Here is a 56130-nt window from a genome sequence, read left to right as displayed (position 1 = left end):
TGGTCCGCACCGCGGTGAAAGCGGCGAAGGACGCCGGGGCCAAGTCGATCACCTATGTCGGCCAGGACTACGCCTACGGCCAGACCGCGGCCGCCGAACTCACCGCCGCCGCCCGGGACCTCGGCATGACCGGCGGGCAGCTCCTTCTCCCGACCGGAACCCAGGACTTCACCGCCGGTGTCGCGCGGCTCATGTCCGAGCGGCCGGGCGCCGTTTTCGTGGGATGGGCCGGAAAAGGCCTCAACCAGCTCCTCGGCGCACTGCACGCACAGGGCGCGCTCGACCCCGGTTCCGGGATGAAGGTGATGTCCGGCGCGCCGGACCGCCCCACGTACGAGCAGTTCGCGGCGGCGGTCGGACCGGAGGCGCTGCCCAATATGGTCCTGATCAGCCACTACGCCGAGGGCACGGCGGGCACCGACGCGGAACGGCAGATGCTGCAGCAGATCGCCGGGCGGCGTCCGCCGATCGACTACCAACAGGCCGACGGGTACCTCGCCGCGCAGATGACCGTGGCCGCGATCAAGGCCGCGGGCGCCGGGCTCGACGTCGCGACCGTGAACCGCGCGTTGTCCGGGACGACCTTCCAGAGCGTCGAGGGCGACATCACCATCCGCCCCGAGGACCATCTCGTGCTCAGCCCCAACATCGAAACCCGCCTCGTCCGGCAGGACGGTCAGTGGCGCCAGCGGCTGGTCCGCACCTTCGATGCCGAAGACATCGCCACCCCGGTCGGGAGGAAAATCCAGTGACCACCACGAACTCGGCCCCACGGATCGCCTGCGCCGGTCTTGACCTGGTCATCGCCGGGAACCGGATCCTCTCCGGGGTCTCCCTCGCCGCCGCCCCCGGCGAATTCCTCGGCGTGATCGGTTCGAACGGCGCCGGGAAGACGTGTCTCATCAATGTCCTCAGTGGAGCGATGACACCCACGGCGGGCTCGGTTCGCTTCGACGGCAACGAAATCCGCAAGTGGCCACCGCATCGACGGGCCCGGGCCGGTCTCGGCCGCACCTTCCAGACGTCCACGCTCTTCCTCGGCCGCACGGTGCTCGAGAACGTCCGGCTCGCCGGAAGCAGCCGCACGACCGGATTCCTCGCCGCCCTGCCGCCGGTCCGCCGCAGTGACCCCGGGATCGGCGACGCGCGGGAAGCCCTCGGTGCCGTCGGCCTTTCCGATCGCGCGGAGGAGAAGGCCGACGCACTTTCCCACGGGGAGCGCCGAAAGCTGGAACTGGCGATGGTGATCGCCCAGGGCGCGACCTGTCTCCTGCTCGACGAACCGATGGCGGGGGTGAACAGCGCCGACATCCACGACCTGGTGGAGGTCATCCGCGCGCTGCACGCGACGCAAGGCTTGACGATCGTCATGGTGGAACACCACATGGACGTGGTGCTCGACCTGGCCGAACGCGTCGCCGTCATGCATCACGGCGAGCTGCTGGCCGTGGACACCCCGGAAGGGATCACCGCCAACGAAACCGTCCAGTCGGCCTACATCGGCGAATCCCTTTAGGAGGCCACGATGCCAACGCAGTCATCGACGGACGAGCACGCCGCTCCGGCCCGGCAAGGACCGGAGGTACTGCTGGAGCTAGACGACGTCTGCGCGCACGTCGGATCGTCCCGGATCCTGCATTCCGTCGGGTTCGGGGTCCCGGCCGCGCAGACGACTGTCCTCATCGGACGCAACGGGGTCGGGAAGACCTCGACGCTCCGGTCGGTGCTGGGGCTGATGGAACGCACGGGCACCATCACCTTTGCCGGGCACGACCTCACCGCGCTGCCCACCCACCGGATCGCCCGGCTGGGAATTGCGTACGTGCCCGAAAACCGGGATGTGTTCCACGGCCTCACCATCGAGGAGAATCTGCGCCTTGCCGAACGGCGTGGCCAGGTCCCGCACTACGACCGGGTCTACGAGCTCTTCCCCGAGCTGCAGCAGCGTCGGCGGCAGGCAGCCGGGACCCTCTCCGGCGGACAGCAGCAGATGGTGTCCCTCGCAAGGGCGCTCCTGCACGACTACCGGCTGCTGCTCATCGACGAACCGACCAAGGGCCTGGCGCCCCGGCTGGTGACCGAACTCGTCGAGGTCCTCGAACGCCTCGCCGGGCGGACGACGGTCGTGCTCGTCGAGCAGAACCTCGCGGTGACCCGCCGCCTCGCCGACCATGTCGTCGTGCTCGCCGAGGGCCGGGTCGCCCGCAGTGGCCCGGTCGAGCAGGTCCTTGCCGACAGCGAGGAGCTCAGCCGCTTGCTCGGGGTCAAGACCACCGGAGGCCGAGGCTGACATGGACACCTTCCTGCTCATCGCGATCACCGGGCTCGGCCTCGGCTCGCTGTATTTCCTGCTCGCTTCGGGCCTTTCCCTGATCTTCGGGCTCATGCGGGTACTGAGCTTCGCGCACGGCGCCTTCCTCACGGTCAGCGCGTACGTGGCGTGGTCGATCATGCGGACGGTCGGCGACGGTGCTTCCACCGGACGGCTGGTACTGGCCATCGCGACCGCCGTCCTCGCGGGCGGCGTGCTGGCCTTCGGCACCGAAGTCCTGATCATCCGGCCGCTCAAGGGCCGTACCCTGGAACAGCTGATGGCCACCGTCGGGCTCGGCACGGCGATCGTCGCGCTGCTGACCGGTTTCTGGGGTCCGGACGAGCGGAACGTGCCGCTGCCGTCGTGGGTCACCGGGACTACCCACGTGTTCGGGGCGGCCATCCCGACCAACCGGTTCCTGCTGATGATCGGGTCCGTGATCGTGCTGGTCGCGATCCGCGCTTTCCTCTCCTACACCCGCTACGGCCTGGTCATCCGGGCCGGCGTGGAGAACAGCGAGATGGTTTCGGCGCTCGGGATCAACGTGAACCGCTCGTTCACCCTGGTCTTCACCGTCGGCGGACTGCTCGCCGGCCTCGGCGGCGCGCTCGCCGCCTGCTACTACCACGGCGTCAACCCGATGGTCGGGGACCAGACGATGCTGTACGCGTTCATCGTCGTGATCATCGGCGGGCTCGGGTCGATCGGCGGCGCGGCCATCGCCGCCGCCGCGCTGGGCCTCCTGCAATCACTGGCCAACTACTACATTTCCGCCGGGCTGGGGGACGTGCTCGCCGTCGTCCTGCTGGCGGCCGTTTTGCTCCTGCGTCCGCAGGGGCTCCTCGGACGCAAGGAGAGGCTGGCATGAGCCGCATCCGCACTTCGCCGTGGCTGAAGGGAATCCTGGCGGTCGCGCTCGTGGCGCTGCTCGCGGTGCTCCCGCTTCTCCATCGCACCGTCGGCGGGCTGCTGCCCGGCCCGGTGGACAGTCCGGGCAGCCTCCAGCTGCTCGCGTTGATGCTGATCTCCGCGGCCGCCGCCGTCACGTTCAGCGTGATGTTCGGCTTCACCGGCCTGCTGTCGTTCGGGCACGCGCTCTACTTCGGCATCGGCTGCTACGCCACGGTTCTGCTCACCAACACCACCGGCCTCGGCTTCTACGCCAGCGCGGGCCTCGCCGTGCTGATCACCGCCGTCGCCGCCGTCGCGGGCAATGCACTGAGCCTGCGGTTGTCCGGGATCGGGTTCAGCATGGCGACCCTGGCCCTGGCCCAGATCGCGTACATCGCCGTGGAACGCGGGTACCTCGGCACCGGTGGCGAGTTCGGTCTTCCCTACCGGCTGAACGGGTTGCCGCATGCCTTCGTGGGCCTGGCGAACACGCGTAACACCTACTGGCTCGCCTTGGGCCTGCTGGTGTTCGTCTACCTCGTTTCCCTGCTGGCGGTGCGGAGCCGGGCCGGGCACGTCTGGCAGGCGATCCGGGAGAATCCGTTACGGGCCAACGTGCTCGGCTACGACGTCTACCGCTATCGCCTGGCCTCGGGGGTCTTCTCGTCCACTCTCGCCGGGGTCTGCGGGATCGGCTACTCGGTGGTGATGAGTGAGGCCAACCCGAGCGTGGTCGTGCTGACGTTCTCGGTTTCCTTCATCCTGATGGTCATCCTCGGCGGCCGTGGCACCCTCTGGGGAGCCGTGCTCGGCGGGCTCCTTTACACGTATCTCAACCTGCGGCTCGCCGCGGTGTCCGACTCGCCGGGCTTCGCGAGCCTGCCCGAGGTGATCCGGGCGCCGCTGTCGCAACCGGGCTTCATTCTCGGGGTGCTGTTCGTGCTCATCGTCCTGTTCGTCCCCGGCGGATTGGCGTCGATCCTGACCGGACGGGGAAAGACCGTACGGCGGCGGACGGCCATGACCGCACCCCGCCTCTCCGCTCGCTCGTATGAAGGGATTACCAAGCAATGACCGGGAAAACGTGGTTCATCACCGGTACCTCCAGTGGTTTCGGGCGGCAGGTGACCGAGCAGCTGCTCGAACGGGGTGACCGGGTGGCCGCGACCCTGCGCCGCCCCGAAGCGATCGACGACCTGGTGAAGCGCTACGACGACCAGCTCTGGGTGCGCCGCCTCGACGTCACCGACGTCGACGGGATCCGTTCCGTCGTCGGGGAAGCGTTCGCGGAGCTCGGACGGATCGACGTCGTCCTGTCGAACGCGGGTTACGGCGTCTTCGGTACCGCCGAGGATTTGGCCGACGGCGACATCGACGGCATGATCGAAGTGAACCTCAATGGTCCGATTCAGCTCGTCCGTGCGGTCATTCCGCATCTGCGTGCACAAGGTGGCGGCCGCATCCTGCAGACCTCCAGCATGGGCGGCCAGATCGGGTACCCGGGTTTCTCCATCTACCACGCGGTGAAATGGGGGATCGAGGGCTTCTTCGAATGTCTCGCGGCGGAGGTCGGCCCGTTCGGCATCCAGACCAGCCTGATCGAACCGGGCATGGTGCGGACCGAGTTCTTCGAGTCGGCCGTCCGTACCGCGCTGAGCGAGCCGTACCTGGGCAATCCGGCCGTCGACCACCCGCCGGTTCCCCCCGAGACCATGCCGGGGGACCAGGCCAAAGTCGCCGCGGCGATCATCCGGACCGCGGAGTCCGACCCGATGCCGCGCCGCCAGCTCCTCGGCTCGGACGCCTATCGGCTGGTCCACGCTGCCCTGACCGACCGGCTGGCGGCCGTGGAAACGCAGCGGGAAGTCGCCCTGACCACCGACTACGACGGCTTCACTCGAGCCTGAGAGCAATCATGCTGAACCTAGCGACCTTCCTCGGCGACGCGGCGAGCAACCATCCCGACCGGGAAGCGCTCGTCCACGACGGACGGCGCCTGACCTACCGGGAGCTCGACCGGGCATCGGACGGCATCGCCCGCCGATTGCACCAGCTCGGGGTCGCCCCCGGTGACCGGGTGGCTGTGACGTGCCCCAACACGCCGGAATTCCCGGTCGTCTACTACGGCATCCTCAAGCTCGGGGCGATCGTGGTTCCGCTGAACGTCCTGCTGCGCCGGGACGAAATCGCCTATCAGCTCCGCCAATCGGGGGCCGCGGCGTATCTCGTGCACGCGCCGGACCATGCCGAGTGGCTTGCCGAGGCCGAAGCGGCGGCAGCGGATTCCGGCTGCGAGCGGTTCGTGCTGATCGACGACTGCGAATCCGATGGCAGCCAAGGCTTTCCGGTGCATCCGACCTCCCCGGACACCACTGCTGTCATCCTCTACACCTCGGGTACGACCGGACGGCCCAAGGGCGCCGAGCTGACACACGCGAACCTGGTCCTCAATGCCATCGCGGTGAATCGCCAGTACCGCAACGAGATCTGTGGCGACGTGCACCTGGTTGCCTTGCCGTTGTTCCATTCCTACGGCGCGACGGTGCACCTGAACGCCGGGATCGCGGTCGGCGCGACCCTGGTGCTCGTCTCGAGGTTCGATGCGTCCGCGGTGCTGGAGCTGATGGCCCGCGAGCAGGTGACGTTCTTCGCGGGCGTACCCACGATGTACTGGCAGCTCGTGCGACACGCGGCCGCGGCCGAGCGTCCGGAGCTGAACGTGCGCATCGCCGGGGCTGGCGGCGCGAGCCTGCCCGAGGAGCTGCTGCGGGAGTTCGAGCGGCTCTTCGGAGTGCCGGTGGTCGAGGGATACGGCCTCACCGAGACTTCCCCCGTGGTGGCCATGGGGGATCCGGTCGGCACTCGAAAGATCGGCTCCATCGGACGGCCGATCTGGGGCGTCCAAATGCGGCTCGTGGACCTCGACGGGCAAGTGATCCACGAACCCGGCGTCGTCGGCGAGATCGAGGTACGCGGGACCGGGGTGATGAAGCGGTACTTCGGGATGCCGGAAGCGACCGCCGCCGCGTTCCACGACGGATGGCTGCGGACCGGCGACCTCGCCCGGCGTGACGCGGACGGCGACTACTACCTGGTCGACCGGGTCAAGGACGTCATCATCCGCGGTGGATTCAATGTGTATCCGCGGGAGGTGGAGGAGCTTCTCATGGCGCACCCGCAGGTGTCGCTGGCCGCGGTGCGGGGCGTTCCGCATCCCTCGCACGGGGAAGAGGTGAAGGCGTTCGTGATCCGGATGCCGGAAGCGCCGCTCACCGAGCCGGACCTGGTCGCCTGGGCGCGGGAGCGCATTGCCGCCTACAAGTATCCGCGGATCGTCGAGTTCGTCGATGCGCTGCCGATGACCGCCACGGGGAAGGTGGCCAAGCGCGAGCTGGACCATTCTCCATTCGACTGACATCATGTCAAAAATCTCGCTCCGGGAGTTTCGATGTCCCTTGGCCTGTACGCCTTCCAGACCGGAACCACCACGGTCCCGCAGTCCTTCCTGCGGGACGGGGCGAGCCGCGACCCGGTCACCGTGCCGATCCTGTCCGTGCTGGTGGTGCACGAGCGCGGCACCGTCGTGTTCGACACCGGGCTCAACCCGCTGGTACGGGACGATCTCCCGGCCTACTTCTCGGCCGCCGGGCTCGCCGAGATCGGCGTCGACCTGCCGCGCGGCCACAGTGTCGCCGAACGGCTCGCCGAGCTGGGCCGGGCCCCGGAAAGCATCGACTTCGTGGTGAATTCCCATCTGCACTACGACCATTGCGGCGGCAATGCCCTGCTGCCGGAGGCCGAGATCCTGATCCAGCGGGCCGAATGGGACCACGCGACCAGGGTCCCGGACACCCACCGCGGATACCGGCAGGTCGACTTCGCGAGCAGCCGGCAGGTCACGCTGCTCGATGGGCGGTACGACGTCTTCGGCGACGGTTCCGTGGTCTGCGTGCCCACCCACGGCCACACCCCGGGGCACCAGTCCCTGGTCGTCCGGGGGCCCGGCCGGGACGTCGTCCTCTGCGGGGATGCCTGCTACACCAAGGACAATCTCGACGGGCTCCGGATGGCCGGGATCGTCGCCGACCGCGCCGCCGCGCTCGCCTCGCTCGCGATGCTCCGTGACCTGCGGGCGGCCGGCGCGCTCGTCGTCTACGGGCACGAACCCGGCTGCTGGGACGACCTTCCGCACGCTCCGAGGCCGGTGTTCTGACATGAACCCGGACGGATACGAACTAGCCGCGGCCGAGCTGCCCGACCGGCGCGTGCGGTCGATTCTGACCTCGCTCGTCGTTCCGCGCCCGATCGCGTGGGTGTCGTCGGTGAGCGGCGACGGCGTGCGCAACCTCGCGCCGCACAGCTTCTTCAACATTGCCTCGCTCGACCCGCCGATCGTGCATTTCACCAGCAGCAGGCGGGACGATCACATCAAGGACACGCTCGCCAACGTCGTCGAAACCGGGGAGTTCGTGGTGAACCTCGTCGACCGGTCCCTTGCCGCCTCGATGAACCTGACCAGCGCCGAGCTGGCGGCCGAAGAGGACGAGTTCAGCTGGGCCCGCGTCGCGGCCGCGCCGGGCACGCTCGTCGCGCCGCCGTACGTCCGGGATGCTCCGGCGGCCATCGAATGCACTGTGCAGCAGACGCTGGACATCGGGAACGGGACGATGGTCTTCGGCCGGGTCGTGTGGTTCCACCTTGCGTCGCGCGCTTTCGACGGGCACCGCGTGGACCCCGCCGGGCTCGATCCCGTCGCCCGGATCGGCGGGCCTTTCTACACCTCGTTCGGGGACGTGTTCCGGATGGATCCGCCTTCCGCCGACGCTCATCGCGAGTCCTTCCCGGCAGGGAACGCCGCATCATGAAACTCGACGGACGCATCGCACTCGTGCTGGGTGCGGGACAAACGCCAGGGGAGACGGTCGGAAACGGGCGGGCGAGCGCGATGCGGTACGCCCGCTCCGGCGCGACCGTGATCGCGGCCGACCGGGATCTCGAATCGGCCGAAGCGACCGCGGCGATGATCGTGGCGGAGGGCGGCCGGTGCGTTGCCCGGCGCGCCGACGTCACCAGCGAGGCCGACCTCGCCGCCCTGGTCGAGGACGTGGTGTCCGGATTCGGCCGGATCGACGTGCTGCACAACAACGTCGGCGTCAGCCTCAGCGCCGGCGACGCGCCGGTCACCGAGATCACCGCCGAAGCGTTCGCGGCAATCACCGCGATCAACCTGCAGGGCATGGTGCTGACCTGCAAGTACGTCCTGCCGCACATGCGGGCGCAGGAGAGCGGCGTCATCACCAACATCGGCTCGATCGCCTCCGCGATCAACCACCCGCTGGTCGCCTACCGCACCACGAAGGCCGCGGTCGTGTCCCTCACCGAGCACCTGGCGATCACGAACGCCCCGTACGGCATCCGCGTCAATTGCCTGCTCCCGGGGCTGATCGCCACCCCGATGGCAATCGACAATCCGGTGCGCCGGGGACGGCCGAGGGACGAGCTGGTCGCGGAGCGCAACGCCCGGGTCCCCTTGCGCGGGTTGATGGGTACGGCGTGGGATGTCGCGAACGCCGCGCTGTTCCTCGCGTCGGACGATGCCTCGTTCATCACCGGCGCCGCCATTCCCATTGACGGGGGACAGGCACTCAACATCGGCTGACATTATGTCAAGAATTGGAGACCTGATGACGACGGCCACGCCCCGGCCCGTTCGCCTTGCCCCGCTGCCGCCGGACGCCCGCACTCCCGAACAGGACGCACTGCTGCTGAAGGCCACCAAGACCCCGCGAGAGGTGAACATCTACTCGACGTTCGTGCGGAACCCGCACGTGTACGAGCGATGGCTGGGCCTCGCCCACGGCCTGCTGTTCGACGGCGCCTTGCCCGATCGGGTCCGGGAGCTGTTGATCCTCCGGACCGCGATTCGCTGTGGCTGCGAATACGAGTGGGCACAGCACCGCAAGATCGCCGCCCGGGCCGGGGTCGAGGAGCGGGAGATCGCGGCGGTCGCGGAGTTCGCCGAGGCGGAATGGCCACCCGCCGAAGCGGTGGTACTGCGGGCAGCCGACGAACTCCACGACACCGCAACGGTTTCCGACGGGACCTGGGATGAGCTCACCGCCCATTACCCGGCCGAGACGGTGATGGAGATCGTGGCGGTCGCCGGTACCTACCGGCTCACCGCGATGATGCTGAACGCGTTCGGGGTCGCGCTCGATCCCGGGCTCGTCGGGTTCCCGCGATGACCGGCAGGGGACGGTTGCCGGGCAGGAAGATCCTCGTCGTCGGGGGCGGGCAGACCGTCCACGACGCGGCGACCGACCCGGTCGGGAACGGGCGGGCCATGGCGATCGTGTGTGCCCGCGAGGGTGCCGATGTCGCCGTGGCCGACCACCATCTCGACCGGGCCGAGGCCACCGTCGCGCTGCTCGAAGCAGAACCCGGCAGCGGATTCGCCCTCCGTGCGGACACTCGTGAGCCGGAGGAGATCGCGGCCATGGTGGAAACCGCGAACCGGCGGCTGGGCGGCCTGGACGGGATCATCTACAACGTCGGCATCGGCATCGCGGGGCTCGATCTCGCCGGTGCCGATCCGGATGCCTGGGACGACGTGTTCCGGGTCAACGTCCGGGGCGCGATGCTCTCGGTCCGGGCGGCCGTTCCACATCTGCCGCCCGGCGGTTCGATCGTGCTGATCTCGTCCATCGCGGGCCTCCGGTCGGGGAGCAGGCTGGTGGCGTACGAGGCGTCGAAGGCGGCTCTCGCCGGTCTGCTGCGGCACGCCGCGCGCGAGCTGGGCGACCGGGACATCCGGGTGAACATGGTCGCGCCGGGATTGATCGACACGCCCAACGGCCGCCGGGCCGCGGCGGGGCGTCCGGAACGAAGCACCGCCGGGTTGCCATTGCGGCGGATGGGCACCGCGTGGGACATCGCTTATGCGGCACTGTTCTTTCTCTCGGACGAGAGTTCCTACATCACCGCGCAGACTCTTGCCGTCGATGGCGGCAAGACCGGCATTTGAGTACCGCTCAGGACTGCACCGGAGCCAGGAGCTCCACCGCGGCCACCAGGGAAGCCCTGGCCCGCTGCCGGACTGGTGCCTCGGTGAGCCGGCCGACCGTGTCCAGCAGCGCCGGGGACGGCCGGGCCCACGCCGTCACCATCCCGATCACCAGGGTCAGCAGGTCACGGAGATCGATGCCGGACACCAGCTTTTCCTTGTCCGCCGCAGTGGTGAGCGCCTGGAGCTTCCGGTCGTAGGAAAGCCGCTCCACGTCGGAGGTTTCGTCCGTCTCCAGGTTCCGCCAGCCGAACAGCCGGAGCACGTCCGGCCGGTCGTACAGCCAGTCGAACAGCCGTCCGGCGTAGGCGGGAAGGTCGTCTGCGTCGAAGCTGACCCCGTCCATCATCGCCTCGATGTGCCTGCTGACCACCGCGTCGAACAACCCGTTCTTGTCGGTGAAGTACAGGTAGATGAGGCGTTTGTTGCAACCGGCGGCTTCGGCTATGCGGTCGACGCGGCCGCCGGCCAGGCCGTGCGCGGTGAACTCGGCGAACGCGGCCTTGAGGAGGCGTTCGCGGCTGGACTCGGGATCGGGGGACTGCTTCGAGGCCACGGCGCCTCTCCCTTCGTAGGTAACTAACCGGATAGGTGACCCGAGTGTGTCACATCGGGCCACCACGGGTTCCGGCTAGGCGTTCGTCATCTGGTTGATCAGGTGAAGTGCCTTCTCCGGTGATTCGAGGAACTGCCGGTACAGGTTGACGGCCGGTCCCGGATGGATCTGGTAGACGTCCTTGCCGAGGTCGGCGAGCACGTCGCGGATGACGTCGGCGGGCGGCAGCTTGTGCTCGGACTGCACGTCCTTGGCGAACGGCGAGTCGACCAGCGGGGCCAGGATCTCGAACACCTTGATGGCCGAGCCCTTGCGCTCCAGCGTGAGCCGGGCGGACTGGGCGAGCGAGTGCAGGGCGGCTTTCGTCGCGCTGTAGGTCGGGTTCGAGATGTCGGGGACGAGTGCCGTCCCGGAGGTGGTGAGGATGAACGCCGGGTCGGCCTGCTGCGCGAGGACGGGCTCGAGCAGGGTCAGGATCCGGACGGCCGACAGGTAGTTGGTCGCCATTTCCCTGGCCGCGTGCCCGATGGTGTCCTCGGTGCCGAACAGCTTGTACGTGTGCGTGACCCCGGCATTGAGGAAGACCCAGTTGAGGCCGGGCACGTTTGCTCTGACGTGCGCGACGAGCGCGTCGATCTGCGCCGGGTCGGACAGGTCGCACGCGAACACGGTGGCGTTCGCCAGCCGGGCGGCCTCCTCCCGCAGCCGGTCTTCGTTCCGGGCGACCATCAGTACTTCGTTGCCGAGTGCGGTCAGTTGCTTTGCGGCTTCCAGACCCATGCCGGTTCCGGCACCGGTGACGAGGACGCGATTTCCCTTGAGTTTCATGGTTGTTTCCTCAGCTCGTTCAGGGTGGTCGTGTGCAGTGGCTCGGCCAGGAGCGGTGTCAGCCCGGCAATCGCGCCGGACTCCGTCATGAGCCGCACATGCCGGTCGGCGTCCGCGGCGGTCTGCCAGGACTCGACGACGTACAGGGTTCCGGGGGTTCCGTCGAGTTCGCAGACCTCGTAGCCGAGGTTTCCCTGCTCGGCCGGGACTGCGGTCGCGGCCTTGAGGAGCCTTTGACGCAGTTCCGCGGCGGATTCTTCCGAATTGGGATGGAACTTGGTGATGAGAATCAACGAGGCCGTCCTCGGTCAGGACGCGGTTGCGGCGGTGGCCACGAACCCGTCGATGTCGGTGCTGCGGGACACGGCCTCGTGCGCCTGGAAGTAGGCGAGCCGCTCGGCGAGCGCGCCGGTGACCATCGCGAAGGCGTCCGAACCGAGCAGCAGCCGGCTCGGCGGGGCCGGCGCGTCGGCGGCCTCGATCATCGCGGCCGCGACCTTGGCCTGGTCGCCGGGCATCGTGGTGAGGTCGACCTCACCACGCCACATCGAGGGGTGGTCGCGGTAGACGTCGGAGGTCTCGGCGATCTGCGTCGTCTCGTAGAACGACGTCCGGATCTGGCCGGGCTCCACCAGCGTGGTGCGGATGCCGAACGGCTCGACCTCGCTGGACCACGCCTCGAAGAACCCCTCGAGGCCGAACTTGGTGGCGTGGTACATGGCGAACCCGGTGTAGGTGATGAACCCGCCCATGCTCGACATCTGGACGAAGTGGCCACCGCCCTGCTTGCGCAGGTACGGGGTCGTGGTGCGGGCGAGCTGGATGCTGGCGGTGAGGTTCGTCGAGATCATCGCGGCGACCTGCTCGTCGGTGAACTCCTCGGCAGCCCCGATGAGGCCGTACCCGGCATTGGACACGACGACGTCGATCCGCCCGAGCTCGGCGAACGCCCTGCCCACGACGTCCCGCATGGCGTCGTCGTCGGTCACGTCCAGCCGGGCCGTCCAGAGCTGGTCACCGTAGGTTTCGCGCAGCTCGTCGAGTACGGAGGGGTTGCGGAGGGTGGCGGCGACCCGGTCACCCCGGCGAAGCGCCTGTTCGGTCAGCTCGCGGCCGATCCCACGCGAGGCGCCGGTGATGAACCAGGTCTTCTGGGTCTTGTCGGTCTTCTGGCTGGTGCTCATGTCGTCTCCTCGGGTAACTATCCGGTTAGATACTAGAGTAACTATCTAGTTAGGGATGTCAAGGCCGGGTTTCGGAGAGATGTGGTCTCGGTTGTCCGTGAAGGGAACCATCACGGAATCAGATTCCGTGATGGTTCCCTTCACGGACGCCCGCGTGGTCTCGCGCGCTCGCCGGGGCGGGGCGTGCGGACGTGGGCCTCGGCTGGGGTGGCAGGTCGATTGCGGGCGTGCTGAGTCTCGGTCGGGGCGGCCGGTCCGGTGATGGTGTGCTGGGGGTGCAGTTCGCTCGGGGTGGTCAGGCCCATTGCGGGCGTGGTGAGCCTGGGTCTCGCTCGGGGCGGCCGGGACCGGTGTGGGTGTGCAGGTATGTCGACGGTGGGCCTCGATCGGTGGTCGGGTTCGGTGTGGGTGTGTAGGTATGTCGACGGTGGGCCTCGATCGGTGGTCGGGTTCGGTGTGGGTGTGTAGGTATGTCGAAGGTGGGCCTCGATCGGTGGTCGGGTTCGGTGTGGGTGTGTAGGTATGTCGAAGGTGGGCCTCGATCGGTGGTCGGGTCCGCTGCGCATGTGCCGATCATCGTGCAGGGCAACGGAATTCGGGGCCTTCGAGGTGGTGAGTGGCCGATGTCCCGCGCTGGAGGCGGGCGGCCGGTCTCGGGATCACGGTGCGCAGCTTCCCGTCAAGCCAGTACTTGCCTGAAGGGAAAGTGCTGGGGTACTTTCCCCTTGGGAAAGTAATGTCACCGAGACAAGGAGGCGGCCATGGGCGAACATCCCTCCGCGGACGAGGCGGCGCGCGCTCTGCAGGACGTCGGCCGTCGGCGGGAGCAGGCGCTCGGGGCGCGGCACGGGGCGAGGTGGGTGGACGTCGTGTTCGCCCTCGTGGTTTTTCTGTACCTGGCTTCCGCGGATTTCCTGCCCAGTGCGGCCGCGTGGAAGGGGCTGGTGCTGGCTGTGCTCGTCGTGGGTTACGTGCTCATGCTGCGTACCCGACGGGGTGGGGCGTGGCTGGGGCACCGGGTGCGGGTGGACAAGTCCGCCGTCCGGCCGAGGATCGCCGTCGTCGGGCTGGTTTTCGTCGTGGTGTGTGTGGCAGCGGCGTTGGCTGTGGCGCTGGTGCCCGTGCGGATTCCGTACGGGAGCACGATTCTGGGCGCGGTACTGGCGATCGGGCTGATCGGCTTCGGGCCGCATCTGCGGAGGGCGCTGGTCCGGCCCGGCCGGGCGGGAGGCGCGCCCGATGGCCACGCCTGACCTGGATCCGCTCCTGCTGGACCCCACCCGGCTGTCCATCGTGGCGCTGTTGTCCGGTACCGAGTGGGCCGAGTTCGGCTGGGTCCGCGATGCGGCCGGGTTGTCGGATTCCGCGCTGTCGAAGCAGATCACGAATCTGGCCGGTGCCGGGTATGTCGAGGTCAAGAAAGGGTACGTGGGGAAGCGGCCGCGAACTTGGCTCAACCTCAGCGATTCCGGGCACGACGCACTGCGTACGCACGTGGCAGGCCTGCAGCGGATCGTCGAGAACAGCGCGCGCCGTTCACGCGACTAGCTGCGCACTGGATTCCGGAGTACGCGCTGGTTGCCTGCGGGCGACGAGGTAGCCGATGACCCCGAAGCTGACCAGTACCGCGAGCGTTCCGATGGTGAACAACTCGAATGTCAGCCGGGAAACGCCCCAGGTGCCTTCGAAGTCGTAGTCCACGCCCAGTGCCCGGTCGAGGACACCGGGGGCGATGGTCTGCCAGGCGCCGAGCAGGATCCACAGGTAGATGAGCACTGCGCTGATCCACAGTCCGGCCTTCCCGCCGGGGACGCGGAACGGGCGTTCGACGTCGGGGTAGCGGCGGCGGAGCACGACGATCGTCGGGAAGATCACGAGGTAGGACAGCAGCAGGGTGCTGACGGCGATGTTCAGCACGACCGCGAACACCGCCGATGCGGAGCTGCTCTGCACCACCGTGGCCACGACGGTGAACGCGGTCGCGACGACGCCGGAGAGCAGGTTGACCCGCAATGGGGTGTTCAGCTTCGGGTGGAAAGCGCCGAACCAGCGGGGGAATGCGCCGTCGACGGCGGCCATGGCCTGGATGCGGTCGGAGGCGATCATCCACGAACAGCCTTGGTTGAGCAGGACCAGGACGAACGCGACCGCCGCGAAGGCGAGCATCGGGCCGGCGGCGCCGCCGTAGACGGAGAAGACCTGTTTCACCGCGTCGAGGAAGCCGCCGAGGCCGCTGATCCGGTCGGCGGGCATGACCAGCACGATGCCGACGACCGGGACGAGGTAACAGAGTGCTGACACGATTCCCGAGACGCCGACGGTGATCGGCACGTCGCGGCGTGGGTTGTGCATTTCCTCGGCGGCACCGTTGGGGGCCTCGAAGCCGACGAGCGCGAACATGAGAACGGGCACGACGGCGAGGAAGCCGCCGACGGTGGGGGAAAGCCCGTCGGTGAGTGAGCCTGGTACACCGTTGCGCGCGGCATAGATCGCGACGGTGATGGCAAACAGCACGACGAGACCGACCTTGAGCAGTGCCCCGGCCGCGATGAACCACTTGCCGTAGCGCAGGCTCACGACCGCGCCGAGGATCGCCAGCCAGATGAAGACGAGCTTGAACACGTAGTCGGCGAAACCGCCGGGCGTGGCGGGCGCGAGGTACTGCTGCCAGGTGGCGGCGGCGAGGAACGTGATCGAGCCGCCGAGCCACACGGGGTTGGTGATCCAGTACAGCAGGGTGCCGAGGGCGGCGGGCAGCTTGCCGAAAGCCAGCCGCAGCCACACGAACGGGCCGCCTTCCGCGGGGAAGGTGCTGCCGAGCTCGGCCATCACGAGGCCGTAGGGGAACAGGAAAAGCACGAGCAGGACCACGGTCCAGGTGATCGCCTGTGCCCCGGAGGTGGCGATCTGCCCGATCGTATCCACCGAGATGATGGCGGCGATGGCGAGGAAGATCGAGTCGATGCGACGCAGGTTCCGGCGCAGGTTGCCGGATTCGCTGTGGAGGAATTCGCTTCCGGCGGGATCGGGCACGCTTCACCGCCCTCGGCCGGCGGCGGGCAGGTCTTCCTTCTGCAGCAACGGGTTTCCCGCGGTTTCCTTCATCGAGAAGGCCGCGGTCAGCCCGACCACTGCGGCGACCATCAGGTACGGGCCGGGTACCAGGGTGCTGCCGGTGGCCGAGATCAGTACGGTCATCAGGTACGGCACGGTGCCCGCGAACAGGGCCGCGACCACGTTGTACGAAATGGACAGTCCGCCCTGGCGCGTGCGGGTCGGGAAGATCTCGGCGGACCACACGGCGTACGTACCCAGGATCGCCGCGAGGATGACGCCGAGTGCCAGGCCGCCGACCCACGTGCCGATGAGGCCGGTGCGCATCAGCAGGTACGCGGGGGTCGCGAGCACGAACAGCGCGATCCCCGCGCCGATCAGCACCGGGCGGCGCCCGACGCGGTCGGACAGCCTGCCGAACGAGGGCACGAGTACCAGCCCGACGAGCGAGATCACCGTGGACAGCAGCGCGGCGCTGCCTGCCGAATGGCCGAGATAATCGGTTTCGTAGGTGACGAGGTAGGTGAGCACCGCGTAGAACGGCACGTGCATCATCGTCATCAGCCCGGCCGCCTGGAAGAGCTCCTTCTTGTTGTTGCGGAAGAGTTCCCGGACCGGGCTGCGCGGCACGTTGTCGGTCGCTTCGAGGGCGCGGTACTCGGGCGTGTCCTCGATCTTGGTGCGGATGACGAAGCCGACGATGCCGAGCGGCGCGGCGATGAGGAACGGCACCCGCCAGCCCCACGAGACCAGCTGCGCTTCGCTGAGACCGGTCGACAGGAGGAAGAAGACGAACGACCCGGCGAGGAACCCGAGCAGGGACCCGACCTCGAGCCAGCTGACCCCGAACCCGCGGCGGCGCCGGGGCGCGTACTCGGCGAGGAAGCTCGCGGCGCTCCCGAACTCGCCGCCCGCGGCGAATCCCTGCAGCAGCCGCAGGAATACCAGCGCAAGGGGAGCGCCGATCCCGATCGTGGCATAGCCGGGCAGCAGCCCGATTACCAGCGTCGCCCCGGACATCACGAAAATGACGATCGACAGCGTGCGCTTGCGGCCGATCCGGTCGCCCAGCGGGCCGAACACGAGCGCGCCGACCGGCCGGATGCCGAACGACACGGCGAAGACGCCGAACACGGCGAGCAGTCCGGCGGTGGGATTTCCGGCGGGGAAGAACACCGTCGCGATGGTGCTCGCGAGGTAGGCGTAGGCGGCCCAGTCGAACCAGTGGACGAACACCCCGACGGCGCCCGCCGCGACACTGCGCCGCAGTGTCGCCGGGTCGGTCCGGGTTTCCGCCAGTTCCCCGGCGGGTGAATCCTGCGTGGTCATGGTGCCTCCTTGAACCAGATCGTGCGCCGGGACAGCCGGCGCCGCAGCAGGACGAGCAGAAAGAACCGCTAGCCGGACGGGCACTCGGCCGGTCCACCGGTGAGCGCCCGCGGGGTGGTGAGTGCGCCGAGCTGCTCGTCGGTGAGCAACCGGCGTTCGCGGACCAGCTGGAGTGCCGGACGGCCGGTGCGGTGGGCCTCGACCGCGACCGCGCAGGCCACCTCGTAGCCGAGCGCCGGGCTGAGCGCGGTCACCAGGCCGGTGGACTCGGCGACGATCTCCGCGAGCCGGGCGCGGTGCGCGGTGATACCGCGGACACAGTGCGTAGCCAGCACGCCGATGCCGGCGGTGAGGTGGTCGAGCCCGGCGGTGAGGGCCCGGGCGATGACCGGCTCGAACGCGTTGAGCTGCAGCTGCCCGCCTTCGGCCGCGAGTGTGACGGTGACGTCGTTGCCGATGATCTCGAATGCGATCTGGTTGACCGCTTCGGGGATCACCGGGTTGACCTTGCCCGGCATGATCGACGAACCCGCCTGCCGCGCGGGAAGGGCGAGCTCGCCGAACCCGGCCTGCGGTCCCGAGGACAGCAGCCGGAGATCGTTGCAGATCTTGGACAGCTTGACCGCGACCCGTTTCAGCACCCCGGACAGCTGGACGAAAACGCCGACGTCCTGGGTGGCCTCGATGAGGTCGTCGGCGGAGACCAGGGTCGGGATCCCGGTCAGGTCGCGCAGGTGCGCGACGGCCCGTTCGCGGTAGCCGGGGCGGGCGTTGAGGCCGGTGCCGATCGCGGTGCCGCCGAGGTTGAGCTCGTGCAGCAGCAGCCGCGCCTCGGACAGCCGTTGCTCGTCTTCGGCCAGCGTGGCGGCGAACGCGCCGAACTCCTGTCCGAGCGTCATCGGGACGGCGTCCTGCAGCTGGGTACGGCCCATCTTCACGACGTCGGCGAACTCCAGTGCCTTGGCGGCGAAGGCTTCCCGCAGGACGGCGAGCGCCGCGAGCAGTTCGCCGAGATGGCGGTCGAGCGCGAGTTTCACCGCGGTGGGGTAGACGTCGTTGGTGCTCTGACCGAGGTTGACGTGGTCGAGCGGATGCAGTGCCGCGTAGTCGCCGCGTTCCCGGCCGAGCAGTTCCAGCGCCCGGTTCGCGATGACCTCGTTGGAGTTCATGTTGGTCGAGGTTCCGGCGCCGCCCTGGATCAGGTCGACGACGAACTGGTCGTGCAGCAGGCCGGAGCGGATCTCCGTGCAGGCATTGATGATTGCTTCCGCGCGCTGCCGGTCGAGTGCTCCGACCTCCAGGTTTGCTGCGGCGGCGGCTTGTTTGACCGTCGCCAGCGCGACGACGAGATGCGGGCGGTCCGCGAGGGACTCGCCGGTGATGGGGAAGTTGACGAGCGCGCGGGCGGTGTGTGCGCCGTAGTAGACCGCGGCGGGGACGTCGATCTCGCCGAGCATGTCGTGCTCGCGCCGGGTGCCGGTCATGCTGCCACCCGGTCGATCCCGGTCCAGGCGAGCGCGACCGCGCTGTCGAGCAGTGCGCGCTCGGCGGGGCCGCCGACGCAGTGCGCGGCGAACTCGCGCTGATGGTTCGTCGCGGGCAGGGACCCGATGCCGACATACGGGTGGATTGCGGGCACGGCTTGGGACACGTTGCCCATGTCGGTCGACGCCCGGTTCATCCGCGCGGCTTGCCCGTCCGGGGCGAACTCGCGGCCGAGCGCGCGGGCATTCGCGCGGTAGGCCGCGAGCGCGGTCTCGTCGGCCCGGAACTCGGCGTAGGGCTTGCTTTCCGGTTCCACGGTCAGCTCGCAGCCGGTCGCCAGCGCGCCGGCCTCGAACGCGCGCCGCACGCGGGGTTCGAGCTCGGCCAGTTCGGCGAGGGTTTCCGCCCGGACGTACCACCGGCCGGACGCCTGCTCCGGAATCGCGTTGGGCGCGTCACCGGCATGCGTCACGATGCCGTGTACTCGCGCGGACGAAGGCAGTTGCTGGCGCAGCAGCCCGATGGCGACCTGGGCGACGGTGAACGCGTCCGCGGCGTTGACCCCGGCCTCGGGGTACGAGGCCGCGTGTGCGGATTTGCCGCGGTAGGAGATTTTCGAGTGGCTGACGGCAAACGGCCGCGCTTCGGCGACGTCCACCGGCGCGGGGTGTGCCATCATCGCCAGGTCGACGCCGTCGAAGGCACCGCGGTCGAGGAGCTCGATCTTCCCGCCACCACCTTCCTCGGCCGGGGTGCCGTAGACCTCGACGGTGAGCCCGGCCTCGTCGGCGACCTCGGCCAGACCGAGCGCCGCGCCGATCGAGCCAGCGGCGATGAGGTTGTGGCCGCACGCATGGCCGAGGCCGGGCAGCGCGTCGTACTCGGCGCACAGCGCGATCTTCAGCGGGCCGGTGCCGTAAGTCGCGTGGAAGGCAGTGTCGAGGCCCAGATATCGGGCAGTGACGGCAAATCCGGCGCGGTCGAGCAGTTCCGGTACCGCCGCCGCGGCACGGTATTCCTCCCATGCGGTTTCCGGGTCGGCGTGCAGGCGTTCCGACAGCCGGACCAGATCTTCGGCATGGCGGTCGATCGCCAGGCGGGCAGCCGTTTTCCGGGCCGTCATCAGTCGTCTCCCGGTACGCCGTACGACGGCGCCGAGGCCGGGTCGAGGCCGCGGGTCACGTAGTCGTCGCGCTGGGGGAGCCACACCTCGACCAGTTCGGCGAGCCGGTCGACCGGGTCCTCCGCCCAGTCGACGCGGAGATCCGTGACCGGCCAGTCCACTTCGGACACGACGACGAGTCCGGCGGACCGCACCGGGCCTTCTTCCCCGCCTGCGGCGAGACCGGCCTGTACCGCGGCGACCAGCCGTCGTTCCAGTTCGCCGGTGGCCGCGCCGAACGCGTCCACCATCGCCTGCGGAATGTGTTCGCCCGCCAGCATGTTTCCCGCTGCCACCACGCCGTCGGCGGTCGCGGCCGCGTGCTTGCCGAGCGTCCGTGACCCGCTGTAGGCGAATCCGGGGCCGGTCCGGCCGACCACGGTCAGCTGCCGGTATTCGATGTCGTCCGCGGCCGTGGTGACACTAGCAAGTGCTTGCTCGGCATTGCCGTGCTCGGCGAGCCGGCCGAGCAACCGGCCGCCGAGCCGGGGGTCGGTGATGTTCTGCGAGGCGGCGGCGCCGACCCCGGGCCGCAGGTGCGCGACCCGGGCGGCGACGGCGGGGCTGGACGACGTCGCGGCGACTCCGAACCGCACGGTGCCGCCGGAAACGTCGCGGGCCACAACGGAAAGGGTCACTGCTCTTCCTCCTTCGGGAGCACCGCGATGGCGTCGATCTCGCACAGCCACTCCGGCCGCGCGAGTGCGGAAACGACCAGGCCGGTCGAAATCGGGTGCACGCCTTTGGTCCAGCGGCCGACGACGCGGTAGACGTCCTCGCGGTAGCGGGGGTCGATCAGGTAGATCGTGAGCTTGACCAGATGCTCCATCCGGCTGCCCGCCTCGTCGAGCAGCATCGCGATGTTGGCCATCGCCTGCTCGGCCTGCGCGGCGGCGTCGCCGATCCCGACGGACTCGCTCGTGTCGAGGTCCTGGCCGATCTGCCCGCGGACGTAGACCGTCCCGTTCGCGACGACCGCCTGGCACAGGTCGTTGTCGAGGCTCTGCTCAGGGTAGGTGTCTCGCGTGTTGAACGGGCGGATGCGCCGGTGGACAGTCACTTCTCGGCCTTCCCTGGATTCGCTGGGTCCGATCCCGCCCGAGGCGGGGACCGGCACAGCCTGACTCTCCGGCAGCTTTTCTGTCCAGTAGATGTTTTGGAAGCAGCGCATCGCAAAATACGATGCAGTGTCCGGCAGTGCTGCATCCGGAAATCAGATCTTCAAACCCGGAAACATCTGTTGGACACGACCAGGAACGGGCGTGACGATCCAGGGGACGTATCCCGGCGGGCGGCCGGGCAGTGCCGCCGCCCGCGGTTGCCGAACGGAGGTCCGGATGTCGAGCCAAGAGGTGGAGGCCCTCGTCGTGGGAGGGGGGCAGGCCGGGATCGCGATGAGCGAGCACCTGAGCGAGCAGGGCGTGCCGCACCTCGTGGTCGAGCGGGACCGGATCGCGGAGAAGTGGCGGTCCGGTCGGTGGGACTCGCTCGTCGCGAACGGGCCTGCCTGGCACGACCGGTTTCCCGGCCTGGAGTTCGTCGACCTGGCACCGGATGCGTTCGCGTCGAAGGACCAGGTCGCGGATTATTTCGAGGCATATGCGGAAAAGATCGCCGCACCGGTGCGTACGGGCGTGGAAGTCACGTCCGTGCGCAAGAAGGAGGGCGAGCGCGGGTTCCGCGTCGAGACCACGGACGGGACCCTCGACACCCGGTTCGTCATCGCCGCGACCGGGCCGTTCCAGCGACCGGCGATCCCGCCGATCGTGCCGGACGGGCCGGTGCAGCTGCACTCCAGTGACTACCGCAACCCGGACCGGTTGCCCGCGGGCGCGGTGCTGGTCGTCGGCGCCGGTTCGTCGGGGGTGCAGATCGCCGAGGAACTGCGCCGCGCCGGCCGCCGGGTGTACCTGTCGGTCGGACCGCACGAGCGGCCGCCGCGCCGGTACCGCGGCCAGGACTTCTGCTGGTGGCTGGGCGTGCTGGGAAAGTGGGACGCGGAAACCCCGGCGCACGGCGCGGAACACGTCACCATCGCGGTCAGCGGCGCGCGCGGAGGGTCCACAGTGGACTTCCGAGCACTGGCGCGGCTCGGCATCGACCTGGTCGGCATGACGACGTCGTACCGGAATGGCACCCTCGGTTTCGCCGCGGACCTGGCGACCAACATCGCCCGCGGAGACGAGAACTACCTGGCCCTGCTCGACGAAGCCGACGCGTATGTCGCGCGCAACGGGCTCGACCTCCCGGAGGAACCCGCAGCACGCGAACTGGGCCCGGACCCGGCTTGTGTCGTCGATCCGCTCCGGGAGCTGAACCTCGCGGAGGCGGGGGTCACGTCGATCGTGTGGGCGACGGGATTCGTCAACGACTACAGCTGGCTGCAGGTCGACGCTTTCGACGAGCAGGGTAAGCCTCGGCACCACCGCGGGGTGTCGGCCGAGGCTGGCGTGTATTTCCTCGGCCTGCCGTGGCTGGCGCGGCGCGGTTCGAGTTTCATCTGGGGGGTGTGGCACGACGCGAAGTTCGTGGCTGACCACATTGCGATTCAGCGCGGGTATTTGCGGCATTGACCGGGGTGCGGCCGGGCCGGGGGTCGGCTCGGCCGCCCGGTTAGAGGGTGTAACGGGCGCGGCACAGGGCGCGGAATTCCTGTGCCCGCCGGGTGAGCCGCACTCCGTGGACCCACGCCACCACGATCTCCAGCGCGGCCACGTCGTCGCGCAGTTCCAGTGGGACGATTCCCGTCCCCGCGTACGTTGTGCTCGTCGGGGGGCGTTGGTTCAGTACCGCGAATCCGTGCCCGCACGCGACGAGCGACCGGACGGTCTCATAGCCGCGGGTGCGGTGGCGCACTAGCGGCTCGACCCCGGCGGCGCGCAGGACCGACTGCAGGTACTCCCGGCTGTGTGGCAGATCCAGCAGTACCATCGGCTCGTCGGCGAGCTGGGACAGCCACACTTTGCCACCGCGGCTGCGGGCCAGCCGGTGGTTCTCGGCGACCAGCGCGTACGGCGCAGCGGTGCCTACGGCCTCGCGGTCGATGTCGTCGTCCAGGTCGTAGCCGTACAGTACCGCCAGCTCGGTTTCCCCCGACCGTAGCGCGGTTTTGAGTGCGTGGTGCTCGTTCTCCAGCAACGACACCTGTACCCGCGGATGCCGTGCTTCGAACTCCGCCAGCAGCTGCGGCAGGCGGAACGGCGCGAGCGTGGAGAAACAGCCGACCGTCAGCGTCCCGATCAGCTCGGTGCCGGACTGCCGCGCGGTTTCGACGAGTTCGGTGCCGTGGGCGAGAAAGTCCAGCACCCGCTTGTAGAATTCCTCACCCGCCGTGGTCAGGCTCAGCCCGCGGGCATGGTGGCGCAGCAGGAACTGCACCCCCATCTCCTTTTCCAGCTGGGCGATCGCGGTCGACACCGCCGACTGCGACACCATCAGCTCCTTCGAGGCGGCGGTCATGCTCAGATGCCGCGCTGCTGCCTCGAAGTACCGCAGCTGCACGAGAGTGAAGGACGGCTCGTTCATCCGTGCATCCTGCCTCGCGTGGTGGGCTTCTGGCGAATCCGGTCAGCGCCGATGCACCGCCTGTCCGCCGACCAGGGTCAGTACCGTCCGGGCGGCGCTGACGTCTTTTCCGGCCAGCACCGGGCGATCGAGGAGGGCCAGGTCGGCCAGCATGCCGGGGGCGATCCGGCCGGTCTCCTTCTCCGCGTGGTTGGCGAAGGCCGAGCCCGCCGTGTACGCGTCGAGTGCGATGTCGAAGGCGATGGCCTGTGCGGCTTCCAGCGGTTCGGTGAGCACGCCGTCGCCGACCGCGTGCGGGTCTTCCGGCGGTCCGAGCCGGGTGCTTGCCGTGTGGATCGCCCACAGCGGGTTCGGGTCGGTGACCGGCCAGTCGCTGCCCATCGCCAGGCGGGCGCCGGAGCGGTGCAGCGCGCCGAACGGGAAGTGGTGGGCTTCCCGTTCCGGACCGAGCAGCGGGAGCTTGCGTTCGACGATCTCGCGGTCCCGGCGCGCCCACAACGCCTGGATGTTCGCGATGACACCGAGCCGGGCGAAGCGCGGGACATCCACCGGCGAGACGACGTCGACGTGCGCGATCTGGTGCCGGAGATCGCCGCCCGGATTCGCCTTCCCGGCCGCTTCGAGCGCGTCCAGGCATTCGCGCACCGCCCGGTCCCCGACTGCGTGCAGGTGGATCTGGAACCGGCGGCGGTCCAGTTCTTCGCAGATCTGCTGCAGCTGCACCGGATCGATGAACGAGAGCCCGGACGCCGTGCCGTGGCAGGCGTTGCCCGCATACGGTTCGAGCATCGCGCCTGTGCAGTTCTCGCAGACCCCGTCCTGCATGATCTTCACCGACGTCGCGCGGAACCGGTCGAAGACATTGCCGGACCGCTTTTCCTCCAGCGAGCCGAGCTGGTCCAGCCCGTCTTCGGCCGACCACCACAGTGCGCCGACGACCCGGGCGGTGAGCCGGCCGTCCGCGGCGAGCGTCCGGTAGGTCGGCAGGGGATCGGGCAGGCCCCAAAGCGATCCGACACACGCGTCCTGCCAGCCGGTGACGCCCATCGAGTGCAGGTGGGCCTGCGCGGCCAGCAATGCTTTCTCGGCCAACGCGGCGGTGGTCGGCGGAAGCAGCGCGGTGACCAGGTCTCCGGCGCGTTCCACCAGGACCCCGGTCGCCCGGCCTTCGTGGTCGCGGTTGATCCTGCCGTTCGGGGGATCCGGGGTGTCGCCGATTCCGGCCCGCTCCAGTGCCGCGGTGTTGGCCAGGACACCGTGCCCGTCGTGGCTGACGAATACCGCGGGCCGGTCCGGCAGGATCGCGTCGAGGAACGCGCGATCGGGCAGCCCGCCCGGGAAGGTGTCGCCGTACCAGCCGTTTCCGGTGATCCATTCCAGGCCCGGATTCCGGTCGGCGTAGGAACGGATGGCGTCCCGGTACCGGTCCGGCGAATGCGGCAGGCGGGAGAGGTCGCACGTCAGCAGCTGCATCCCGGCGGCGAGCGGGTGGACGTGCGCGTCGGTGAAGCCGGGCAGGAGCGTGCCGCCGTGTGCGTCGATCACCTCGGTGCGGGGACCGGCCAGCCCGGTCAGCGGTGCGCGGTCGACCGCGACGATGCGCCCGCCCGCAATGGCGGCCGAGGTCGCGCCGGGGACGTCCGAGTGGACCTCCGCGTTGACGATGACGAGGTCCGGATGCCCGGTCACACTGCCTCCTCGGCGGTTCGGGAACGGCGGGTCACGAGCAGGAAGAGGCCGCCGGAAACGGCGAGCCCGACCAGCCAGGCAAGGTCGATCCCGCCGATGGCCCGCGCGATCGGGCCGACGTAGAACGACAGCACCGCGAAGGGCACCTGCACGGCCAGCCCGACGACGTAGACGACCAGGGCGGGTACGTTCCACGTCCCGTAGCGGCCGCCGTCGGGCCGGAAGAACGCACCGACGTCGTAGTGGCCCTTCCGGACCACGAAATAGTCGACGAGGTTGATGGCAGACCACGGGATCAGCACGTACAGCAGCGTGGTGATGAAGTTGGTGAACGACGTGATGAAGCCGTCGGTGGCCACGAGCGCGACGAGCGCCCCGAGGACGTGCACCACCGTCGTGGTGACCAGCCTGCCGCGCAGGGCCGGGATCCAGCCCGAGCGGAAGGTCTCGATGAGGGTGAGCGTGTTGAGCGTTGCGCTGTAGACGTTTCCGGCGTTCGACAGCCCGGACACGACCGCGAACCCGAGCAGGGTCACGGTGGCGAACTTGCCGGTGAGGGTCGTGAGCCCGCCGGCGACGTTGCCGTCCTGCGCGACGGCCCCGACCAGGCAGCCGAGCGCCATCACCACGAGCGCGCTGAGGACCGAGCCGCCGTAGGTGGCCCAGAACGCCGGCCTCGCCCCGGAATTGGCGGGCAGATAGCGCGAGTAGTCGGAAACGTAAGGGGCATAAGCGACCTGCCAGACCGCGCCCACTGCGATCATGGAAACGAAGCCGGTGACGGTGAAGTGCCCGGCGGAGAGGCTCCCGCCGGGCATCCCGGACACGAAGATCCAGCCCAGCGAGACGAGTACCAGCAGGCCGATGACGATCGCGCTGACCGTGATGACGACCTTGATCACACGGAGCCCGAAGACCGTGATGATCATGCTGAGCACGGCCGCGCCGATGATCGCGGCTTTCGTGTCCACGGCGGGGAACACGCCTTGCAGAGACTGGGCGCCGACCACGAGGTTCGAGATGAAGAACCCGACGAAGAGCACCGTTGCCACGAGGACGACCAGCAGCGCGCCCTTGGTCCCGAACTGGGCACGCGCCTGGATCATCTGCGGTACCCCGAGCTGGGGGCCTTGCGAGGCGTGCAGTGCCATGAAGACCCCGCCGACCAGGTTGCCGATCACGATCGCGAGCATCGCCCAGCCGGCGGGCAGCGCGAACACCGTCGTCCCGAGCGCGCCGGTGACGACGGTGAGCGGGAGCATGTTGACGCCCAGCCAGATACCGAACAGCCCGCGGGCCGAACCGGTGCGTTCGCTCGCCGGGATCGGCCCGATGGTGTTGCGCTCCATCAGCCCGGACGGCGGCGCGGGTGCACCGGCGGCGCGGGTGTCGCTCGTGGTGGTCATGGGCGGGACCCCTTCCTGGAACTCGGTCAGTGCTGCGCGGGGTGGCAGCAGCCGGTCTCGTGCGGTTGCGGAGCAGGGGTGTCCAATGCGGGGTTGCGGTCGAAGAAACCGGTGGGCTTGAGCACGAACCCGGTGTGGTCGACGGGCATGATCGGCCAGTCCTCGGTGCGTGGGTAGTGCGTCAGGCCGAAGGTGTGCCACACGACGAGATCGGCGCCGTCGAGCGGGCGGTCCGCGCGGACCCACGTGTCGATGCCGGTGGTGCCGTCGTTCCGGTTGACGTATTCGCCGGACGGGAACCGTTCGTTCTCGTCGTAGGCGGTCACCCAGAGATGCTTGCGCGTGAAAGCGGCCCGGCGGGCGATCGACGACGCGTCGTCGGCCAGCAGCGGGGGCAGGCCTTCGGGGTGCAGGGTGTAGGCGACCGGTTTGCCGAGCGCGTTGCGGGACTCGGTGCTGCTGATCCGCCAGGTGCGGCCGAGGTTCCCGGCGGCGAGGCGAGCGGCCTCGGATTCCTTGGCCAGCCGGGTGATCTTGCGGGTGAACCCGTTGCCGTGCGGGTTGCCGTCGCCCATCGGGACCCGCTGGACGTCGATCTCGTCGACCGCGTTCGCGAGGCCGTCGACCATCATGTCGAGCCGGGCGGAGAACAGGTGCTGGTGGAAGGGCGCGCCTACTCCGGGAGCGATTTCGCTGGCCCACGGGTACTCGGTGCCGTCCGGGCCGTCGCCGGGGTAGGCGGACGTGAACACGATGCCGGTGGCCTTGCACTCCAGTTCGATCGTGCCGTCGAGGTAGAGGTACCAGTAGAACCCGTAGTCGTAGTTGCCGACGGTGACGAAGAAGGAGATGACCAGCCGCCGCTGCCGCCGGGTCGAGACGCTGCCGTGGTAACCGTCGGTGTGCTTCCACAGCACGCCCGCGTCCTCTTCGTGCAGGCAGATCGCGTTGGGGATGGTGCGCGGGTGCCCGTCGTCGTCGTGCAGGGTGGCGTCGAAGTACCGGATTTCGCCGAGGCAGTCGCAGCCGAGCGTGAGCGGGTTCGCCTCCTTGCCGAGGGAGTACTCACCGGCGTCGAAGTAGTTCTGCCAGAACCGCACCGGGCTGGGATCGCCGTACGGCACGACCATTTCCGCAACCGATGCCCGGTAGACGATCGGGCGGAGCCGGGTGCCGTCGTGGAAGCCGAGCTGGTGCAGCGTGAGGCCTTCGACCGCGTTGAACCCGATCCGGAACTGCCACTTCTCCCACGTCACGACGTCGTCCTCGACGGTGAAGCTCGGGCCTTCGGGCTGGGTGATGACGATCGGCTTCTGCGTGGTCCGCGGCGGGTGCGCGGGGTCGTCGAGGTGGTAGTCGTACGGCGTGCGCGGGATGTCGGCGGGACCTTCGTCGAGGAGATCGTGCACGCGGCAGGCGACGAGGTCGACATAGGCCACGACGCCGTCGATCGGGTGTGCCCAGACGTTGTCGTCTTCGCCGAGCTGGAGAAAAGCCAGGCAGCGCACCAGCCGGAGGCCCTCTTCGCCCGGAAGGTCGAAGCAGCCCGCGCTCAGTGCCGAGATGCGCACGGAGCGCGGTTCGTCGATACCGCGACGGCGCATCGCGGCATTCCAGGTCTCGTCCTTCCACAGGATTTCCTCGACGAGGTCGAACTCCTCGTGCAGGATCGGCGGCTGGCCCTCGGCGACGACGTCGACCACCCGGTCCGCCACGACCGTGCCGTCCGTCAGCGACACGACGACCTCGCGTACCTCGCCGGTCCCGCGGTCCAGCAGCAGCGAGCGGACCCGGCGCCCGACCGGCTCGCCCTCCGGCCAGGACAGCACTCCGGCCTTGGCGGGCTCCAGCAGCGACACGAGCGCAAACCGGGTGACCGACGTCGCGATTCCCGCCTCGACCAGCAGTGCGCGGTTGCGGGCGACCTCGTCTTCGGTCAGCCGGGAGAGGGGGTGGCGCATCCGGTCCTCCGTATTCTTTGCGATGTAGCGGAAAGAATGACTGGCGCGGTCCCGCAGGGCAAGACCTTGTGTCGTCTTGGTTACCGGGGGGTGGGCTCGGTTTTTCGATGCAGATCATCAATAATCCAGAACATGGCACGACCCAAGGACCAGGCGAAGCGCCGCGACGAGCTCGTCGCGGCGGCCGGGCGCGCGATTCTCACCCGCGGACTGGCCGGGCTCCGCATCCGGGACGTCGCGGAGGAGGCCGGGCTGTCGGCGGGCTCCGTCAGCTACTACTACCCGGATCTCGACGATCTGCTGCACGAACTGCACCGGGACGCCGTCGACCGGTTCTACTGGGCGCGCGCGAAGGCGGCCGAGGAGGAGGCGGACCCGGTTCGCCGTCTCGTGCGGCTGGCCGAAGCGGGTCTTCCCGGGGACGGGGAAGACCCGCTCAGCAGGGTGCTGTACGAAATGCACGTCCACGCGGCCCGCAGCCGGACGCACGCCGTCCTGATGACCGCGTTGTGGGACCGCGAGGTCTCGCTGTATTCGGCGGTGCTGGCGCACGGGCGCGACGTCGGCGCGTTCCGGATGCGTTCGCCGGTCACTGCGGTCGCGACCAACGCGGTGGCCCTGGAAGACGCATACGGCCTGCATATCGCCGGGCGCAACACCAGCCTCTCGGCGGCCTCGGTACGGGCGCTGGTGCTCGGGTACCTCAGCGCCGAGACCGGATGTGCACTGGGGGATCAGGCGTAGCTGGTCCAGACGGTCTTGAGGCCGGTGTACTTGGCGAACGAATGCAGGGACAGGTCGCGGCCGAAGCCGGACTGCTTGAACCCGCCGAACGGGGTGACCGTGCTCAGCGCGTCGACGGTGTTGACCGAAACCGTGCCGGCGTGGATTGCGTCGGACACGCGGTGCGCGCGGGCGAGGTCGCGGGTCCAGACCGAGGCGGCGAGGCCGTAGGCGCTGTCGTTCGCGAGGCGGACCGCTTCCGCTTCGCTGTCGAAGGTCAGCGTGGCGAGGACCGGGCCGAAGAGTTCGTCGGTGACCAGGGGGTCGTCCGGGCGCAGGCCGGTGACGACAGTCGGGTCCAGGAACGCGCCGCGGCGGGTTCCGCCGGTCAGGACGGTGCCGGAACTCGCCTGCACGGCCGCCAGTACCCGGGTTGCCGCATCCTCGTCGATCATGGGGCCGAGCCGGGTGGCCGGGTCGAGGGGATCGCCGGGTACCCATTCGGCGACCTTCGCGGCCAGCAGGGCGAGGAAGCTGTCGGCGACCGACCGGTGTACGAGCAAGCGGGTCGTGGCCGAGCAGACCTGTCCGGAGTTCGCGCAGAACCCGAAGGCCGCTCGCTCCGCGGCTGCGTCGAGATCGGCGTCCTTGAACACCACGATCGGGCTCTTGCCGCCGCATTCGAGCCAGACCTGCTTGAGGTTCGACTCACCGGCGTACTGCAGGAACAGTCCGCCCACCGGGGTCGAGCCGGTGAAGGCGAGGACGTCGACGTCCGGATGCCGGCCCAGTGCTTTGCCCGCTGCGCCGAAACCGGGTACCACGTTGAGCACGCCGTCCGGGATCCCGGCTTCGACGGCCAGTTCGGCCAGCCGCAGCGCGGAAAGCGGGGACTGCTCGGCGGGCTTGAGGACCACGCTGTTGCCCGCGGCCAGCGCCGGGGCGAGCTTCCACCCGGCGATGTCCAGCGGGAAGTTCCACGGCACGACCGCACCGACGACCCCCAGCGGAACCCGGCGGATCGTCGCGAAGTTGCCCGGCGGGGCAGGCGCGACCTCGTCGTAGAGCTTGTCGATCGCCTCGGCGTGCCAGGCGAAACAATCCGCGATGGCGGGGATGTCCACGCCGTGCGTGTCGGAGATCGGGCGGCCGACGTCGACGGTGTCGCACAGCGCCAGTTCCTTGCCGTGTGCGGCGACCGACTCCGCGAGCGCGAGCAGCCGCCGTTTCCGCTCGGCAGGCGCCAGCCGCGACCAGCGGCCGTCGTCGAACGCCCGGCGCGCGGCGGCGACCGCCAGGTCCACCTCGTCCGCACCGCATTCCGCCACCTCGGCGACCACCTGCCCGGTGGCGGGGTTGACGTCGGCGAACGTCTTGCCGGACTTGGCTTCCAGCCGTTCGCCGTCCACAAAGGCCGCAGTGCGGGGGCGCAGCTGTGCGGCCTCCCGTACCCAGTCGGCGTGATTCATCGTCGAGGCACCTTTCGTCGCAGGTGCCGTTCACTATCGAAGGTGCGGCGGGGTTTGATAAAGCGGATCTTTCCGCGGCTGTGCATCTGTCCGATAGATGCAGGGGTCAGTCGGGGAAGCCGCGTTCGCGGAGATAGTCCACCAGCATCGCCTGCGAACCGCGGATGTGCTCGCGCATCGAATCCCTTGCCGCGCCGGGCCGTCCGCGGGTGATCTCGCCGAGAATCGCCGCATGCTCGTCGATGTACAGCGAGCGCAGGGTTTCCGGGGACCGGATCGCCAGCCGGACGGTGTCCTTCGGGAAGTACCGGTGCAGTTCCTGGATCATGCTGCCGAGCCGCTGGTTTCCGCCCGCGTCGTGGATGACCCGGTGGAACATGTCGTTGAACCGGCGCAGCCGTTCGGTGGTCTCGGTGTCGTCAGGATCGGCGAGGGTTCCCTCGGCGAGCGGCACGACCTGCCGCAGCGCCTCGTGTGCCTTCTCGAGCGCGGCGAGCATCTCGGGCGCGCGGGAGCGGGCGGCGAGATCGGCGGCGAATCCTTCGAGCTCGGCACGCAGCTGGTAGACGTCGTTGAGCTCGCGCAACGTCGGCATCCGGACCCGGGCCCCGCGATTGGGTACCAGCTCGACGAGGTTGTGCGCCTGAAGCTTCCGCAGCGCCTCGCGGGCCGGGGTGCGGCTGACCCCGAAGCGCCCGCAGATTTCCTCCTGCTGCAGGTGGGTGCCGTCGGGGTAACGCCCTTCGAGAATCTCGTCTTCGAGGATCTGCGCGATCTGGTCGGCCAGGCTGTCCGGGGCCCGCAACGCCTCCGCTCCGCTCACGACGTGGTCGCCCCTTTCGCTTCTGTGGCCGAATCCCGCCGAATCTTAGGACAGTCACCCCCCGGCTCGGCGGACCGGCGGGGTTGACATCGGCCGGTCTGTCAGATTGTATCCACAAATACATGGATACAATCTACCTCGAAGTGGAGGACGCGATGGCCGACGTGCGCAACGTCAGGGGCGGGAACGGGCTGGAGCCGATCAAGGCCGAGCTGGACGAGCTGCTGGAGTCGGTGCAGGTCGCCACCGCCGAGGCGACCGAGGCGTTCTTCGCCTCCTACGACGAGGACCCGGACCCGGCGCGGCTGGCCGCCTGGCTGGTCCCGCGGTGCTGGCGCGAGATCGACTACGTGTACCTGCTCAACGAGGAGATCAGCCGGTACGGCATGCAGTTCGAGCGGCGGCACCTCACGTTGCTGGCCAAGCAGTCGTTCCAGGAGGCCGAGCACTACGACATGGTCGGCAAGGCGATCGAGTCGCTGGGCGGGAAGGTGCCCACGACCGTGCCCGCGGAAGCCGAGCCGTGGAGCCGGTTCCTGTGGGAATGCCTCGACCGGCACCCGCTTTCCGCGGTCGCCGCGTGGAACCTCTCCGAGACCTCGGCGTCGGGCAGCTTCGAACCGACCTTCCGCGGTGCGGAGCGGCACCAGCTGACCGAGGTCACGCGGATCTACCGGCAGATCGAGAAGGACGAGAAGTTCCACGTCGGCCTCGGACTGCAGATGATGGCGACCTACGTCGAGACCGACGAGGACCGCGAGGAAATCCTGTACGCCATGCGCGGGATGCGGGACATCGCCTGGCGGACGTTCACCCCCGAGTCGGTCAAGGCCGGCAGTGACCGGTGAGCCGGTGCCCGCCCCGGACGACTGGCGCACGGTCGTGGTGGCGGCAGTCGAAAGGTGCGCCGACGACGTCGTGGCGTTGACGCTCATCGCTGCGGACCTGCCTCGGTGGGAGCCGGGTGCGCACCTCGACGTCGACCTCGGCCCGGGCTTGCTGCGGCAGTACTCCTTGTGCGGCCTGCAGTCTTCGGGCACTTGGCGGATCGCGGTGCTGCGCGAGCCGGACGGGCAAGGCGGGTCGGCCCGGATCCACGACGAGGTCCGCGCGGGGGACCGGCTGCGGGTTCGCGGCCCGCGCAACCGGTTTCCGCTCGTCGACGCCGAGCGGTACCTGTTCGTCGCCGGGGGCATCGGGATCACGCCGATCCTGCCGATGGTGCGCCGGGCAGCCGAGCTGGGCCGCCCGTGGCACCTCGTCTACGGCGGGCGGACCCGGACGTCGATGGCTTTCGCCGACGAGCTGTCGGCCGTTCCGGGCGGCGAACTCACGATCGTCCCGCAGGACGAGGCCGGGCTGCCCGATCTCGACGGGCTGCTCGCAGTCCCCTCGGACGGCACGGTGGTCTACTCCTGCGGGCCAGGCCCGATGCTGTCCGCCGTGGAGCGCGCGTGTGCCGCGTGGCCAGCGGGTGCACTGCACCGGGAGCGCTTCGCTGCGGAGGTGCCTCCGGTCGCTGGTAGCTTCGAGGTGTTGTTGCAGCGCACTGGAATCCGCCTCACCGTCGGCGAGTACGAGCCGTTGCTGGACGCGATCGAAGCGGCCGGAGTGGAACTGGACAACTCGTGCCGGGCGGGTATCTGCGGCACCTGCGAGGTCCGCGTGCTGTCGGGCGAACCGGACCACCGAGACGACGTCCTGACCGACGAGGAACAACAGCGCGGCGACGTCATCCTGCCGTGTGTGTCGCGCAGCAAGGGACCGTTGCTGGTCCTCGATTTGTGACGCGGGACCGAAGCAGTATCGCGGAAATCGATGGGCTGCGCCGCGGATCGATGTTATGCGGATCCCGGTGGGATTGTCATGCTGTTCCTTGGTAGATGTCGAGCCAAGGGAGGCTTTTCCGGCATGAACGCCCAGATCCTGGACGGGAAGCGGCTGGCTGCCGAGGTCCGTGCGCAGACCCGGGAGAAGGCCGCCGCCTTCACCGGCCGGACCGGAACCGCGCCCGGGCTGGCGACGGTGCTCGTCGGCGACGACCCGGCGAGCCACGTTTACGTCGCCAGCAAGCGCAAGATGGCGGCGGCGGCAGGGATCGCCGATTTCCACCACCATCTGCCGGGTCCGGCGCCGGAACGGGAGATCGCGGCGGTACTCGACGACCTCGCGGCCGACCCGCGCGTGTCGGGCATTCTCCTCCAGCTTCCCTTGCCTGCCGGCAAGGACAGCGCGTCGCTGATCGAGCGCATTCCGGCGGGGAAGGATGTCGACGGCCTGACTACGACGAGCGCCGGGCTGCTCAGCCGCGCCGCCCCCGGCCTGCGGCCCTGCACCCCGTCGGGGGTGATCGCACTCCTCGACGCAGCGGGCATCGACCTGCCGGGAAAGCACGTCGCGGTGGTCGGGCGGTCGCAGCTCGTGGGAGCTCCGCTCGCGCAGATGCTCCTGCACCGCAACGCGACGGTGACGGTCGCGCACTCCCGCACTGCCGACCTCGCCGCAGTCACGCGCGAGGCGGACATCGTGGTCGCCGCGGCCGGACGGGAGGGGCTGATCACGGCGAAGCACGTCCGCGAGGGCGCGGTGGTCGTGGACGTCGGCATCCATCGCACTCCGGACGGGCTCGCCGGGGACGTGCAGTTCGACGAGGTCGCGGCCCGTGCGTCGTGGATCACGCCGGTGCCGGGCGGGGTGGGGCCGATGACCATCGCCATGCTCCTGGCGAACACCCTGCAGGCCGCGGCCGGCCTGGGTTGATGCTGCCCGCACCCACTATGTCCACATGGGACACGTACCCGCGGAGACCGTTGATCATGGGCATCGTCAACGTCACGCCTGATTCGTTCAGCGACGGCGGTGCGCACCTTGCGGAGTCGGCGGCGATTGCGCACGGCAAGGCGCTCGTCGCGGCGGGCGCCGACATCATCGACGTCGGCGGCGAGTCGACCCGGCCGGGTGCCCGGCCGATCTCCGCGGCGGAGGAGCAGGCGCGAGTGCTCGGCGTCGTGAAAAACCTTGCTGCCGCAGGTGTTGTCGTCTCGATCGACACGCTGCACGCGGAAACGGCGAAGGCGGCGGCTGAGCTTGGCGCGTCCTTCGTCAATGACGTTTCGGGAGGTCTCGCCGACCCCGCGATGGCAGCAGCAGTCGCCGACGCCGGGATCGCTTACGTCATCGGGCATTGGCGCGGCACGCCGCAGACGATGCGCAACTACGCGGACTACGCCGACCCGGTCGAGGAGGTCTGCCGGGAACTCGCGGCGCGCGCGGCTGCGGCGGTGCAGGCCGGGGTCCCGCCCGGCCGGATCGTGCTGGACCCGGGCCTCGGGTTCGCCAAACGGGCGCCGCACAACTGGCACCTGCTCAGCCGCTTGGACCGGCTGCAGGAGCTCGGCCATCCGGTGCTGATCGGCGCGTCGCGCAAGCGTTTCCTCGCCGGCCTGGTCCCGGCCGGTGCCGCGCCGAGCGGCCGGGACCTGCCGACCGCGGTCTTGAGCGTGCTTGCCGCGCAGCACCAGGTGTGGGGAGTGCGCGTGCATGATGTGGAAATGACCAGGATCGCGCTCGGTACGTGGGCCGCGTGGCAGTCGGCGGCCGGGTCACCGGGCTGACGGATGCGCCGCGGCGCCGTGGCTTCCGGGGCTGCGGTGCCGGGTCTGGGCGTCCCAGATCCCGAAGAGGCATCCCCAGCTGTCCTGCAGCAGTGCGTAGTCTCCGGTCGGGCTGGCCGTTCTCGGCACGACCACCCAAGCGCCGAGCGCGGTGGCCCGTTCGATCCCCGCGTCGATGTCCGGAAAATGGAAGTACGGCATCCAGTGGTCCTCGGTCGCCGGGTCGAGAAACGACGTCATGTCGAGCACCCCGGCGAGGTGCTGCCCGCCTGCGGACAACATCGTGTAGTCGACGGGCTCGTCGGGCAGGAGATCGACCCGCAACCGGAGCGCGGCCGAGTAGAAGGCCGTCGCCGTTTCGACATCGCGGGTGTAGACATCGGCGAGGACGACGTCGCCGCGCCCGGCCGGCTCGCCCGGTGCGGGCTCGGCACCGACCAGCTCGAAGGTGATTCCCTGCGGGTCCGCCACGAGGTACGACCCGTCCGGCCCGGCAACGACTTTCGCGCCGAGGTCCGCACATACACCGGCCGCACCGGCGAGATCGGTGACACCGAACCCGACGATCCATCGCGCGGTGCCGGGGTGGCGGTGCGGGCTGACCTGCACGCGCACCGCGGCACGTTCCGCCGGGTAGGTGAGAGTTTCGTAGAAGGCTTCCGCGGCACCGGGATCCGGCGTATCGAGCCGCAGCGTGCGCACGCCGACGCACCAGGGCGGCTGCTCGGTGGTCATTCGATCGTCCCCTCGCTCTCGAAACCCACCCTAGCGGCAGGCCGGGTGGCGATCCAGAAGTGCATGCGCCCGTCGAAGGTGTCCGGTGACCATCCGGTCAGCTCGCTGATGATGTTCAGCCGGTGGCGAAGGGTGTTCCGATGGACGAACAGCCGGTCGGCGGCCTGGGAAATCGAGCAGTCGCAGTCGAGGTAGACGACCAGTGAACGGAGCAGTTCGCTGCCGGTGCGCGTGTCGTGGGCGGTCAGCGGTTCCAGCGCGCGCTCCACGAACTCCCGCATCGGCAGCGTGTCGGCCGAGCCGAGCAGCAGGTACCCCAGGTTGAGCGGCCGGGCGTGGTGCACTCCGTCCGGTGCCGCCGCATCCCGTGCCTGGTGATAGCTCATCGAGAGGGACACCGGGTCGGATGCGGCCGGGCCGATCCCGACCGAGGCCGCGCTGTCCAGCATTCGCAGGTGCTGCAGCAGCATGCGGGCGACCGTGACGAGTGAGTCCGAGCCCGGTACCACCAGCACGAGATCGTTCCCGACGGTGGCCCGGACGTAGGGATCGCCACGCCCGGCAAGCAGCGAGTGCAGGTTCCACGGCCGGGTCCGCAGCTGCGCGCCGGACCGGGCCGTCCGGCCGACGAGCACCGAATGTCCTGCCGGTGCCCCGGATTCGATCCCGAGCGAGGCCAGCCGCTCCCTGGCCTCGCGGCCCCGGCTGCGTCCGGTGAAGACGTCCTCGAGGATCTGACCGGCCATCTCGCGCCGGCCGGTGAGGAGGGCCTGCAGCCGGGCGAGCTCGAGAGAAGCCAGTTCGGCGGCGACCCGGAACACGGCCTCCTGCCCGGCGCAGGGGCGGACCACCAGCAGCGCGACCACGTCGCCGTCCAGCGCCACCGGCTCCACCGCCAGCGCCGGGTCACCGACGTGGCGGACTCCGGGCCGCCAGGACCGCAGTTCCGGCAACGGCCACTGGGCGCGCGTGGGTGCCGACGCGAGCAGGCTTCCCCGCAGGTCCACGAATGCGGCGGGGGCCGACGTGACCCGCCGCAGGATGGTGACCACGCCCGCGAGCCCGGTCCCGTCGGTGAGCGCCCGGCTCATCGCGAGCATGTCGTCCGCTTGGGTCACGGACTGCATCTTCATCCGCCCGCGGCGATTCGTCCACTCCGGAGCGGTCCGTACCGGCTGGTCGTTCATCCGCCCGGTGCGACGGCCCGATCGTTGGTCGCGTGCACAATGCGGCCCCGGCAGGCGGTCCCGGATAGTTGTCCCGCATTACGGCGTGGCTTCCACCGCCCGCCCACCTTCGACCCTCCGGTGGCGAAACACATCATGAACAATCACTTCGCGGGCCCTGCGCAGACGGGGGCCGGGACACTGCGGATCCGGGCGTCGTGCGCCGACCGGCCCGGTCTGGTGTCCGCGCTTTCGACCGCGCTGAGCGAGCTCGGCTGCAACATCCGCGAGTCCAGCCAGTTCAGCACCGAACCCGAGGGCGGCGCGTTCTTCCTCCGCCTCGTGGTCGACGTCCGGCCGGGAAAAGCCGACGCGGTCCATGCCCGGCTGGCTCAGCTCGCCGAGACGCTCGACCTGGAATACCAGGTCTGGCCCGCCGCTCGGCGCAAGAGAATGGCGGTGCTCTGCTCGACCAGTGACCACTGCGTCCTCGATCTGCTCTGGCGCGCCCGCAACGACGATCTGGCCGTCGACATTCCCCTCGTCATCTCGAACCACGACAAGCTGCGTTCGGCCGCGGAGCATTTCGGGGTGCCGTACCACTATGTTCCCGCCGACCCGGAGAACAGGAAACGGCCCGAGGCGCAGATCCTGGATCTGCTCCGGGAATCGGCGGTGGATTTCGTCGTGCTGGCGCGCTACATGCAAATCCTCACGGACGATTTTCTCGACCGGGCCCGCGTGCCGGTCATCAACATCCACCATTCACTGCTTCCCGCCTTCGTGGGAGCACAGCCGTATCGGCGGGCTTACGAACGCGGGGTGAAGATCATCGGCGCCACCGCGCACTACGCGACGCCGGAACTCGACGCGGGCCCCATCATCGCACAGGACGTCGAGCACGTCGGCCACACCGACGACGCGGCCACGATGGCCAAGCGGGGCAAGAACATCGAACGGACCGTGCTGGCCAGAGCGGTCGAACTGCACGTGGAGGACCGCGTCCACGTGCATCGCAACCGGACCATCATCCATGTCTGAACCGGATGCGGAGACCACCGCCGAGCACGTCCTCGTCGTGTTCTGCCACCCGCGCGACGATTCCTTCGGTGCGCAGCTGCTCGCCGAGTACACGGCCGGGCTCGCCGAAACGGGGCGGACCTACGAGGTCGCGGACCTTTACCGGGAGAAGTTCGACCCGGTGTTCCACGCCGGGGACTACGTCCAGTTCGAGGGTGGTGCGCTGTCCCGCCGCATTCTCGACGAGCAGGCGCGGATCGAACGGGCCGATGCCATCGTGATCATGAGCCCGCTGTGGTGGCTCGGATTTCCCGCAATGCTCAAAGGCTGGTTCGACCGGGTCTGGAGCAACGGGTGGGCCTACGAGTTCGCCAACGACCCCGAAGGCAGCTTGCTGCCACCGCGGCCCTACCTGATCCTTCTGACCACCGGTGGTTCCGCCGGGAGCTTCGCCCGGCGCGGCTACGCCGACGGGCTCGACTCGCTCCTGCGGACCGGGGTGCTCGGATGGTGCGGGGTGAGCGAGTCGAGCGTCGTCTTGCTGCACGACACCGGTTTCCACCCGGCCACGACTCGGGAGCACCTCGAGTTCGCGCGGGCATTGGGCTCCGGACCGATCTCCGACGGCTCCCTGACCGGTGACCCCGCGCGCATCACCGTGCTCAATTCACCCCTGCGCGCCCGGAACACGGAGGAACCGGCCATGGACGCACCGGCAGCCATCCGCCGCCTTTGCGATGCCTGGATCAAGCAGGACAACGCGGCGATCGCCCGTCTCTTCGCCGACGAGGGGGTCTTCACCGATCCGCTGCACGAACGGCCGCTGATCGGACCGGACGACATTCTCGCCACCAACCAGGCTGCCGTGGACGAGCTGGCCGACGTGCGGATCGAGCTCTATTCCGTTCTCGGTACGGGTGCCCGCGCCTGCGCCGAGGGCCGGATGACGGCCACGGTCGTCGCCGACGGCAGCGTCCTGGACTTCGAGTTCACCATGATCGCCGAGACCGCCGACGGGCGGATCACCCGGCTCACCGAGTACTTCGACACCGCGCCACTACGGCACTGAAAGCCCGACCGACACCAGGGAGACCCATCGTGTCCAAGCCCCTTCGCCAGAACCTGATGTACACCACGCGCCGCTCCCCGTATTTCGACCGGACGCTGCGCGAAGGCGCCCTCGAATGGGGCGTCTACAACCACACGTACATGCCGTTCGTCTACGACAACGACCCGCGTGCCGAGTACGACGCGATCGTGCACGGAGTGACGCTGTGGGATGTCGGCGCGGAACGGCAGGCCGAATTCCGCGGGCCCGACGCCCTGAAATTCGCGGACTACCTCGCCCCGCGGGACCTGTCCGGGCTGCCGGTGGGCGGATGCAAGTACACCCCGCTCTGCGATCAGCACGGCCGGATCATGTCCGAGATCATCATCCTCCGGCCCTACGAGGACGTGATCTGGTTCTCCCATTCCGATGTGGACGTCAGCCTGTGGGCCTACGGGCTCGCCCTCGCCGGTGGTTACGACGTGCAGGTCGCCGAGGCGGATGTCGCGCCGTTCCAGGTACAGGGTCCGAAGGCGCGTGCGGTGCTCGCCCCGCTCGTCGCGGCCGACCTGGATGCTCTTCGCCGTTTTCGCTGTGTGGTGACCGAACTGGCCGGTGTCGACGTCGTCATTTCCAACACCGGCTGGAGCAAGGAGTCGGGCTACGAGGTGTACCCGCTCGGCTCCGCCCGCGCCGCGGAAGCCTGGGACGCCGTTCGCGAGGCGGGCCGGGCACACGACATCCTGGTGACCGGCCCGAACCTCAACCGCGCGGTCGAGCAGGGAATCCTCGACACCCAGTACGCCACCAACTCCGGGATGGACCTCTTCGAAGCCGGTCTCGGCGGCCTCGTCGACCTGGACAAGAACGACTTCATCGGCCGCGACGCACTGCGGAAGGTGCGGGAAAGCGGTCCGAAGCGCAAGACGGTCGGGCTGGTCTCCGACACCGCCGAGTGGCCGCTGTTCGAATGGTTCTGGCCGGTCGAGGATTCCGCGACCGGGAAGGAGGTCGGGGTCGTCCGGTGGGCGGTGTGGTCCTACGCCCTCGACCGCAACATCGCCGTCGCCCTGGTCGATTCGGCCGTGGCCGACGACGCCGAGCTCACGGTCAGGAGCCCGGCCGGCGAGCACAAGGCGAGCATCCACGCCATCCCCTTCGTCTGACCGGTCCGAGCGGAAGGAGGAGCATCATGAGCATCGATCCCGATCGGGTACGACCGGCCGCTGCTTCGGTCCGGCACCTGCGCGAACGGTCCCGGATGGAACTGATCCCGCTGCCATCGCTTCGTCGCCGTTTCCCCGAGATCCCCGCCGGAAGCCGGTTGTCGGTGACGTGCTCGCCCGCCCACGGCATCGACGCGACCATCGACGTCACCGCCGCGCTGCGCAAGCTCGGGCACGACGCGATCCCGCACCTCGCGGCGCGGCAGATCGGCAGCCGCGCGCAGCTGGCGGACATCGTGCGCCGCTGTGACGCCATGGGCATCGAGGAGGTCTTCTGCATCGGCGGCGACGCCAAGGAAGCCGGTCCTTATGCGGCGGCGCTCGACCTCGCGACCGGTTATGCAGAGGTGAGCGACGTCGTCCGGTGTTTCGGTTTCGCCGGATATCCGGAGGGCCATTCGGCGATTTCCGGGGAGCAGGTCGCAGCCGCGCTCCACGCGAAGCAGGACTTCGTGGAATCCCGTGGGCTGCACGGATATGTCTCGACGCAGATGTGCTTCTCCGGGGCGGCGATCGTGGAGTGGGCGCTGCGCGAGCGCGACCGGGGGCTCACCCTCCCGCTGCGCCTCGGCGTACCAGGGCACGTCGATCGATTGAAGCTGATGGCGATTTCGAGCAGGCTGGGCGTCGGCAGCTCGCTGCGGTTCCTCAAGAGCAACCGGTCCTCGGTGAAGAAACTGCTGAAGTCGGCCACGTTCGAACCGGCCGGGATCGTGGACGAGGTGCTCGGCGCCGACCGCCGGGCCGGCATCGAGGGCCTGCATGTCTTCTCTTTCAACAATGTCGCGCCGACCGTGGAGTGGTTTCACCGCTATCTCGACGGAGACACCGACCAGGGAGCAGCACAGTGAAGACGGAATCGGGCCCGGCCATCGAAACGCGGACCGTCGAGCACATTCCGCTCGGCGAACGGCACGGCAAGGCACGCCAGATGTTCACGATCTGGTTCGGCACCGGGCTGACGCTTGCGGCAGCCGCCACCGGGTTCGTGTCCACCTCGTTGTACGGGCTGCCGTGGTGGGTCGCGGTGCTGGCCTTGTTCGCCGGTTGCCTCGTGGGCGGCATCGTGATGGCGTTGCACGCGGCACAGGGGCCGCAGACCGGCGTTCCCCAGATGCTGCAGACCCGGGCCCAGTTCGGGTCCTATGGCAGCCTGCTGGTGATCGTGCTCGTCGTCTTCATGTATGTCGGGTTCTTCGCTTCGAACCTGGTCCTCGGCGGGCAGTCGATCGCGGCGCTGACGTCGATCGGCACCACCCCGGCGATTCTCTTCATCGGCGCGGTCTCCACACTGGCGGCCATCGTCGGGTACACCCTGATCCACCGGCTCGCCGGGCTGATGAGCGTGGTCGCCGGACTGGCGCTCGTGCTCGCCTTCGTCTGGGCGCTCGGCGTGAACGGCGTGTCCGGTACGACGTGGACCGGGGGCACCGTCACCGTCGTCGGCGTCATGGGTGCCCTCTCGCTGGGCAGCCTGTGGATGATCGCCTGTGCCCCGTTCGTCTCCGACTACACGCGCTACCTGCCCAAAGACACCGGAGTCCGCTCGGCCTTCTGGGCGACCTACTGGGGCGCGGTTCTGGGCGCGATCCTGCCGATGGCACTCGGCGCCTTGATCGGGTCGGCGCTCACCGCAACCGATACGGTCACCGGCCTGGCCACGCTCACGCGAGGGGTCAGCGGCATCGTCATCGTCGTCCTGAGCGTCGCACTGGTTTCGCAGTCGGCGATGTATGTGTACTGCGGGTCGCTTTCCATCATCACCATCGGTCAGACGCTCTTCGAGAAGTGGACGCCGCGCGCGTCGGCCAGAACGGTCGCCGCAGTGGTGGTCTTCGCGGCAGCCGCGGTGATGGCGATCGCCGGCCAGGGAGATTTCCTCACCTTCTACACCAATTTCCTGCTCATCCTCCTCTGCGTGCTGACCCCGTGGACCGCGATCAACTTGATCGACTACTACGTGATCAGGCACGGCGAATACGACATCGCCGCGATGTTCCAGCGGGACGGTGGCCGGTACGGCCGGTTCAACCGCCCGGCGATCGTCTCCTACGTCGCCGGGATCGGCGTGCAGATCCCGTTCCTCAGCACCACCCTGTACACCGGCCCGGCCGCCGCGGCTCTCGGCGGGATCGACCTCTCGTGGATTGTCGGTCTCGTGATCACCTCGCCGCTATACCTGGTGCTCATGCGCAGGTACGGACGCGTCGCCGAGACGTCGGTCGCGGGCAGCGCGGTTCTCGCGGAAACCGCCGAGGCACCGCGTTCCGGCGGGCGCCGGCGGTGAGGGTGGCTCGGAATGGCCGATTTCACCTTGGCGCAGCTTCGCTATTTCGTCGTCGCGGCGTCCAGCGGCAGTATGACCGCTGCTGCCGCCGAACTGAGGATCGCCCAGTCCGCGGTGTCGTCAGCGGTGGCCACGCTCGAACGTGCGCTCGGCGTCCAGCTCTTCATTCGCCGGCACGCTCGCGGGTTGTGCCTCACCGATGCCGGGGAGCGGCTGTGCGTGGCGGCGCAGGATTTGCTCGCGCACGCCACCGAACTCGGTGAGGTGGCCCGCGGAATCGCGGATGCGGTCAGCGGCGACATCAGGTTCGGTTGCTTCGTCACGCTCGCGCCGTTCCTGATGCCGCAGATCCTGCGCAGCTGCGCCGATCGTTACCCGCAGCTGCACATCCAGGCCCGTGAGCTCGACACCGACGAGCTTCTGGCGGAGCTGAAGGAAGGCAAGATCGAGGTGGCCCTGATGTACGACCTCGGGCTCGGCGAGGACCTGAAGCGCCGGCGGATCGCTGCCGCGCCGCCGTATGTCATCGTGCCGGCCGGCCATCCGCTGTCGACGTCGCCGGGCATCCACCTGGCCGAGCTCGAGGACGAGCCGATGATCATCCTGGACATTCCCCGCAGCGCGGAATACTTCGAAGGGCTGCTGCATTCCGCTGGCGTCGAGCCGAAGGTGTGCTTCCGCAGCTCCAGCTACGAGACGGTGCGGGGCATGGTCGCCGAGGGGCTCGGCTATGCCGTGCTCAACCAGCGGCCTTCGGTGGACACCACCTATGGCGGACGATCGGTCGTCGCCGTCCCGTTGCTGGACGAGCTGTCCTCGCTGCCGATCGTCCTGACGCGGTTGACCAAGGTCCGCCCGACCGGCCGGGCGCAGGCGCTGGCCGACGCGTGCGCCGCCGCCCTGGCCGATCGCGGATGAGGGGAGCCGGGCGCTGGGGCGGTGCCCGATTCGACGACCTTCAGGCCAGAACGTCCCTGTGTTTCCCGGTCCCGGCGCGGATCCTTCGCGCGGATCGTGCCGCCGACGTCCTTCCGGTCCTGGCCGCGGTCGAGGAAGCCACCGCGCGAGGATCGTGGGCCTACGGCTATGTCGCCTACGAGGCCGCCGCCGGGCTGGACCGAAGCCTCGCTACGCATCACGCCGCTGGCTTGCCCTTGGCCTGGTTTGCCCTTACCGGGGCTCCGTCGACCGGCGCGCCGCTCGAAACCGCGGTGTGCGGGACGTACCGCAGCCGGTGGCGACCCGGATGGGACCGGAGCGGCTACCGGTCCCGGGTGCAGGCGGTGCGGGCCCGCATCGCGGCGGGGGACACGTACCAGACGAACCTGACGGTGCGCATGCGCGGCCGGGTCGAGGGGGACTTGTTCGCGTTCTACCGTGATCTCGCCCTGGCTCAGCACGGCGCCGGTAACGCGTACCTGGAGCTGGGCCGGTACGTCATCGCCAGTGCCAGCCCCGAACTGTTCTTCGAACGCCGGGCGGACCGGGTGCTGCTCCGGCCGATGAAGGGCACCAGCAGGCGGGGCGCTGACGCCGCCGAGGACCGGGTTCGTGCACACGCGTTGCGTTCCGATGCCAAGGAACGTGCCGAGAACATCATGATCGTCGATCTGATCCGCAACGACATTGCCCGCCTCGCGATCGCCGGGACCGTCCGGGTGCCGTCGCTGCTGACGGTCGAGCGCTTCGGCACCGTTCTCCAGCTCACTTCTGACGTCACCGCGACGCTGCGCCCTGGCACCGGGCTGACCGCACTGTTCACCGCGTTGTTTCCGTGCGGCTCGGTCACCGGTGCACCGAAGGTCTCCACGATGGCACTGATCACCGAGCTCGAGGACACCCCACGCGGTGTTTACTGCGGCGCGATCGGCTGGGTCGCACCACCGTCGCAGCCGGTCTCGATGCGGTTTGCCGTCGCGATCCGCACGGCTGTGATCGACACTCACGACGGCTCGGCTGTCTACGGCACCGGCAGCGCCATTACCTGGAGCTCCGACCCCGATGCCGAGCACGACGAAATCCTGGCCAAGACTGCCATTCTGCGTGCCGGGCAGCGCGTGCGCGGGAGCCGGTAGTCAGTCCACTGCGGCGGGGGATTCGGCGTGGGGGATCAGCAGGTGCGGGGCACCGGTACCGTCAGCCGGGACTGTCCATACGTCGGCGTCACTGGTGTTTCTCGGGACGGCGTAGCCGATGGCGTTGGCGGTCAGCCAGGCGGGCTGGTCGTCGACGCTGCGGGTTTCGGCGAGTTCCGTTCGCCTGCCGGAGGCCAGGTCCAAGACGGACAGGCGCCAGCCTTTCGCCGGATCGCCGTCGATGGCCGATTTGAAGGCGATTCGCGTGCCGTCCGGGGAAAGGGACGGGCATTCCACGTTTTGCGCGATGGTGTGCACGCTTTTCGCGGCGATGTCGCCTTTCACCAGATAACGATGGCCTGCCGTGGACATCGTGGAGTAGAATGTGTTTTCGTCGGCGGCGAAGGTGATTCCCCAGAAATTGAGGTCGGCGGCGGTGTAGGGATGGCCGTCCAGGGTCACCGAAAGGAATTCCAGCGAATCGACGGTGTCCTCGCGTTTCAGATCGATCAGTCCGGCGCGGGTGGAGAACCGGCCGTTGTTGTACGAGTCACCGGCGACGAAAACGGTCCAGGCCACTCGGCGGCCGTCGGCGGAAATGCGGGTTCGGTTGGGTACCCCGACCAGCGGAATGGTGCGCTCGACGGCCAGCTTGCGGTCCAGGATGGCGGCCTGGAAGGTCGCCAAGGCGCCGTCTTGGCGCAGGCACACACCGGTGCCACCGGCGGCGTAGGCGCGGAGGCAGGTCAGGGCGGACAGGGCGCGGGGACCGCCGGGATTGTTCTTGGGTACCAACGCCAACCGGCCCTTGCTGTCAGGGGCGGTGCTCACGAAGAGGATTCCGGTGTCGAGGTTCAGGCCGTCGGCGGCGGCGACCGCGGGGGCGTCGCGGGTCGAGGCGAGGATGCCGTACCCGGCGGCCACGGCGGTCAGCAGCATGGCCCCGAGCAGGGTGAAGAGCGTCCGGCGGGTCATGCGGTTTCCTTGCTGGTGGCCGGAATACTGCGTAACAACAGGGCCATTCCGACCACCGCCACCGCGACCAGCACGGCGACGAACCGGCTCGCGCTCTCCGGCCCCCAGACTGTCCAGGCCAGTCCGAAGAGGACTGAGGAGACCAGGTAGGACAACGCCTGTCCGGTTTGGATCAAGGCGATTCCGGTGGTACGCAAGGCTTTGGGCAGTACCGGTCCGGCCAGCGCCATCAGGACGCCGTCGGTGGCGGCGTAGAACAGGCCGTACAGCGCGAGCACCACGACGAGCAGCAGCCAGCCGTCCAGCGGGCCGAAAAGCAGCAGGTACACCACCACGAGAGCGCCGTACCCGCCGAGTACCACCTTCAGCCGGCCGATCTTGTCCGCCAGCATACCCAGCGGCACGGCCAGCACCAGGTACGACAGGTTCGTCCCGACGGCGAGCAACGGAAACCAGCCGACGCTAAGCTCTTCGCGGCGCTGCAGCAGCAGGTACACGAAACCGTCGCCGATCGTCACGAGTCCGGCCAGGCAGGCGGCCAGCACGAGCCGCCGTACCGGGGCCATCCGGATCAGGCCGCCCAGCGCTCTCGGGGACACCGTGCCTTTCGGTGGTTGTTCGCCGCGCCGGTCGCGGACGAAGAGGACGAGCAGGAGCACGGCGAACGCGGCAACACAGAAGCTGGCGACGAAGACCGCGTCGTACGCCTGCGCGGTGACGGCCAGGATCCCGAGCGCGACCAGCGGTCCGGCGAAAGCCCCGATCGTGTCCATCATCCGGTGCACGCCGAACGCGCGACCGTACAGGTGTGGTGGCGTGGAAAGGGTGATGAGCGCGTCGCGAGGTGCCGTGCGAAGTCCCTTGCCGGTGCGGTCGACGGCGATCACCGCGCCGATCGCGCCGACGGCGTTGCCCGCGGCCAGCAGGCCGAGCTTCGCCACGGCCGATAATCCATAGCCCAGCCCGGCAATGAGCTTGCGGCGGCGCACCCGGTCCGCGACGTACCCACCGGCGAGCCGCAGCAGCGCCGTCGCTCCGGTGTAGGTGGCGTCGACCACGCCGTACAGCGCCGGGCTGAGATGCAACCCGAGCACGAGGTACACCGGCAGCACGGCGGTCACCATCTCCGAGGAAATGTCGGTGACCAGGCTGACCGCGCCGAGGGCGAACACGTTGCCGCTCACCAGGAACAGGGCGCGGTTACGGGGCGGTTCCGGCGCGTCGCGGTGTGGGTTGTCTACTGTGGACAGATACACGTGGGCACCTCCGGGGGGGTGGGACCCCTGGCCGCGGCCAGGGGTCCCGGTGAGCGGGTCAGTTCCAGACGGTGCTGATCTCGGTGGCCGGGTTGAGGTGGGACAACCCGGTGGCGCTTTCGATCGTGCTCAGCACGTTGTAGTGGTTGATCTGGCTCGAGAACGAGCCGACCTGGGTGTGCGCGCCCACGAACGCGGTGTAGATGTGGTTCGACGACCCGCCGTTGTCCTCGTCGAAGGTGACGATGAGCAGGCTGTTGTGGGTCTTGGCCCACTGCGCGTAGGCGTCCATGTTGTTCTTCAGCCAGGTGTCCCCGGTGCCGACCGAACAGTCGTGCATGTCGTTGCACAGGTTCGGGGCGACGTACGAGACGGTCGGCAGGCTTGCGTAGTTGGCGGAGGAGGGGAATTCGGAGTACATCACGTTGCTGCTCGCGGCCACGTTGGGGAAGTCAGGGGCGGCGTTGTGCTTGCGGGCGTATTTCCCGCTGGTGCAACCGGTGTAGCCGTCCGAGGGCATGCTTTCCGAGTAGCTCTTGAAGGTTTTGCCCGCGGTCTTCAGCTGGTTGCCGAGGTTGTTGCCGTTGAAGGTCAGCGGGCAGGCGTCGTTGGTCACGCCCTGGGTCGAGCCGGAGAAGATCGCGAGGTAGTTCGGTTCGCTCGGGTGCGTGATGGCGTAGGACTGGGTGAACTTCGCGCCCTGCCCGGCGAGGCTGGTGAAGTACGGCGCGCTCGAGCTGCTGATCTGGGAGTAGGAGTGGTTCTCGAACATCACGAGCACGATGTGGTCGAACGCCGGCACGCTCGTCGCCGCCTGCGCGGTGGACGAGGTGACGGCGAAGGCCGCTGCGGAGCCGATGAGTGCCGCAGCCGCCGCAAGGGCGGCCGCGATGCGTTTCCGTGCCACGAATCCTCCTGAGGGTGGATGACCGGCCCTGGACGCCAGGGCCGGTCAATGGTGAGAACCGACCCGGTCGCCGACCCGAATTGCCCGAGGCCGCAAGATGTGCGCGACGTGAACACCTCGAACGCGAAATCCATTCTTTGGGAATCTGCGGGGTTTTTCCGTCGCACAAGAATCATCCGGGCGAATTTCCCGGTCACGCTCCGGAATGGGGTGCCGGATATCGAGGTAATGGGTGAAATGCCCGGTACGCCGGTCTGGACCTGGTGGCGGAAATGTTCAGTGTGGCCGGAGTTCGTGGCGCGGGGGCTTGGTCGAGGTGTGAATGTGGACCCGGTTCCGGTCAAGCAGGCGGACCCGGAGGCTGCCGAGTACTTCGGGGAGGTGGCCGAGGGGCAGCCGCGGGGCTCAGGTGGGTGCGTGCAATACCGCGTGGCGGAAATGCTCAGCCCGGCCGGAGTTCGTGGCGCAGGACCTGGTGAAGGTGCGGTTGCGTGAACCCGAACCCGGCTTCGGTCAGCCGGGTGGGCAGGACTCGCAGGCTGCCGAGCACCTCCGGGGCGACGTCGCCAAGTGACAGCCGCAAGGCCCAGGTCGGAACGCGCAATAACGCGCGGCGGCCGAGCACCTCGGCCAGGGTGCGGGTGAATTCGGCGCTGCGTACCGGATCCGGGGTCGTGATGTTGTACGGACCCTGCGCGCTGGGCAGTTCGGCGAGGTGGCGGATCGCGCGTACGGCGTCGGTGAGGCCGGTGTAGCTCCAGAACTCGCGGCCGGTTCCCAGTCGTGCGCCGAGGCCGCGGCGGAACAGGGGGAGCAGCTGGGTCAGTACCCCGCCGTCCTGGGCGAGGACCAGGCCCATTCGCAGGTGGCACACCGGAATCGCGGCCGGGTCCGTGGCGGCTTCCCATTCGCGGGTGATCGCGGGCAGGAAACCGGAGCGGCCGGGGTCGTCGGATTCGGTCAGTTCGCGGTCTCCGCGGTCGACGCCGTAGTAGCGCATTCCCGACGCCGCCAGCATGATCCGGGGTGGCGGGTCGGCGCGTGCGGTCATCTCGGCGAGTGCGCGGGCCGGGCCGATTCTGCTGTGCCGCAGCACTTCCCGGTAGGCGCGTGTCCACCGGCGGGCACCGAGACCGGCTCCGGCGAGGTTGACCACTACGTCCGCGCCGGACAGCAACCCAGGGTCCGGCGAACCCGTCGGGTCCCAGAATCGTTCATCGGGGGCCGCGGCATTCCGGCGGACCAGCCGGATGACGGTGTGCCCGTCCGCGGCCCAGGACCGGCGCAGCGCGGTCCCGATCAGGCCGCTCGAACCCGCGATCACGATCCTCATGACAGGCTCACCGTCAGCGCGACCGCGTAGGAGAGTCCGATGAGGACGGTCATGGTCCAGGCGCGGACGGCGAGCGCGCGGCGGAACCGGGGGAGTTCCTCGGGCAGCGCGAAGACGCGGGCGGGCCAGTGCCGCCATGAGACGTCGGCGAAGATCCCGGCTGCGATGACATCGAGCCCCACCGCGATGAAGTAGCCGGTGCCGGACCCGGTGAGCGCGGCGGCGCCCCCGCTGAGCACCAGGGCGGCGACGAGCGCCACGACCGGCCGCCGGTTGCCGTGGGCGAGGGTGACCAGGAATTCCTCGCGCTGTTCGGCATCCGGGAAGAACTTGGCGACCTTCGGCTGCACGACGACCAGGCTGTAGGCCATCGAGCCCAGCCACAGGGTGGTCAGCGCGAGGTACAGCAGCTCGAAAACCACGCCCGCGCTCGGGGAAGCCATCGCACCACGATACGGGCCCGCGGGTTGCACCGGGAAAGATGGGTCATATCTCGAATGGGTACGTACTGGCCTGCCCATCTTGACCGGCACGGTGAATAAGACCAAACTTTGCTGGTGATATCCACCAGGGTCAGGAGCCGGTCGTGATCGAGGACGTCCATGCGGCAAAGCAGCCGGTGAGCCCCGCGATGGCGGGGCCGTACGGGCATCCGTTCCATCCGATCCTCGTCACCGTGCCGATCGGTGCCTGGGTGTGCGCGGTGGTGTTCGACGTCGCGTCGCGGATCGTGGCCGGGCCCGGGTTTCTCGCGAAGGGGTCGTTGTGGCTCATCGCGATCGGGGTGGTCGGGGCGCTGGCCGCGGCGCTCGTCGGGATGCTCGACCTGCTGGGCATCCCGGCGGGCACGCCCGCGTTCCGCACCGGGCTCGTGCACATGACCCTGAACCTGGTGATCACCGGTGCCTACGTCGGCAACTTCTTCTGGCGCCGCACCACCTACGACCTGCCCGGACCGGTCGCCACCGGTCCGCTCATGCTGTCCGTCGCCAGTGTGCTCGCGCTCGGGGTTTCCGGTTATCTCGGCGGCAAACTGGCCTACCGCTACGGCGTCCGCGTCGCCGACGAAGCAACGCAGGCCGAAGGTTTCCAGACCGCCCGCTGACCTGTCATGGAACAAGGAGAAACACTATGAGTATTGCCGCGTTGATTGCGTGGCTGGTCACTGCCGGGGGCGGGTTCGTCCTGCTCGGGACCTGGGTCGCGAAGGGGGGAACCAAGCGCAGCCACCTCCCGCCCGCGGTGCTGTTCGGGCACTTCGCGCTCGCTGCCGCCGGGCTGGTCGTGTGGATCGTCTACCTGGTCGCCGATTCCCGGGTACTGGCGTGGATTGCCTTCATCCTGCTCGTTCCCGTTGCCGCGCTGGGGTTTGCGATGCTCGCCCGCTGGATTCCGACCTACCGCACCCGCGCGACGGCCGAGGTGGCGGAACGGCATTTCCCGGTGGTGGTGGTCGGTGCGCACGGGCTCGTGGCGGTCGCGACCGTGGTGCTCGTGCTGCTCGCGACCCTCGGCGTCGGCTAGGTTTCCTCGGCCAGCCCGCGTAATACCCCCACCAGTGCCGCCACGCTCGGCCGGTTGCGGGCGGCCGACCGGACGACCGCGACGATGTGCCGTTCGAACACCTCGGTCAGGGCGAGCACGTCGAAGCGGGACGGGCGGAGCCGCAGCATGAGGTCGGTGACCGGGCCGATGCCGACCCCGGCTTCCACGAGCGCCAGCGACGCGGCAGTGTCGGTGACCTCGTGCCGCAGCTGCGGTTCCACCCCCGCCCGCCGGCACACGGTGCGGATCGCCAGGCCGTAGTAACTGGCTTCGGGCGGCAGAATCCAGCCCAGCGACGCCGTGTCCCGCAGGCTGATCCTCCGGGCGCCCGGCAGCGAACCCGCCGGTACCGCGAGCGAGAACCGTTCGCGGTAGAGCCGGATCAGGTGCAGTGCCGGGTCCCGGCGGATCGGGACGTCCGGGTAGTCGAGGCCGACCGCGAGGTCCACGGCTCCGGAAGCGACGGCGTCGTGGACCTCGTCGACGTCCATTTCCTGGCTGCGCACCGTCAGCCGCGGATACTGCTGTTCGACCCGGGTCAGCATCAGCGGCAGGATGTCCGCCGCGGCGGTGGCGAACATGGCGACCCGCAGCTGCCCGGCGATGTCGTCGCGCTCCAGTGCGGCGGCGGCCTCCGCCTCGATGTCGAGGATGCGCTGGGCGTGCTCGGCGAGCGTCAGCCCGGCGTCGGTGAGCTCGACGCGGCGTCCGACTCGGCGGGTGAGCGCCGTGCCCGCAGCCCGTTCCAGCGCCGTGAGCTGCTGCGACACCCCGCCCGCGGTGTACCCGAGCGCCTCGGCGACCGCGCTGATCGTGCCGCGGCGCCGTAGTTCGACGAAAGACCGCAGCTGCACACTCGACCACTCCACAACCGGGTATTCTGTCAAAAGCGACAGCTTTGCTAAAGCTTTCTCCGCATTTTTCGTCACTGGACGTGAACCTTCGGCACGCGGGACCATGAGTTCTCCTCCGGTTCGAAGGAGAACACCGTGACCCGCGTGCTTCCGCCGTCCGCCGGGGTCGTGATCGTCGGCGGTGGCGCGATCGGGACCAGCATCGCCTTCCACCTGGGCGAAGCCGGGGTGCCGGACGTCGTGCTCCTCGAACGGGACCGGCTCGGCGCGGGGTCCACGTGCAGGGCCGCAGGCGGCGTCCGGGCGCAGTTTTCGGACGAGATCAACATCCGGCTCGGCGCCCGCAGCCTGGCGGCGTTCGCCCGCTTCGGCCACCGTCCGGGACAGGAGATCGACCTGCACCGCGTCGGCTACCTGTTCCTGCTGTCGACCGCGGAAGACGTCGAGTCGTTCGAGCGTGACGTCCGGCTGCAGAACGAGCTCGGCGTGACCAGCCGGATGATCGACGTGGCCGAGGCGAAACGGTTGTCCCCGCTGATCGCCACCGACGGGCTGCTGGCCGCCGCGTTTTCCCCGGATGACGGGCATTGCACGCCGGAATCGGTAGTGCTCGGGTACGCGACCGCCGCGCGTCGTTACGGAGCCCAGCTGCACACCGAGGTCACGGTCACCGGCATCGACGTCATCGCTGGGGAGGCGCGGGTCGTGCACACGGACCGCGGTGCCATCAACGCAGGTACGGTCATCTGCGCGGCCGGCGCTTGGTCGCAGCCGCTCGGCGAGATGGTGGGTACCGCGTTGCCGGTGACGCCCGTCCGGCGCCAGATCATCTTCACCGAGCCGATGCCCGATCTGGCTCCGGTCGTGCCGTTCACGATCGATTTCGCCACGTCGTACTACTTCCACCGCGAAGGCCTGGGCCTGCTGATGGGCATGTCGGACCCGGATCAGGCGCCCGGCTACCACCTGCAGTACTCCGACGCGTGGCTGCCGCGGCTGGGGAATGCGGTCGCCACGCGCACGCCGAGCCTGCTCGGGATCGGCCTCGGCAACGGGTGGGCCGGGCTGTACGAGGTCACGCCGGACCACAATGCGCTGATCGGCCGGTCCGCGCAGACCCCGAATTTCCTGTACGCCACCGGGTTTTCCGGGCACGGGTTCCTGCAGGCCCCGGCGGTCGGCGAGGTGATCCGCGACCTGTATTTCGGCCGCGAGCCGTTCGTCGACGTCGGCCCACTCGGCGCGGACCGGTTCGCCGGTGCGGCCGTCCGTCCCGAATCCCACATCGTCTGAGCCGGCGAAAGGACTTCCGATGCCCGACCACACCGCGGCCCTGCCCACCACCGACGAGGTCCGCGCCCGAGCCCGGGCGGCCTTGCGGGACGTCACGATCCCGGACGGCGATGACCGCCAAGCCCGGACTCCCATCACCGGCGGCGATCTTTTCGGGCTCCGCGCCAGTACCGCGGCCGACGTCGATCAGGCGATCGCGGCGGCCGGCGAAGCGTTCCGGACCTGGCGGACCACGCCCGCCCCGGTACGCGGCGAACTGGTCCGGACGCTGGGGGACCTGCTGCGGCAGCACAAATCCGGGCTGGCCGACCTGATCACCGTCGAGGTCGGCAAGATCCGTTCCGAGGCACTCGGCGAAATCCAGGAAATGATCGACGTCTGCGATTTCGCGGCCGGGTTGTCGCGGCAGCTGTATGGCCGGTCGATCGCCTCCGAGCGGCCCGGGCACCGGCTCACCGAAACCTGGCATCCGCTTGGCGTCGTCGGGGTGATTTCGGCGTTCAACTTCCCGGCCGCGGTGTGGTCGTGGAACACGGCGATCGCGCTGGTGTGTGGCGACAGCGTGGTGTGGAAGCCGAGCGAGCTCACGCCGCTGATCTCGCTGGCGGTGAGCCATCTTCTCGAGGTGGCGATCGCGAAAACCGGTGCGCCGCAGGGTGTCCACCGGCTTCTGCTGGGGGATCGCGCGATCGGCGAGCAGCTGGTCGACGACCCTCGGGTCGCGCTCGTCAGCGCCACCGGTTCCACGCGGATGGGCCGGGAAATCGGACCCCGGGTGGCCGCCCGCTTCGGCCGTACGCTGCTGGAACTCGGTGGCAACAACGCGGCGGTCGTCGCCCCGAGCGCCGACTTCGACCTGGCCATCCCGGGCATCGTGTTCGCTGCCGCGGGTACCGCCGGACAGCGGTGCACGACGCTGCGCCGGCTCATCGTGCACCGAGACATCGCCGACGACCTGACCGCACGTCTCGTTTCGGCGTACGGAAATCTGCCCATCGGCGACCCGTTCGACGAGGCCACCCTGGTCGGTCCGCTGATCACCGACCAGGCTGCCGGCAAGATGACCGCCGCACTCGAACAGGCCCAGGCCGAGGGCGGCAAGGTGCTCGCGGGCGGGAACCGGCTCGGCGGCGCGTATGTGGAACCGGCGATCGTGCGGTGTACCGGCCAGACTCCGGTGGTGCGCGAGGAAACGTTCGCGCCGATTCTGTACGTGCTCACCTACGATTCCTTCGAGGAAGCCATTGCGCTGCACAACGACGTGCCGCAAGGATTGTCGTCGTCGATTTTCACCCGTGACCAGCAGGAGGCCGAACGCTTCCTCGCCGCGGACGGTTCCGACTGCGGAATCGCGAACGTCAACATCGGCACGTCCGGTGCCGAGATCGGCGGCGCATTCGGCGGGGAAAAGGAAACCGGCGGAGGCCGGGAATCAGGTTCGGACGCCTGGCGCGCCTACATGCGCCGGGCTACGAACACGGTGAACTATTCGAGCCGGTTGACCCTCGCACAGAACGTGAGCTTCCTCTGATCCCGCAGCGGGAATCCGCGGCAACACACGTGGCGGATCACCCGCCGGATCGGCAACAGCCGTAGCCCCCGAAATGCCCCGGAAACCGCGAGACTTGTCACTGTCCGAAGGTGACGTTCGTTTCGCCGGGAATCGAGGTATACGGTGGCTTCGTTCGGAATTGCCGCGCCGGGTCGGCGGGGCGCAAGCGCCGGCGACGTGCAACGTACCGCCGCCGGTCTGCAGGCACAGCTCATTCTGGGATGAGTGGACAACAAAGTCGTTGCCCACCAAGGAATCGCTCACACCGCCGCTCCCTCAAGCACCGCCGGGGCAGTCCGCAGGCGGCGGGCCAGTGGGAGACAGAGCACCAGCCCGATCACCGCACACAACCCACACGCGGCGAACCCCGCCAGATACGCGTTCAACCCCGGAATCCCGGCCGGAGTGCGAATACTCGCGAACAGCACCCCGAAAACCGCGCTGCCCAACGAGTTTCCCACCGCGTACAGCACCACCGACAGCCCCAGTGCGATGCCCGACTCCGCGGCCGGAACTGCGCGCAGCACGAGCAACTGCGTAGCGGCAAGACCGGTAGCCAGGCCCATCGAATCGAACCCGAGGGCGATCAGCTCGACCAGTGGAACAGCATGGCCGAAGGCGAATCCGGCGAACCCGATCGTGATCAAGACAAAAGCAGCTGCCGAGGTGAGTACCAGGCCACACGGGCGCAGGGTGCGCAGGACGACGATGCCGAGCAGGCTGCCCACCGCCTGTGGCACCGCGAACCAGCCTGCGGCAAGGCTGTTCCACCCGTACCCGAAGCCTGCCGACACCGGGGTCTGCGCCAGCCTCGTGACGGCGGACAGCGAACCGTAGATGCCGAACGCCATCAGGAACGTCATGGCGTAGGGGAGGGCGACCTGCGGCCGCAGCAGGTAGGAGACGTCCAGCAAGGGGTGGCGGGCGACGCGTTCGCGCCACCACCACAGGCCGCCGGACGCGACGCCGCCCAGAAGCAGGCCGAGGACCTGGGCGGAACCCCAGCCCCAGGAAGGTCCTTGGCTCAGTCCGAGCAGCAGGGCGACCAGAGCCAGCGTGAGCAGGACGGCACCGGGCACGTCGAGGCCGCCGCGGGCGCGTTCTGGAGAGTCTCGGACGAACACTGCGGTCGCGATGAGCCCGAGGAGGCTCGCCACCGCGCCGCACATGAAGAACACGTGCCAGTGGACGCCGACGGCGGCTCCCAGCAACAGGCCTGCGGCGACCCCCAGCCCGGTGCCGACGTGGATCGCGCTGATCGCGGTGTGTGCCTGTTTCGGGGGCATGGTGTCGTTCGCGATCGCTTCCGGCAGCGCGAGCATCGGCAGTTGCGCGCCGATCAGGACCCGGCCGAGGAGGACCAGCGGGAGGTTCGTCGCGAAGCTGTCGATCAGGCAGCCCGCCAGCACCAGGCCCATCGCCAGCAGGATCACCGGCTTCTTGCCGATCAGGTCCGCGAGCCGGGTGAGCACGGCGAGGAAGACCGCGCCGGACAGCAGCCCGGAGGTGAGGATCCACGACGTACCGGCGGGGGAGGTGTGCAGGTCACGGCCGATCGCGGGCAGCAGCGGCAGCAGGCCGACCTGGACGAGCTGGAGGGCGAAGCCGAGGTAGGTGAGCGTGGCGACGGCAGCGCCGGGTCTCTTCATGGAATTCCGATCGTCGAGGATCGAGGCGGCCGTACGCTAGCGGCGGGCGTCAAAGTATGTCAATGTTTACGTATGTAGATACATAAATGGAGGACCGGATGTCCCTTCGCCACGCTCTGCTGGCCGTGCTCGA

General features: G+C 69.0%; 57 protein-coding genes (2 of these 57 only partly in view). 32 read left to right on the top strand and 25 right to left on the bottom strand.

The features are described 5' to 3' along the window. The 12 genes in view from OO71_RS26035 to OO71_RS25980 are tightly spaced (at most 33 nt apart) and all read left to right on the top strand, a layout consistent with a single transcriptional unit that may run on beyond the window. On the top strand, positions 1 to 752 hold the 3' portion of the coding sequence (locus OO71_RS26035) for an ABC transporter substrate-binding protein (RefSeq protein WP_033292499.1). Its footprint begins 460 nt before the window's first position; 752 of the gene's 1212 nt are visible here — the last part of the coding sequence; its start codon lies beyond the left edge, outside the window; its stop codon occupies positions 750 to 752. Beyond that, positions 749 to 1516 carry an ABC transporter ATP-binding protein gene (locus tag OO71_RS26030; protein WP_033292498.1) on the top strand — a complete coding sequence of 256 codons (768 nt, stop codon included), beginning with the start codon at positions 749 to 751 and terminating at the stop codon, positions 1514 to 1516. The genes OO71_RS26035 and OO71_RS26030 overlap by 4 nt, the downstream gene beginning before the upstream one ends. A 9-nt stretch (positions 1517 to 1525) precedes the next feature. After that, positions 1526 to 2290 (top strand): ABC transporter ATP-binding protein, encoded by a 765-nt coding sequence (locus OO71_RS26025; protein WP_051792154.1) that lies wholly within the window; start codon positions 1526 to 1528, stop codon positions 2288 to 2290. 1 nt (position 2291) lies between these two features. Beyond that, positions 2292 to 3182, top strand: a complete 891-nt coding sequence (locus OO71_RS26020; RefSeq protein ID WP_033292497.1) for a branched-chain amino acid ABC transporter permease — start codon at positions 2292 to 2294, stop codon at positions 3180 to 3182. Next, the gene (locus OO71_RS26015) at positions 3179 to 4279 is read left to right on the top strand and encodes a branched-chain amino acid ABC transporter permease (RefSeq protein WP_051792152.1); all 1101 of its coding nucleotides are present in this window, start codon (positions 3179 to 3181) and stop codon (positions 4277 to 4279) included. Before OO71_RS26020 ends, OO71_RS26015 begins: the two co-directional genes overlap by 4 nt. Then, positions 4276 to 5112, top strand: a complete 837-nt coding sequence (locus OO71_RS26010; RefSeq protein ID WP_033292496.1) for an SDR family oxidoreductase — start codon at positions 4276 to 4278, stop codon at positions 5110 to 5112. Before OO71_RS26015 ends, OO71_RS26010 begins: the two co-directional genes overlap by 4 nt. A gap of 8 nt (positions 5113 to 5120) precedes the next feature. After that, the gene (locus tag OO71_RS26005; RefSeq protein ID WP_033292495.1) at positions 5121 to 6620 is read left to right on the top strand and encodes a long-chain-fatty-acid--CoA ligase; all 1500 of its coding nucleotides are present in this window, start codon (positions 5121 to 5123) and stop codon (positions 6618 to 6620) included. 33 nt (positions 6621 to 6653) lie between these two features. Continuing rightward, entirely contained in the window at positions 6654 to 7418 is a 765-nt protein-coding gene (locus OO71_RS26000) for an N-acyl homoserine lactonase family protein (RefSeq protein ID WP_051792149.1), read from the top strand. A 1-nt stretch (position 7419) separates the two neighbouring features. Further along, positions 7420 to 8070 (top strand): flavin reductase family protein, encoded by a 651-nt coding sequence (locus OO71_RS25995; RefSeq protein WP_051792146.1) that lies wholly within the window; start codon positions 7420 to 7422, stop codon positions 8068 to 8070. Next, complete coding sequence (locus OO71_RS25990) at positions 8067 to 8864, top strand: SDR family NAD(P)-dependent oxidoreductase (protein ID WP_033292494.1); 798 nt, start codon at positions 8067 to 8069, stop codon at positions 8862 to 8864. Before OO71_RS25995 ends, OO71_RS25990 begins: the two co-directional genes overlap by 4 nt. Positions 8865 to 8889: 25 nt before the next feature. Then, positions 8890 to 9450 (top strand): carboxymuconolactone decarboxylase family protein, encoded by a 561-nt coding sequence (locus OO71_RS25985; RefSeq protein ID WP_051792143.1) that lies wholly within the window; start codon positions 8890 to 8892, stop codon positions 9448 to 9450. Next, entirely contained in the window at positions 9447 to 10229 is a 783-nt protein-coding gene (locus OO71_RS25980) for an SDR family NAD(P)-dependent oxidoreductase (protein ID WP_033292492.1), read from the top strand. The genes OO71_RS25985 and OO71_RS25980 overlap by 4 nt, the downstream gene beginning before the upstream one ends. Positions 10230 to 10236: 7 nt before the next feature. On the opposite strand, the gene OO71_RS25975 is transcribed toward OO71_RS25980, so the two are convergent. The 4 genes from OO71_RS25975 to OO71_RS25960 all read right to left on the bottom strand — a co-directional run bounded on the left by OO71_RS25975 (position 10237) and on the right by OO71_RS25960 (position 12836). Further along, entirely contained in the window at positions 10237 to 10824 is a 588-nt protein-coding gene (locus tag OO71_RS25975) for a TetR/AcrR family transcriptional regulator (RefSeq protein ID WP_033292491.1), read from the bottom strand. A 75-nt stretch (positions 10825 to 10899) separates the two neighbouring features. After that, a complete protein-coding gene (locus tag OO71_RS25970) occupies positions 10900 to 11652 on the bottom strand; it encodes an SDR family oxidoreductase (RefSeq protein WP_033292490.1) in 753 nt (250 codons plus the stop codon). Next, the gene (locus OO71_RS25965; RefSeq protein WP_033292489.1) at positions 11649 to 11945 is read right to left on the bottom strand and encodes a putative quinol monooxygenase; all 297 of its coding nucleotides are present in this window, start codon (positions 11943 to 11945) and stop codon (positions 11649 to 11651) included. Before OO71_RS25965 ends, OO71_RS25970 begins: the two co-directional genes overlap by 4 nt. A gap of 15 nt (positions 11946 to 11960) precedes the next feature. Next, the gene (locus OO71_RS25960; RefSeq protein ID WP_033292488.1) at positions 11961 to 12836 is read right to left on the bottom strand and encodes an SDR family oxidoreductase; all 876 of its coding nucleotides are present in this window, start codon (positions 12834 to 12836) and stop codon (positions 11961 to 11963) included. Positions 12837 to 13597: 761 nt separating this feature from the next. On the opposite strand from OO71_RS25960, the gene OO71_RS25955 reads away from it, so the two are divergent. Then, the gene (locus OO71_RS25955) at positions 13598 to 14089 is read left to right on the top strand and encodes a hypothetical protein (protein WP_033292487.1); all 492 of its coding nucleotides are present in this window, start codon (positions 13598 to 13600) and stop codon (positions 14087 to 14089) included. After that, positions 14076 to 14384, top strand: a complete 309-nt coding sequence (locus tag OO71_RS25950) for a winged helix-turn-helix domain-containing protein (protein WP_033292486.1) — start codon at positions 14076 to 14078, stop codon at positions 14382 to 14384. Before OO71_RS25955 ends, OO71_RS25950 begins: the two co-directional genes overlap by 14 nt. Here OO71_RS25950 and OO71_RS25945 read toward each other — a convergent pair. The 6 genes from OO71_RS25945 to OO71_RS25920 form a co-directional block, all read right to left on the bottom strand. Then, a complete protein-coding gene (locus OO71_RS25945) occupies positions 14373 to 15869 on the bottom strand; it encodes an APC family permease (RefSeq protein ID WP_033292485.1) in 1497 nt (498 codons plus the stop codon). The two genes, OO71_RS25950 and OO71_RS25945, sit on opposite strands and share 12 nt — an antisense overlap. 3 nt (positions 15870 to 15872) lie before the next feature. Beyond that, positions 15873 to 17219, bottom strand: a complete 1347-nt coding sequence (locus OO71_RS25940; protein WP_051792140.1) for an MFS transporter — start codon at positions 17217 to 17219, stop codon at positions 15873 to 15875. Between the two features lie 68 nt (positions 17220 to 17287). Further along, the gene (locus OO71_RS25935; protein WP_033292484.1) at positions 17288 to 18703 is read right to left on the bottom strand and encodes an aspartate ammonia-lyase; all 1416 of its coding nucleotides are present in this window, start codon (positions 18701 to 18703) and stop codon (positions 17288 to 17290) included. Next, entirely contained in the window at positions 18700 to 19827 is a 1128-nt protein-coding gene (locus tag OO71_RS25930) for a M20 family metallopeptidase (RefSeq protein WP_033292483.1), read from the bottom strand. The genes OO71_RS25935 and OO71_RS25930 overlap by 4 nt, the downstream gene beginning before the upstream one ends. Then, positions 19827 to 20504, bottom strand: a complete 678-nt coding sequence (locus tag OO71_RS25925) for a DUF1028 domain-containing protein (protein ID WP_084145284.1) — start codon at positions 20502 to 20504, stop codon at positions 19827 to 19829. The genes OO71_RS25930 and OO71_RS25925 overlap by 1 nt, the downstream gene beginning before the upstream one ends. Continuing rightward, entirely contained in the window at positions 20501 to 20926 is a 426-nt protein-coding gene (locus OO71_RS25920; RefSeq protein ID WP_033292482.1) for a RidA family protein, read from the bottom strand. The genes OO71_RS25925 and OO71_RS25920 overlap by 4 nt, the downstream gene beginning before the upstream one ends. Positions 20927 to 21203: 277 nt before the next feature. On the opposite strand from OO71_RS25920, the gene OO71_RS25915 reads away from it, so the two are divergent. After that, entirely contained in the window at positions 21204 to 22439 is a 1236-nt protein-coding gene (locus OO71_RS25915) for a flavin-containing monooxygenase (RefSeq protein ID WP_033292481.1), read from the top strand. A gap of 40 nt (positions 22440 to 22479) precedes the next feature. Here OO71_RS25915 and OO71_RS25910 read toward each other — a convergent pair whose 3' ends face one another. From OO71_RS25910 to OO71_RS25895, 4 genes are read right to left on the bottom strand one after another with little or no spacing between them, the layout of a single operon-like run. Then, complete coding sequence (locus tag OO71_RS25910; RefSeq protein ID WP_033292480.1) at positions 22480 to 23391, bottom strand: LysR substrate-binding domain-containing protein; 912 nt, start codon at positions 23389 to 23391, stop codon at positions 22480 to 22482. 42 nt (positions 23392 to 23433) lie between these two features. Beyond that, positions 23434 to 25080, bottom strand: coding sequence for an amidohydrolase (locus tag OO71_RS25905; protein ID WP_051792138.1), 1647 nt, complete (start codon positions 25078 to 25080; stop codon positions 23434 to 23436). Further along, positions 25077 to 26486: a purine-cytosine permease family protein gene (locus tag OO71_RS25900; RefSeq protein WP_051792135.1), complete on the bottom strand. Its 1410-nt coding sequence runs from the start codon at positions 26484 to 26486 to the stop codon at positions 25077 to 25079. The genes OO71_RS25905 and OO71_RS25900 overlap by 4 nt, the downstream gene beginning before the upstream one ends. Positions 26487 to 26512: 26 nt before the next feature. Then, positions 26513 to 28471: a primary-amine oxidase gene (locus OO71_RS25895; protein WP_281178470.1), complete on the bottom strand. Its 1959-nt coding sequence runs from the start codon at positions 28469 to 28471 to the stop codon at positions 26513 to 26515. A gap of 108 nt (positions 28472 to 28579) precedes the next feature. Between OO71_RS25895 and OO71_RS25890 the strand changes: the two genes are divergently transcribed. After that, the gene (locus OO71_RS25890; RefSeq protein ID WP_033292478.1) at positions 28580 to 29191 is read left to right on the top strand and encodes a TetR/AcrR family transcriptional regulator; all 612 of its coding nucleotides are present in this window, start codon (positions 28580 to 28582) and stop codon (positions 29189 to 29191) included. Here the strand turns inward: OO71_RS25890 and OO71_RS25885 are convergent. Next, entirely contained in the window at positions 29182 to 30639 is a 1458-nt protein-coding gene (locus OO71_RS25885) for an aldehyde dehydrogenase (protein WP_033292477.1), read from the bottom strand. The two genes, OO71_RS25890 and OO71_RS25885, sit on opposite strands and share 10 nt — an antisense overlap. Before the next feature lie 106 nt (positions 30640 to 30745). Continuing rightward, entirely contained in the window at positions 30746 to 31462 is a 717-nt protein-coding gene (locus OO71_RS25880; RefSeq protein WP_051792132.1) for a GntR family transcriptional regulator, read from the bottom strand. A gap of 122 nt (positions 31463 to 31584) precedes the next feature. Between OO71_RS25880 and OO71_RS25875 the strand changes: the two genes are divergently transcribed. The 4 genes from OO71_RS25875 (at position 31585) to folP (ending at position 35076) form a co-directional block, all read left to right on the top strand. Beyond that, positions 31585 to 32310 carry a hypothetical protein gene (locus OO71_RS25875; RefSeq protein ID WP_211260603.1) on the top strand — a complete coding sequence of 242 codons (726 nt, stop codon included), beginning with the start codon at positions 31585 to 31587 and terminating at the stop codon, positions 32308 to 32310. 4 nt (positions 32311 to 32314) lie between these two features. Next, positions 32315 to 33250, top strand: a complete 936-nt coding sequence (locus OO71_RS25870; protein WP_051792175.1) for a PDR/VanB family oxidoreductase — start codon at positions 32315 to 32317, stop codon at positions 33248 to 33250. A 123-nt stretch (positions 33251 to 33373) separates the two neighbouring features. Continuing rightward, a complete protein-coding gene (gene folD, locus OO71_RS25865) occupies positions 33374 to 34222 on the top strand; it encodes a bifunctional methylenetetrahydrofolate dehydrogenase/methenyltetrahydrofolate cyclohydrolase FolD (RefSeq protein WP_033292476.1) in 849 nt (282 codons plus the stop codon). 17 nt (positions 34223 to 34239) lie between these two features. Further along, the gene (folP, locus tag OO71_RS25860; protein ID WP_051792129.1) at positions 34240 to 35076 is read left to right on the top strand and encodes a dihydropteroate synthase; all 837 of its coding nucleotides are present in this window, start codon (positions 34240 to 34242) and stop codon (positions 35074 to 35076) included. Here the strand turns inward: folP and OO71_RS25855 are convergent. Next, positions 35065 to 35811, bottom strand: a complete 747-nt coding sequence (locus tag OO71_RS25855; protein WP_033292474.1) for a VOC family protein — start codon at positions 35809 to 35811, stop codon at positions 35065 to 35067. The two genes, folP and OO71_RS25855, sit on opposite strands and share 12 nt — an antisense overlap. Next, positions 35808 to 36929, bottom strand: coding sequence for a PucR family transcriptional regulator (locus tag OO71_RS25850; protein WP_156096533.1), 1122 nt, complete (start codon positions 36927 to 36929; stop codon positions 35808 to 35810). The genes OO71_RS25855 and OO71_RS25850 overlap by 4 nt, the downstream gene beginning before the upstream one ends. A gap of 204 nt (positions 36930 to 37133) precedes the next feature. On the opposite strand from OO71_RS25850, the gene purU reads away from it, so the two are divergent. The 7 genes from purU to OO71_RS25815 are packed head-to-tail and all read left to right on the top strand — an operon-like array spanning position 37134 to position 44633. Next, positions 37134 to 38018 carry a formyltetrahydrofolate deformylase gene (gene purU, locus OO71_RS25845; RefSeq protein WP_051792128.1) on the top strand — a complete coding sequence of 295 codons (885 nt, stop codon included), beginning with the start codon at positions 37134 to 37136 and terminating at the stop codon, positions 38016 to 38018. Beyond that, positions 38011 to 39066 carry an NAD(P)H-dependent oxidoreductase gene (locus OO71_RS47655; RefSeq protein ID WP_051792125.1) on the top strand — a complete coding sequence of 352 codons (1056 nt, stop codon included), beginning with the start codon at positions 38011 to 38013 and terminating at the stop codon, positions 39064 to 39066. The genes purU and OO71_RS47655 overlap by 8 nt, the downstream gene beginning before the upstream one ends. Positions 39067 to 39095: 29 nt before the next feature. Next, positions 39096 to 40211 (top strand): glycine cleavage T C-terminal barrel domain-containing protein, encoded by a 1116-nt coding sequence (locus OO71_RS25835; RefSeq protein WP_084145282.1) that lies wholly within the window; start codon positions 39096 to 39098, stop codon positions 40209 to 40211. Between the two features lie 26 nt (positions 40212 to 40237). Continuing rightward, positions 40238 to 41122, top strand: coding sequence for a methylenetetrahydrofolate reductase (locus OO71_RS25830; protein ID WP_051792122.1), 885 nt, complete (start codon positions 40238 to 40240; stop codon positions 41120 to 41122). Then, positions 41119 to 42558, top strand: a complete 1440-nt coding sequence (locus OO71_RS25825; protein ID WP_033292472.1) for a purine-cytosine permease family protein — start codon at positions 41119 to 41121, stop codon at positions 42556 to 42558. The genes OO71_RS25830 and OO71_RS25825 overlap by 4 nt, the downstream gene beginning before the upstream one ends. 12 nt (positions 42559 to 42570) lie before the next feature. Further along, positions 42571 to 43476: a LysR family transcriptional regulator gene (locus OO71_RS25820; RefSeq protein WP_033292471.1), complete on the top strand. Its 906-nt coding sequence runs from the start codon at positions 42571 to 42573 to the stop codon at positions 43474 to 43476. Further along, entirely contained in the window at positions 43473 to 44633 is a 1161-nt protein-coding gene (locus OO71_RS25815; protein WP_033292470.1) for a chorismate-binding protein, read from the top strand. Before OO71_RS25820 ends, OO71_RS25815 begins: the two co-directional genes overlap by 4 nt. On the opposite strand, the gene OO71_RS25810 is transcribed toward OO71_RS25815, so the two are convergent. The 5 genes from OO71_RS25810 to OO71_RS25790 form a co-directional block, all read right to left on the bottom strand. After that, positions 44634 to 45608, bottom strand: coding sequence for a TolB-like translocation protein (locus OO71_RS25810; protein ID WP_033292469.1), 975 nt, complete (start codon positions 45606 to 45608; stop codon positions 44634 to 44636). Continuing rightward, positions 45605 to 46864 (bottom strand): MFS transporter, encoded by a 1260-nt coding sequence (locus OO71_RS25805; protein ID WP_033292468.1) that lies wholly within the window; start codon positions 46862 to 46864, stop codon positions 45605 to 45607. Before OO71_RS25805 ends, OO71_RS25810 begins: the two co-directional genes overlap by 4 nt. A 58-nt stretch (positions 46865 to 46922) precedes the next feature. After that, complete coding sequence (locus tag OO71_RS25800; protein WP_033292467.1) at positions 46923 to 47771, bottom strand: alkaline phosphatase family protein; 849 nt, start codon at positions 47769 to 47771, stop codon at positions 46923 to 46925. 442 nt (positions 47772 to 48213) lie between these two features. Further along, positions 48214 to 49104 carry a TIGR01777 family oxidoreductase gene (locus OO71_RS25795; protein WP_033292466.1) on the bottom strand — a complete coding sequence of 297 codons (891 nt, stop codon included), beginning with the start codon at positions 49102 to 49104 and terminating at the stop codon, positions 48214 to 48216. Continuing rightward, a complete protein-coding gene (locus OO71_RS25790) occupies positions 49101 to 49547 on the bottom strand; it encodes a hypothetical protein (protein ID WP_051792120.1) in 447 nt (148 codons plus the stop codon). The genes OO71_RS25795 and OO71_RS25790 overlap by 4 nt, the downstream gene beginning before the upstream one ends. 143 nt (positions 49548 to 49690) lie before the next feature. Between OO71_RS25790 and OO71_RS25785 the strand changes: the two genes are divergently transcribed. Both OO71_RS25785 and OO71_RS25780 read left to right on the top strand, forming a co-directional pair. Further along, positions 49691 to 50209, top strand: coding sequence for a DUF2231 domain-containing protein (locus tag OO71_RS25785; RefSeq protein ID WP_033292465.1), 519 nt, complete (start codon positions 49691 to 49693; stop codon positions 50207 to 50209). 26 nt (positions 50210 to 50235) lie between these two features. After that, a complete protein-coding gene (locus OO71_RS25780; protein WP_033292464.1) occupies positions 50236 to 50628 on the top strand; it encodes a hypothetical protein in 393 nt (130 codons plus the stop codon). Here the strand turns inward: OO71_RS25780 and OO71_RS25775 are convergent. After that, positions 50625 to 51536, bottom strand: a complete 912-nt coding sequence (locus OO71_RS25775; protein WP_245633773.1) for a LysR family transcriptional regulator — start codon at positions 51534 to 51536, stop codon at positions 50625 to 50627. The two genes, OO71_RS25780 and OO71_RS25775, sit on opposite strands and share 4 nt — an antisense overlap. A 111-nt stretch (positions 51537 to 51647) precedes the next feature. Here OO71_RS25775 and OO71_RS25770 point away from each other — a divergent pair, with 111 nt between their 5' ends. Continuing rightward, positions 51648 to 52796, top strand: a complete 1149-nt coding sequence (locus OO71_RS25770) for an NAD(P)/FAD-dependent oxidoreductase (RefSeq protein WP_033292533.1) — start codon at positions 51648 to 51650, stop codon at positions 52794 to 52796. Between the two features lie 19 nt (positions 52797 to 52815). Beyond that, positions 52816 to 54327, top strand: a complete 1512-nt coding sequence (gene amaB / locus OO71_RS25765) for an L-piperidine-6-carboxylate dehydrogenase (protein ID WP_033292462.1) — start codon at positions 52816 to 52818, stop codon at positions 54325 to 54327. 281 nt (positions 54328 to 54608) lie between these two features. Here the strand turns inward: amaB and OO71_RS25760 are convergent, their stop codons facing one another. Next, on the bottom strand, positions 54609 to 55997 hold the full coding sequence (locus tag OO71_RS25760) for an MFS transporter (protein ID WP_033292461.1): 1389 nt from the start codon (positions 55995 to 55997) through the stop codon (positions 54609 to 54611). A gap of 98 nt (positions 55998 to 56095) precedes the next feature. Here OO71_RS25760 and OO71_RS25755 point away from each other — a divergent pair, with 98 nt between their 5' ends. Further along, positions 56096 to 56130, top strand: partial view of a PadR family transcriptional regulator gene (locus OO71_RS25755; protein WP_033292460.1) — the 5' end (the start) only. 547 nt of this gene lie beyond the right edge of the window; the window shows 35 of its 582 coding nt (coding positions 1–35); the start codon lies at positions 56096 to 56098; the stop codon falls past the right edge of the window.

The sequence above is a fragment of the Amycolatopsis jejuensis genome (assembly GCF_000717335.1).
GTDB lineage: Bacteria > Actinomycetota > Actinomycetes > Mycobacteriales > Pseudonocardiaceae > Amycolatopsis > Amycolatopsis jejuensis.
The sequence above is the reverse complement of the archived record's forward strand: the minus strand, read 5'-3'. Positions and strand labels throughout refer to the sequence as shown.

What these genes read in the sequence shown, in the direction of transcription:
- OO71_RS25815 (WP_033292470.1), top strand. Translation starts at nt 43,473, where the DNA reads ATGAGGGGAGCCGGGCGCTGGGGCGGTGCCCGATTCGACGACCTTCAG.
- OO71_RS25855 (WP_033292474.1), bottom strand. Translation starts at nt 35,811, where the DNA reads ATGACCACCGAGCAGCCGCCCTGGTGCGTCGGCGTGCGCACGCTGCGG.
- OO71_RS26010 (WP_033292496.1), top strand. Translation starts at nt 4,276, where the DNA reads ATGACCGGGAAAACGTGGTTCATCACCGGTACCTCCAGTGGTTTCGGG.
- OO71_RS25820 (WP_033292471.1), top strand. Translation starts at nt 42,571, where the DNA reads ATGGCCGATTTCACCTTGGCGCAGCTTCGCTATTTCGTCGTCGCGGCG.
- OO71_RS25950 (WP_033292486.1), top strand. Translation starts at nt 14,076, where the DNA reads ATGGCCACGCCTGACCTGGATCCGCTCCTGCTGGACCCCACCCGGCTG.
- amaB (WP_033292462.1), top strand. Translation starts at nt 52,816, where the DNA reads ATGCCCGACCACACCGCGGCCCTGCCCACCACCGACGAGGTCCGCGCC.
- OO71_RS25830 (WP_051792122.1), top strand. Translation starts at nt 40,238, where the DNA reads ATGAGCATCGATCCCGATCGGGTACGACCGGCCGCTGCTTCGGTCCGG.
- OO71_RS25985 (WP_051792143.1), top strand. Translation starts at nt 8,890, where the DNA reads ATGACGACGGCCACGCCCCGGCCCGTTCGCCTTGCCCCGCTGCCGCCG.
- folP (WP_051792129.1), top strand. Translation starts at nt 34,240, where the DNA reads ATGTCCACATGGGACACGTACCCGCGGAGACCGTTGATCATGGGCATC.
- OO71_RS25935 (WP_033292484.1), bottom strand. Translation starts at nt 18,703, where the DNA reads ATGACCGGCACCCGGCGCGAGCACGACATGCTCGGCGAGATCGACGTC.
- OO71_RS25990 (WP_033292494.1), top strand. Translation starts at nt 8,067, where the DNA reads ATGAAACTCGACGGACGCATCGCACTCGTGCTGGGTGCGGGACAAACG.
- OO71_RS25780 (WP_033292464.1), top strand. Translation starts at nt 50,236, where the DNA reads ATGAGTATTGCCGCGTTGATTGCGTGGCTGGTCACTGCCGGGGGCGGG.
- OO71_RS25795 (WP_033292466.1), bottom strand. Translation starts at nt 49,104, where the DNA reads ATGAGGATCGTGATCGCGGGTTCGAGCGGCCTGATCGGGACCGCGCTG.
- OO71_RS25910 (WP_033292480.1), bottom strand. Translation starts at nt 23,391, where the DNA reads ATGAACGAGCCGTCCTTCACTCTCGTGCAGCTGCGGTACTTCGAGGCA.
- OO71_RS25940 (WP_051792140.1), bottom strand. Translation starts at nt 17,219, where the DNA reads ATGACCACGCAGGATTCACCCGCCGGGGAACTGGCGGAAACCCGGACC.
- folD (WP_033292476.1), top strand. Translation starts at nt 33,374, where the DNA reads ATGAACGCCCAGATCCTGGACGGGAAGCGGCTGGCTGCCGAGGTCCGT.
- OO71_RS26025 (WP_051792154.1), top strand. Translation starts at nt 1,526, where the DNA reads ATGCCAACGCAGTCATCGACGGACGAGCACGCCGCTCCGGCCCGGCAA.
- OO71_RS25885 (WP_033292477.1), bottom strand. Translation starts at nt 30,639, where the DNA reads ATGAATCACGCCGACTGGGTACGGGAGGCCGCACAGCTGCGCCCCCGC.
- OO71_RS25915 (WP_033292481.1), top strand. Translation starts at nt 21,204, where the DNA reads ATGTCGAGCCAAGAGGTGGAGGCCCTCGTCGTGGGAGGGGGGCAGGCC.
- OO71_RS25875 (WP_211260603.1), top strand. Translation starts at nt 31,585, where the DNA reads ATGGATACAATCTACCTCGAAGTGGAGGACGCGATGGCCGACGTGCGC.
- OO71_RS25790 (WP_051792120.1), bottom strand. Translation starts at nt 49,547, where the DNA reads ATGGCTTCCCCGAGCGCGGGCGTGGTTTTCGAGCTGCTGTACCTCGCG.
- OO71_RS25760 (WP_033292461.1), bottom strand. Translation starts at nt 55,997, where the DNA reads ATGAAGAGACCCGGCGCTGCCGTCGCCACGCTCACCTACCTCGGCTTC.
- OO71_RS25970 (WP_033292490.1), bottom strand. Translation starts at nt 11,652, where the DNA reads ATGAAACTCAAGGGAAATCGCGTCCTCGTCACCGGTGCCGGAACCGGC.
- OO71_RS25900 (WP_051792135.1), bottom strand. Translation starts at nt 26,486, where the DNA reads ATGACCACCACGAGCGACACCCGCGCCGCCGGTGCACCCGCGCCGCCG.
- OO71_RS25930 (WP_033292483.1), bottom strand. Translation starts at nt 19,827, where the DNA reads ATGACGGCCCGGAAAACGGCTGCCCGCCTGGCGATCGACCGCCATGCC.
- OO71_RS25810 (WP_033292469.1), bottom strand. Translation starts at nt 45,608, where the DNA reads ATGACCCGCCGGACGCTCTTCACCCTGCTCGGGGCCATGCTGCTGACC.
- OO71_RS25980 (WP_033292492.1), top strand. Translation starts at nt 9,447, where the DNA reads ATGACCGGCAGGGGACGGTTGCCGGGCAGGAAGATCCTCGTCGTCGGG.
- OO71_RS25955 (WP_033292487.1), top strand. Translation starts at nt 13,598, where the DNA reads ATGGGCGAACATCCCTCCGCGGACGAGGCGGCGCGCGCTCTGCAGGAC.
- OO71_RS26005 (WP_033292495.1), top strand. Translation starts at nt 5,121, where the DNA reads ATGCTGAACCTAGCGACCTTCCTCGGCGACGCGGCGAGCAACCATCCC.
- OO71_RS47655 (WP_051792125.1), top strand. Translation starts at nt 38,011, where the DNA reads ATGTCTGAACCGGATGCGGAGACCACCGCCGAGCACGTCCTCGTCGTG.
- purU (WP_051792128.1), top strand. Translation starts at nt 37,134, where the DNA reads ATGAACAATCACTTCGCGGGCCCTGCGCAGACGGGGGCCGGGACACTG.
- OO71_RS26020 (WP_033292497.1), top strand. Translation starts at nt 2,292, where the DNA reads ATGGACACCTTCCTGCTCATCGCGATCACCGGGCTCGGCCTCGGCTCG.
- OO71_RS26015 (WP_051792152.1), top strand. Translation starts at nt 3,179, where the DNA reads ATGAGCCGCATCCGCACTTCGCCGTGGCTGAAGGGAATCCTGGCGGTC.
- OO71_RS25960 (WP_033292488.1), bottom strand. Translation starts at nt 12,836, where the DNA reads ATGAGCACCAGCCAGAAGACCGACAAGACCCAGAAGACCTGGTTCATC.
- OO71_RS26000 (WP_051792149.1), top strand. Translation starts at nt 6,654, where the DNA reads ATGTCCCTTGGCCTGTACGCCTTCCAGACCGGAACCACCACGGTCCCG.
- OO71_RS25890 (WP_033292478.1), top strand. Translation starts at nt 28,580, where the DNA reads ATGGCACGACCCAAGGACCAGGCGAAGCGCCGCGACGAGCTCGTCGCG.
- OO71_RS25995 (WP_051792146.1), top strand. Translation starts at nt 7,420, where the DNA reads ATGAACCCGGACGGATACGAACTAGCCGCGGCCGAGCTGCCCGACCGG.